General features: G+C 54.4%; 71 protein-coding genes (1 of these 71 only partly in view). 8 read left to right on the top strand and 63 right to left on the bottom strand.

Annotated features, from left to right (window positions below; genetic code table 11):
- The 40 genes from J2I46_RS00350 to J2I46_RS00160 form a co-directional block, all read right to left on the bottom strand.
- Positions 1-77 carry the start of a hypothetical protein gene (locus J2I46_RS00350; protein ID WP_207326940.1) on the bottom strand. The gene continues 319 nt to the left of window position 1, outside the view, so the window shows 77 of its 396 coding nt (coding positions 1-77); its start codon is at positions 75-77; the stop codon falls past the left edge of the window.
- Between the two features lies 1 nt (position 78).
- The gene (locus J2I46_RS00345) at positions 79-1,068 is read right to left on the bottom strand and encodes an LPD1 domain-containing protein (protein ID WP_207326939.1); all 990 of its coding nucleotides are present in this window, start codon (positions 1,066-1,068) and stop codon (positions 79-81) included.
- 61 nt (positions 1,069-1,129) lie between these two features.
- The gene (locus tag J2I46_RS00340; RefSeq protein ID WP_207326938.1) at positions 1,130-1,708 is read right to left on the bottom strand and encodes a hypothetical protein; all 579 of its coding nucleotides are present in this window, start codon (positions 1,706-1,708) and stop codon (positions 1,130-1,132) included.
- A 33-nt stretch (positions 1,709-1,741) separates the two neighbouring features.
- Entirely contained in the window at positions 1,742-1,885 is a 144-nt protein-coding gene (locus tag J2I46_RS00335; protein WP_207326937.1) for a hypothetical protein, read from the bottom strand.
- A gap of 31 nt (positions 1,886-1,916) precedes the next feature.
- Positions 1,917-2,405, bottom strand: coding sequence for a hypothetical protein (locus tag J2I46_RS00330; protein ID WP_207326936.1), 489 nt, complete (start codon positions 2,403-2,405; stop codon positions 1,917-1,919).
- 1 nt (position 2,406) lies between these two features.
- A complete protein-coding gene (locus tag J2I46_RS00325) occupies positions 2,407-3,840 on the bottom strand; it encodes a hypothetical protein (protein WP_207326935.1) in 1,434 nt (477 codons plus the stop codon).
- A 3-nt stretch (positions 3,841-3,843) separates the two neighbouring features.
- Complete coding sequence (locus tag J2I46_RS00320) at positions 3,844-4,425, bottom strand: hypothetical protein (protein ID WP_207326934.1); 582 nt, start codon at positions 4,423-4,425, stop codon at positions 3,844-3,846.
- A gap of 2 nt (positions 4,426-4,427) precedes the next feature.
- Entirely contained in the window at positions 4,428-4,949 is a 522-nt protein-coding gene (locus tag J2I46_RS00315; protein WP_207326933.1) for a hypothetical protein, read from the bottom strand.
- A 3-nt stretch (positions 4,950-4,952) separates the two neighbouring features.
- Complete coding sequence (locus J2I46_RS00310) at positions 4,953-5,612, bottom strand: transglycosylase SLT domain-containing protein (RefSeq protein ID WP_207326932.1); 660 nt, start codon at positions 5,610-5,612, stop codon at positions 4,953-4,955.
- Between the two features lie 3 nt (positions 5,613-5,615).
- Positions 5,616-5,747: a hypothetical protein gene (locus tag J2I46_RS33135; protein ID WP_262897986.1), complete on the bottom strand. Its 132-nt coding sequence runs from the start codon at positions 5,745-5,747 to the stop codon at positions 5,616-5,618.
- Complete coding sequence (locus J2I46_RS00305) at positions 5,744-6,031, bottom strand: hypothetical protein (RefSeq protein WP_207326931.1); 288 nt, start codon at positions 6,029-6,031, stop codon at positions 5,744-5,746. Before J2I46_RS00305 ends, J2I46_RS33135 begins: the two co-directional genes overlap by 4 nt.
- A 109-nt stretch (positions 6,032-6,140) precedes the next feature.
- Positions 6,141-6,374 (bottom strand): hypothetical protein, encoded by a 234-nt coding sequence (locus J2I46_RS00300; RefSeq protein WP_207326930.1) that lies wholly within the window; start codon positions 6,372-6,374, stop codon positions 6,141-6,143.
- Between the two features lie 44 nt (positions 6,375-6,418).
- On the bottom strand, positions 6,419-7,480 hold the full coding sequence (locus tag J2I46_RS00295; protein WP_207326929.1) for a hypothetical protein: 1,062 nt from the start codon (positions 7,478-7,480) through the stop codon (positions 6,419-6,421).
- 1 nt (position 7,481) lies between these two features.
- The gene (locus J2I46_RS00290; protein WP_207326928.1) at positions 7,482-8,192 is read right to left on the bottom strand and encodes a transglycosylase SLT domain-containing protein; all 711 of its coding nucleotides are present in this window, start codon (positions 8,190-8,192) and stop codon (positions 7,482-7,484) included.
- A 25-nt stretch (positions 8,193-8,217) separates the two neighbouring features.
- Positions 8,218-8,364, bottom strand: coding sequence for a hypothetical protein (locus J2I46_RS00285; RefSeq protein ID WP_207326927.1), 147 nt, complete (start codon positions 8,362-8,364; stop codon positions 8,218-8,220).
- 5 nt (positions 8,365-8,369) lie between these two features.
- Positions 8,370-8,873 (bottom strand): transglycosylase SLT domain-containing protein, encoded by a 504-nt coding sequence (locus J2I46_RS00280; protein ID WP_207326926.1) that lies wholly within the window; start codon positions 8,871-8,873, stop codon positions 8,370-8,372.
- A gap of 1 nt (position 8,874) precedes the next feature.
- Complete coding sequence (locus tag J2I46_RS00275) at positions 8,875-9,024, bottom strand: hypothetical protein (protein WP_207326925.1); 150 nt, start codon at positions 9,022-9,024, stop codon at positions 8,875-8,877.
- A gap of 1 nt (position 9,025) precedes the next feature.
- A complete protein-coding gene (locus J2I46_RS00270; RefSeq protein ID WP_207326924.1) occupies positions 9,026-9,463 on the bottom strand; it encodes a hypothetical protein in 438 nt (145 codons plus the stop codon).
- Between the two features lie 139 nt (positions 9,464-9,602).
- The gene (locus tag J2I46_RS00265) at positions 9,603-10,049 is read right to left on the bottom strand and encodes a hypothetical protein (protein WP_207326923.1); all 447 of its coding nucleotides are present in this window, start codon (positions 10,047-10,049) and stop codon (positions 9,603-9,605) included.
- A gap of 4 nt (positions 10,050-10,053) precedes the next feature.
- Positions 10,054-10,638 carry a hypothetical protein gene (locus J2I46_RS00260; protein WP_207326922.1) on the bottom strand — a complete coding sequence of 195 codons (585 nt, stop codon included), beginning with the start codon at positions 10,636-10,638 and terminating at the stop codon, positions 10,054-10,056.
- 7 nt (positions 10,639-10,645) lie between these two features.
- Positions 10,646-11,050, bottom strand: coding sequence for a hypothetical protein (locus tag J2I46_RS00255; protein WP_207326921.1), 405 nt, complete (start codon positions 11,048-11,050; stop codon positions 10,646-10,648).
- Position 11,051: 1 nt separating this feature from the next.
- Positions 11,052-11,384, bottom strand: coding sequence for a hypothetical protein (locus J2I46_RS00250; protein ID WP_207326920.1), 333 nt, complete (start codon positions 11,382-11,384; stop codon positions 11,052-11,054).
- Positions 11,385-11,446: 62 nt separating this feature from the next.
- Positions 11,447-12,154, bottom strand: a complete 708-nt coding sequence (locus J2I46_RS00245) for a hypothetical protein (RefSeq protein WP_207326919.1) — start codon at positions 12,152-12,154, stop codon at positions 11,447-11,449.
- 106 nt (positions 12,155-12,260) lie between these two features.
- On the bottom strand, positions 12,261-12,482 hold the full coding sequence (locus tag J2I46_RS00240) for a hypothetical protein (protein ID WP_207326918.1): 222 nt from the start codon (positions 12,480-12,482) through the stop codon (positions 12,261-12,263).
- A gap of 317 nt (positions 12,483-12,799) precedes the next feature.
- On the bottom strand, positions 12,800-13,036 hold the full coding sequence (locus tag J2I46_RS00235) for a hypothetical protein (RefSeq protein WP_207326917.1): 237 nt from the start codon (positions 13,034-13,036) through the stop codon (positions 12,800-12,802).
- 442 nt (positions 13,037-13,478) lie between these two features.
- Positions 13,479-14,051, bottom strand: coding sequence for a hypothetical protein (locus J2I46_RS00230; protein WP_207326916.1), 573 nt, complete (start codon positions 14,049-14,051; stop codon positions 13,479-13,481).
- On the bottom strand, positions 14,048-14,689 hold the full coding sequence (locus J2I46_RS00225; RefSeq protein WP_207326915.1) for a ubiquitin carboxyl-terminal hydrolase family protein: 642 nt from the start codon (positions 14,687-14,689) through the stop codon (positions 14,048-14,050). Before J2I46_RS00225 ends, J2I46_RS00230 begins: the two co-directional genes overlap by 4 nt.
- Entirely contained in the window at positions 14,679-15,014 is a 336-nt protein-coding gene (locus J2I46_RS00220; RefSeq protein ID WP_207326914.1) for a hypothetical protein, read from the bottom strand. Before J2I46_RS00220 ends, J2I46_RS00225 begins: the two co-directional genes overlap by 11 nt.
- A complete protein-coding gene (locus J2I46_RS00215; protein ID WP_207326913.1) occupies positions 15,011-15,460 on the bottom strand; it encodes a hypothetical protein in 450 nt (149 codons plus the stop codon). The genes J2I46_RS00220 and J2I46_RS00215 overlap by 4 nt, the downstream gene beginning before the upstream one ends.
- 199 nt (positions 15,461-15,659) lie before the next feature.
- On the bottom strand, positions 15,660-15,833 hold the full coding sequence (locus tag J2I46_RS00210) for a hypothetical protein (RefSeq protein ID WP_207326912.1): 174 nt from the start codon (positions 15,831-15,833) through the stop codon (positions 15,660-15,662).
- 92 nt (positions 15,834-15,925) lie between these two features.
- Positions 15,926-16,252: a hypothetical protein gene (locus J2I46_RS00205; protein WP_207326911.1), complete on the bottom strand. Its 327-nt coding sequence runs from the start codon at positions 16,250-16,252 to the stop codon at positions 15,926-15,928.
- A 168-nt stretch (positions 16,253-16,420) separates the two neighbouring features.
- Complete coding sequence (locus J2I46_RS00200; RefSeq protein ID WP_207326910.1) at positions 16,421-18,106, bottom strand: Fic family protein; 1,686 nt, start codon at positions 18,104-18,106, stop codon at positions 16,421-16,423.
- 641 nt (positions 18,107-18,747) lie between these two features.
- The gene (locus J2I46_RS00195) at positions 18,748-19,005 is read right to left on the bottom strand and encodes a hypothetical protein (protein ID WP_207326909.1); all 258 of its coding nucleotides are present in this window, start codon (positions 19,003-19,005) and stop codon (positions 18,748-18,750) included.
- A 9-nt stretch (positions 19,006-19,014) separates the two neighbouring features.
- Positions 19,015-19,719, bottom strand: coding sequence for a hypothetical protein (locus tag J2I46_RS00190; RefSeq protein ID WP_207326908.1), 705 nt, complete (start codon positions 19,717-19,719; stop codon positions 19,015-19,017).
- 841 nt (positions 19,720-20,560) lie between these two features.
- Positions 20,561-21,055: a hypothetical protein gene (locus tag J2I46_RS00185; RefSeq protein WP_207326907.1), complete on the bottom strand. Its 495-nt coding sequence runs from the start codon at positions 21,053-21,055 to the stop codon at positions 20,561-20,563.
- Between the two features lie 9 nt (positions 21,056-21,064).
- A complete protein-coding gene (locus tag J2I46_RS00180; protein ID WP_207326906.1) occupies positions 21,065-21,322 on the bottom strand; it encodes a hypothetical protein in 258 nt (85 codons plus the stop codon).
- Positions 21,315-21,527 (bottom strand): hypothetical protein, encoded by a 213-nt coding sequence (locus J2I46_RS00175; protein WP_207326905.1) that lies wholly within the window; start codon positions 21,525-21,527, stop codon positions 21,315-21,317. The genes J2I46_RS00180 and J2I46_RS00175 overlap by 8 nt, the downstream gene beginning before the upstream one ends.
- A 1-nt stretch (position 21,528) precedes the next feature.
- Positions 21,529-21,828 (bottom strand): hypothetical protein, encoded by a 300-nt coding sequence (locus J2I46_RS00170; RefSeq protein ID WP_207326904.1) that lies wholly within the window; start codon positions 21,826-21,828, stop codon positions 21,529-21,531.
- Positions 21,821-22,189, bottom strand: coding sequence for a hypothetical protein (locus J2I46_RS00165; RefSeq protein WP_207326903.1), 369 nt, complete (start codon positions 22,187-22,189; stop codon positions 21,821-21,823). Before J2I46_RS00165 ends, J2I46_RS00170 begins: the two co-directional genes overlap by 8 nt.
- Positions 22,190-22,226: 37 nt before the next feature.
- Positions 22,227-22,436, bottom strand: coding sequence for a hypothetical protein (locus tag J2I46_RS00160; protein WP_207326902.1), 210 nt, complete (start codon positions 22,434-22,436; stop codon positions 22,227-22,229).
- A 321-nt stretch (positions 22,437-22,757) separates the two neighbouring features.
- Here J2I46_RS00160 and J2I46_RS00155 point away from each other — a divergent pair, with 321 nt between their 5' ends.
- The 4 genes from J2I46_RS00155 to J2I46_RS00140 all read left to right on the top strand — a co-directional run bounded on the left by J2I46_RS00155 (position 22,758) and on the right by J2I46_RS00140 (position 26,152).
- Positions 22,758-23,204: a helix-turn-helix domain-containing protein gene (locus tag J2I46_RS00155; protein ID WP_207326901.1), complete on the top strand. Its 447-nt coding sequence runs from the start codon at positions 22,758-22,760 to the stop codon at positions 23,202-23,204.
- A gap of 273 nt (positions 23,205-23,477) precedes the next feature.
- The gene (locus tag J2I46_RS00150; RefSeq protein ID WP_207326900.1) at positions 23,478-24,719 is read left to right on the top strand and encodes a site-specific integrase; all 1,242 of its coding nucleotides are present in this window, start codon (positions 23,478-23,480) and stop codon (positions 24,717-24,719) included.
- Between the two features lie 125 nt (positions 24,720-24,844).
- Positions 24,845-25,204 (top strand): hypothetical protein, encoded by a 360-nt coding sequence (locus J2I46_RS00145; protein WP_207326899.1) that lies wholly within the window; start codon positions 24,845-24,847, stop codon positions 25,202-25,204.
- 105 nt (positions 25,205-25,309) lie between these two features.
- The gene (locus tag J2I46_RS00140; RefSeq protein WP_207326898.1) at positions 25,310-26,152 is read left to right on the top strand and encodes a hypothetical protein; all 843 of its coding nucleotides are present in this window, start codon (positions 25,310-25,312) and stop codon (positions 26,150-26,152) included.
- Between the two features lie 24 nt (positions 26,153-26,176).
- On the opposite strand, the gene J2I46_RS00135 is transcribed toward J2I46_RS00140, so the two are convergent.
- Together J2I46_RS00135 and J2I46_RS00130 are read right to left on the bottom strand one after the other, a co-directional pair.
- Complete coding sequence (locus J2I46_RS00135; RefSeq protein WP_207326897.1) at positions 26,177-26,737, bottom strand: recombinase family protein; 561 nt, start codon at positions 26,735-26,737, stop codon at positions 26,177-26,179.
- 311 nt (positions 26,738-27,048) lie between these two features.
- Complete coding sequence (locus J2I46_RS00130) at positions 27,049-27,252, bottom strand: hypothetical protein (RefSeq protein WP_207326896.1); 204 nt, start codon at positions 27,250-27,252, stop codon at positions 27,049-27,051.
- Between the two features lie 318 nt (positions 27,253-27,570).
- Between J2I46_RS00130 and J2I46_RS00125 the strand changes: the two genes are divergently transcribed.
- The 3 genes from J2I46_RS00125 to J2I46_RS33280 all read left to right on the top strand — a co-directional run bounded on the left by J2I46_RS00125 (position 27,571) and on the right by J2I46_RS33280 (position 29,248).
- Positions 27,571-27,771 carry a hypothetical protein gene (locus J2I46_RS00125; protein ID WP_207326895.1) on the top strand — a complete coding sequence of 67 codons (201 nt, stop codon included), beginning with the start codon at positions 27,571-27,573 and terminating at the stop codon, positions 27,769-27,771.
- An 803-nt stretch (positions 27,772-28,574) separates the two neighbouring features.
- Positions 28,575-28,766, top strand: a complete 192-nt coding sequence (locus tag J2I46_RS00120) for a hypothetical protein (protein ID WP_229379415.1) — start codon at positions 28,575-28,577, stop codon at positions 28,764-28,766.
- 77 nt (positions 28,767-28,843) lie between these two features.
- Complete coding sequence (locus tag J2I46_RS33280; RefSeq protein WP_207326893.1) at positions 28,844-29,248, top strand: LytTR family DNA-binding domain-containing protein; 405 nt, start codon at positions 28,844-28,846, stop codon at positions 29,246-29,248.
- Between the two features lie 168 nt (positions 29,249-29,416).
- On the opposite strand, the gene J2I46_RS00110 is transcribed toward J2I46_RS33280, so the two are convergent.
- The 9 genes from J2I46_RS00110 to J2I46_RS00070 are packed head-to-tail and all read right to left on the bottom strand — an operon-like array spanning position 29,417 to position 43,553.
- Positions 29,417-32,752 (bottom strand): phage tail tape measure protein, encoded by a 3,336-nt coding sequence (locus tag J2I46_RS00110; protein ID WP_207326892.1) that lies wholly within the window; start codon positions 32,750-32,752, stop codon positions 29,417-29,419.
- A gap of 5 nt (positions 32,753-32,757) precedes the next feature.
- Positions 32,758-33,279, bottom strand: coding sequence for a hypothetical protein (locus J2I46_RS00105; RefSeq protein WP_207326891.1), 522 nt, complete (start codon positions 33,277-33,279; stop codon positions 32,758-32,760).
- The gene (locus J2I46_RS00100) at positions 33,279-35,393 is read right to left on the bottom strand and encodes a hypothetical protein (RefSeq protein ID WP_207326890.1); all 2,115 of its coding nucleotides are present in this window, start codon (positions 35,391-35,393) and stop codon (positions 33,279-33,281) included. Before J2I46_RS00100 ends, J2I46_RS00105 begins: the two co-directional genes overlap by 1 nt.
- On the bottom strand, positions 35,390-35,827 hold the full coding sequence (locus tag J2I46_RS00095) for a hypothetical protein (protein ID WP_207326889.1): 438 nt from the start codon (positions 35,825-35,827) through the stop codon (positions 35,390-35,392). Before J2I46_RS00095 ends, J2I46_RS00100 begins: the two co-directional genes overlap by 4 nt.
- A gap of 4 nt (positions 35,828-35,831) precedes the next feature.
- Entirely contained in the window at positions 35,832-37,646 is a 1,815-nt protein-coding gene (locus J2I46_RS00090) for a phage head spike fiber domain-containing protein (protein ID WP_207326888.1), read from the bottom strand.
- Positions 37,646-39,418, bottom strand: coding sequence for a hypothetical protein (locus J2I46_RS00085; RefSeq protein ID WP_207326887.1), 1,773 nt, complete (start codon positions 39,416-39,418; stop codon positions 37,646-37,648). Before J2I46_RS00085 ends, J2I46_RS00090 begins: the two co-directional genes overlap by 1 nt.
- Before the next feature lie 3 nt (positions 39,419-39,421).
- On the bottom strand, positions 39,422-41,431 hold the full coding sequence (locus tag J2I46_RS00080) for a hypothetical protein (protein ID WP_207326886.1): 2,010 nt from the start codon (positions 41,429-41,431) through the stop codon (positions 39,422-39,424).
- A gap of 3 nt (positions 41,432-41,434) precedes the next feature.
- Positions 41,435-42,073 (bottom strand): hypothetical protein, encoded by a 639-nt coding sequence (locus tag J2I46_RS00075; protein ID WP_207326885.1) that lies wholly within the window; start codon positions 42,071-42,073, stop codon positions 41,435-41,437.
- Between the two features lies 1 nt (position 42,074).
- Positions 42,075-43,553: a hypothetical protein gene (locus tag J2I46_RS00070; RefSeq protein ID WP_207326884.1), complete on the bottom strand. Its 1,479-nt coding sequence runs from the start codon at positions 43,551-43,553 to the stop codon at positions 42,075-42,077.
- Positions 43,554-43,625: 72 nt separating this feature from the next.
- Here J2I46_RS00070 and J2I46_RS00065 point away from each other — a divergent pair, with 72 nt between their 5' ends.
- Positions 43,626-43,904 carry a hypothetical protein gene (locus J2I46_RS00065; RefSeq protein ID WP_207326883.1) on the top strand — a complete coding sequence of 93 codons (279 nt, stop codon included), beginning with the start codon at positions 43,626-43,628 and terminating at the stop codon, positions 43,902-43,904.
- 26 nt (positions 43,905-43,930) lie between these two features.
- On the opposite strand, the gene J2I46_RS00060 is transcribed toward J2I46_RS00065, so the two are convergent.
- From J2I46_RS00060 to J2I46_RS00005, 12 genes are all read right to left on the bottom strand, one after another.
- A complete protein-coding gene (locus tag J2I46_RS00060) occupies positions 43,931-45,139 on the bottom strand; it encodes a fibronectin type III domain-containing protein (RefSeq protein ID WP_207326882.1) in 1,209 nt (402 codons plus the stop codon).
- 1 nt (position 45,140) lies between these two features.
- Complete coding sequence (locus J2I46_RS00055) at positions 45,141-47,099, bottom strand: hypothetical protein (protein WP_207326881.1); 1,959 nt, start codon at positions 47,097-47,099, stop codon at positions 45,141-45,143.
- Positions 47,100-47,168: 69 nt separating this feature from the next.
- Complete coding sequence (locus J2I46_RS00050) at positions 47,169-47,651, bottom strand: hypothetical protein (RefSeq protein WP_207326880.1); 483 nt, start codon at positions 47,649-47,651, stop codon at positions 47,169-47,171.
- Positions 47,648-48,403: a hypothetical protein gene (locus J2I46_RS00045; RefSeq protein WP_207326879.1), complete on the bottom strand. Its 756-nt coding sequence runs from the start codon at positions 48,401-48,403 to the stop codon at positions 47,648-47,650. Before J2I46_RS00045 ends, J2I46_RS00050 begins: the two co-directional genes overlap by 4 nt.
- Positions 48,404-48,736: a hypothetical protein gene (locus tag J2I46_RS00040; RefSeq protein ID WP_207326878.1), complete on the bottom strand. Its 333-nt coding sequence runs from the start codon at positions 48,734-48,736 to the stop codon at positions 48,404-48,406.
- 36 nt (positions 48,737-48,772) lie between these two features.
- Positions 48,773-49,285, bottom strand: coding sequence for a D-Ala-D-Ala carboxypeptidase family metallohydrolase (locus J2I46_RS00035; protein WP_207326877.1), 513 nt, complete (start codon positions 49,283-49,285; stop codon positions 48,773-48,775).
- A 3-nt stretch (positions 49,286-49,288) separates the two neighbouring features.
- Entirely contained in the window at positions 49,289-49,789 is a 501-nt protein-coding gene (locus J2I46_RS00030) for an ABC transporter C-terminal domain-containing protein (RefSeq protein ID WP_207326876.1), read from the bottom strand.
- Positions 49,734-50,021 carry a hypothetical protein gene (locus J2I46_RS00025; protein WP_207326875.1) on the bottom strand — a complete coding sequence of 96 codons (288 nt, stop codon included), beginning with the start codon at positions 50,019-50,021 and terminating at the stop codon, positions 49,734-49,736. Before J2I46_RS00025 ends, J2I46_RS00030 begins: the two co-directional genes overlap by 56 nt.
- Positions 50,022-50,025: 4 nt before the next feature.
- Positions 50,026-50,196, bottom strand: a complete 171-nt coding sequence (locus J2I46_RS00020; protein WP_207326874.1) for a hypothetical protein — start codon at positions 50,194-50,196, stop codon at positions 50,026-50,028.
- Positions 50,197-50,208: 12 nt separating this feature from the next.
- Complete coding sequence (locus J2I46_RS00015) at positions 50,209-51,114, bottom strand: DUF6712 family protein (RefSeq protein WP_207326873.1); 906 nt, start codon at positions 51,112-51,114, stop codon at positions 50,209-50,211.
- Complete coding sequence (locus J2I46_RS00010; protein ID WP_207326872.1) at positions 51,111-52,472, bottom strand: hypothetical protein; 1,362 nt, start codon at positions 52,470-52,472, stop codon at positions 51,111-51,113. The genes J2I46_RS00015 and J2I46_RS00010 overlap by 4 nt, the downstream gene beginning before the upstream one ends.
- Before the next feature lies 1 nt (position 52,473).
- Positions 52,474-52,803: a hypothetical protein gene (locus tag J2I46_RS00005; protein WP_207326871.1), complete on the bottom strand. Its 330-nt coding sequence runs from the start codon at positions 52,801-52,803 to the stop codon at positions 52,474-52,476.
- Positions 52,804-52,866 lie beyond the last annotated feature (63 nt).

The following is a 52,866-nucleotide window of genomic DNA, read 5'->3' as shown; positions in this document are numbered from 1 at the left end:
TAGGCCAGAAGGCCCACAAAGGCAATGGTTCCCATGTGTGACAGGATGGTTTTGGCGGTGTTTTTGATCGTTTCCATGTTACTTTTTGACCTGGCCAGCAACGGCCTTGATAAACTTGTCAACGGCCGGCCGAATGGTCTTCAGTTCAGCGGCCGTCAGGTAGATCGGCGCTTTGTTTTCGGCAAACTTTTCGTACTTGTTTTGGTGCAGGAAATCATTGGCAATCCCTTTTTCTTCCATCCGGGCACCAATCCACTGCTCAAATAGCCGGGCCCATAACTCATTGTGACGGATCCAGTACGAATCAGACTTACCCCCTTTGACCAGGTGATCACGTAACCGCTGGTAACTTTTGGTCTGTTGGAAGGCCATCAGGATACTGGTCATGTGCCAGCGTAGGGAATTGGCCGGCCAGGTATTGTGCTCGATCAGGTTGGTTTGACGTCCTCCGGAGAGACTGAGTGAACCCCGGCTCTGGTCGATGAAGGTGCCAAAGAAGTAGTCCAGGGCGTGGCCGTATTCGTGAGCCAGCGCACCGACGCCACCGGTATAGCTGAAGCGGCGCGTCTTGGCCGTTTTTACCACCCGGCCCGTAAACGGATCGGTGACGTGGCGTTTATACCTGGTCAGGTTGATCATGTAAGATCTAGGCTCGAAGTGAGCCAGCGCGCGGCCGTGCCCACGGGCACCAAAGGCAATCCCTACCATGTTGTCCAGGCCGATATTACTCCAGCCCAGCACCTTGGCCATGTCATCGAGGGCCACCACTAGGGCAGCCAGGTAGTTGTAGGCGTCTTCGTTCGTGACCCACTGACCAAACTCGATTCCCTTCAACTTGTAGCGGGCCAGGGCGGCGTTGATGTCGCGCTGGGTAATAGCCCGGCTGGTTCTGGAAAAACCCTTATAGTACTCGACAAACCCTTGTTTCTCAAAGTATTTATCCAGTCGACTGCCAATCGACACCCGGGTATCAGAGTCGACGGCATACTTGGCAGACTGGTAGCTAGGCGTAAACCCGATTCGTTCTTCCATTGGATCGATCCGGGCAATGGGCTTTAATAGCTTCATACAAAAAGCCCCGGCCACGTTACCGGCCGGGGCTGTTTAGAGGTAGGAACAATCGAGTTGGTTACGCTTCACGGCCGGTCACCTGAATCTGGGCAATACGGCTCCAGTCATGGAGCGGTGAATCAGTTACAGTGACTCGGAGCTTTGAGGTTACCAAGACATTGAATGCATGCGTGGTGACGCCCTTGGTGTTGCCAGCTACGTTGACGACCGTTTGCCAGCCCCCATTGACCCAACCCATAATACTGAAATCGCGTAAACAGTATAGGCTCTCACCACTTGTTCCCAGGGATGAGGAACCATCCGCGCCAGAGGCCACACTCGTGATAGTCACGTTACTAATAGCCATCGACACCGGCCAGGTAAGTTCAATCCAGTCAGGGAATACGCCTTGTGTACCATCATTCCATCCTCCTGTGATTCCCCACGTGTACCCCGTGGGTATTGCGGCATCCAGAATTGCGTTTGATTTAAGAAATCCAGGATGCGTTGACGACGTGGTTAGCGTGGCTTCAGGGGCAATATTTCGCAGTACTCCAGCTGTAATGGGTTCGTCTTTTCGTCGGGTCATCCATAACCCGGCTCCAATGGCCAACATCAAAACTATGGCCACCCCAATAAGTGTATTTGTAATCTTCATGATTAATCTTTTGAAGGGAATGAGCGTGAGGGATTAGACCGTTTTCCAGGCCCGTTTGAGGGCTGTTTGCCAGGCCACGTTAGGGGAGGCTTTGCGGATTTTCTTCGCTTTGACCACGGCTGATTTCATGCGTGATTGAGCTTTTTTTTGGGCGGCGGTAGCGCGTTTCTTGGCCATTGTATTGGGGTGATTGATTGGTTGGTTGATACTACTTTTTGAGTTGCTTGATAGCGGCCCGTTTGGCCGTAGCAATGGAGATACTGTAGACCTTCACGGGCTTGGTTTCACCGGTGAATGATGCTTTGTGAATCTTGCTGGTCAGGGCATCTAATTTGTTCAGGTAGGCTTTTCCCTTGGCCGTACTCTTGCGTTTGGCTGGAGCGGCTTTTTTCGTGGTTTTACGGGTCTTTTTCATTAGGAAGGCTAATTCAGTTGAAAACAGGGGGCGGATATGCTCAGCATGCTTCAGACCAGCGGCGGCAACAGACAGATCCTTGCTAGGAATCGGAGTGTACATCTGCCCTTTATGGGTTAGGTAGAACACGTCCGCTGGTATATAAGCCCGATTCTCCGGGGCAAATGGCCGCACGTGGTAGACTGTCTGCCCATCGACTCGACGGCGGCGAAGAACCACCCCTACCCATGTTTTGCGCGATGGCGCGGTGAAGCTGACCACTTCGCCCGGAAAATGTGTCATATCAGGCAGTGGCTTTTGGTGCACGACTGATTACGACGGCACCGGCCACAGCAGCCAGGCCACCAGCGGCCCACATGAGCGTTGATCGGCGCTGCCAGGCCACTACTACCAGCAGGACCACCGCCACTACCAGGCCAATAGCTGGACCATAGGCATAGACGTTCGCAGTCAACGTACCGACCAAGTGATTAATCGTGGGCGTATTGGTACCCTGCACGGTGGGCACGTTCGTTGCGTCGAGCGCCGCTTTTGTCAGCACGTCGGCCCAGGCCTGTGCGTAGCGTTCGAAACCCGATCGGGCCAGGTGCACATTATCCGGCCGGTCAGACACCTGCAATTTGCTCATATCCGCACCCCGCCGGACGTTGGGAATTTGCGCGATCACCAGCTCCTGACCCTTCGTGATCTGGGTAAGATCCAAGGCGTTAGGGACAGGCTGATTATCAACCGCTTGCCAAACCGTCAGGTCAGCTTGCTTCGTAATTTGGCGAATGTAAGCCAGCACTACCTTGACCCGATCGGCATATTCCTGTGGCCCGGTCATTCGCTCCGCATCCACGTTGTACCAGTCGTTAGCACCATGGTTCATCAGCACACCACGTAGGCCACCAGTGAGGGGTAAATACACCGCAACAGCCGCTTCAACGGGCCGGATCGGCATCCGCTTTTCGTACTTCACAAAGGAGTGATTGAACGGCCGCTGTTGAATTACGCGCATCGACTGTTCGACGTTCGACCCGCCGAATGAGCACCCGAGCAGCAGGACAGGCACGTTCAATTGCTGTACCAGCTTGTCACCAATCAACCCGTGCACATAAGGGCCGGTCTGGTAAGGCGCAATCGATTGAGGTGAATTACTCAGCGGTCTGAAGTAGCGGGGTAGTTCAGTGTCAACAATATTTTCTGGCATCGAGCCACCAGCTGGCGGCGTGGCCACGACTACGCGGTCATCAACCGCCCCTGGTCCCCGTGTATCTCCAAACCGGTTTACTTCTTCCTGGATACCGCCACTGAAAACAGAGTGACCATACAGGATAAAGACTTCACCCACGTTTACCCGGCCAACCCGGCCAGTGCCAACGTCAGCCCCATTTGCTTTCGCTACTAGGCTCATTTCGTAGGCACCACCACTGCCGATAATCTTACCCGAAAAGGTACCGTCAGCATTGGGTACAATAATCGTTTCTTCAGCTGTTCCCCCCTTCACAGGCGTAAGGGTCACCCGTACCTGGTCACTGCCAGCTGGAGCCTGGCCACTAACGGGAATAGCAGCACGGTTCGCGTTATCGCGTTGATGAACCAGGTGTTCAAGGGGTAAGGTGATTTGTATGGGCGTTGTCATGATCGGGATCGGGTCAGTTGTAGGATGACAGGCCATCAGGGCCAGACTAAGTAGGATCGATACGTAGTTGATGACGCGTTTAGGCGTCGTCATGGGTTAGCTTTTCCGGGAGCGGAGTAAAACAATCAGTAAGGCAATCAGCACTATACCCGCCGTACCATAGAGTACGTAACGGGGTAACATCAAGCTATTTATCTCAGCCGTGTGCTCATCGTAGAGCGTTTTGAGATTGATATAGTCGATTTGCAATTCGTTGAGTTCAGCGGCCTGAGCGGCCTTTTTATCAGCGCTATGATCGAACAGGCCAGCCACCAGCTGCGTACCCAGGCCGATGAATGTGCCGATAGCGCCACCGATGCCCGGAATGACACCAAATAGCCCAGCGACCGCCCCACCAATCCCACCAATTGTTGCGGCCGTCTTGTCGGTTACGTCCTGAGCGCCCAGCTCAACCATCGATCCTTGAATGACCGCCGCACGGGCCAGCAGTAGACCGCGTCGACGCTTCAGATAGGCCAACCGGTCAGCCGACGTGGTTCCGGTGTAGGTCGTGTTGATCTGAGCGACCAGGGTTTGTACCGCCCGGCAGGCAGACGAATACGCATCGACGCTGTTTGGCGTGTAGTCGTTGACCGTACACTTGGCTAGATGGGCTATATAAACAGCATCTTGAGCCATGACTAGCGACGTTTGACCAAGACGACAATCAGCGTGAGACCGATCAACACCACGGCACCAGCCAGGTAGGGTAACAGCTGATCAAGGGTCAAGCCTGTGGTAGTACCATCACCAGCCGTCGGATTGTTGGGATTGCCAGGCGTTAACGGGGTCGTGTTAATGTCCGTGGCGACAAGAATCGATTCATTATCGCGGGTATATTCACTACTTAGCGGGATTTCCTGCCCGTATAGATTCAGGCTTTTCAGCGTTTCATCACTGGCCAGCGTTTGAAAGAGCTGCGATTGAGCGAATTCAGGATAGATGTTTGGATTGTTCTTCCGGAACGCGGCATCGAGCACCATTTCCCCTTTATCCTTCAGCTGGCCGGGACGGTCTGTGGTCCAGGTCAATATCAGGTACTTACCTACCTTCCGCACCCGGTATTCATAATGCTCAATACAAAGGGAAGGGGCCGTAAAAATGGAGCCACCACATTGGTAGGGCGAATCCAGTTTACCGATAATTTGACCGTTCTTAAACATGATTTATACGGTTACGATGGTTTCCAGTAGACCCAGCGGACCTACAAACTTTTTGATATACAAGGCCGTAACCGCTGGTGACTCGGCAATCACTTCATCGGCGTTTTTGCCCACCGGCCGAAAGTCATACTTGCGGTTGTAGCGGGCGATCACCTTATCCAGTCGCATGATGCCGTCGACCGTCTCTTCCTGAATGAGCGTGGCCAGGTAGATAGCGCCAACCAGGATGTTGAACTCGGGATTGAGCAGCTCGCTGCGCGTGACCGAAACGCCCGTTTGGTTGTTGCAGGGCAATTTTTGGCCCCGGCCTTTCTGCTTCAGAATGCAGTCCAGGCGCGACCCCATAAACCGGTACAGAGCGGTCTTTTCGTCAGCCGTCAGGCGTCCTTTCCGGTGCTCCAAAAAAATACCTTCCGACGCGGTAATGTGGTCGATCTGCATCAGGCCAATGGCTCCCGTGTTGGCGTTGGGATTACCCGCCGACTCGATATAGATGAAGGCCGTAATAATTGGCTCAGGTACATTGGTGAGCCGCGCGGCCTGGTCGATGAACGCCCCAAACCGCGCCCGGATACTGGCCACTGCTTGCAGGTTAGCCGTGACCTGGAGCGGGGTGTAAAACCCTTGCTCGGTCATCCGGCGTCGTATGATTACATTGGCCATAAGTTAGGTGAACGTGTAGGTGGTATCCAGCTTGGCTACTTTGGGATTTTCAACCAGGGCGTACCAGAGGCTAGCCGCCAGGGCCAGTGCTAGCAGCACCAGCGCTATGGTTTTCGGAGTTAGCAGCCCTTTCATTCGAACGGTGGTTGCCCGTTTGCTATCGGAGTTACCTCGGTCGATGATTTGCCTTTATAGCCGAATCGATCATCTCCGGAAACGCCAAGGGCCAGTTCGGTGAAGCCCTTGCCGATGGCATGCCAGTCACGTTGAGCGTAGCCTTCCACGATGACCGGCAGACCGACGCCCAGGCCAACAAGCGTTGTCATACGGTTTTTAAACAGGTGGTTGGCCACCTGAGCAACCAGGCTTTTGAGCTGGTTGCGTCTACGTTTTACTACAGGTTTACGGCGGGTGGACATCGTAGTAGTGATTAGTCTTTCTTAAAAAACAGCTCCCGGACGTTGACTGCGATGCCCGTGGTGAGCAGTAGCAGGGTCAGTATCAGGATGATGGTTTTCCAGTTCGGTTTCATATAATTGCGCTTGTCGTTGGATCTTCCGATTCGTCCTCGAGCACCGCTCCCAGCGATGGGGTGACGGTGCTCAATTCACGTTGTTTTAGTTCGAGCCGCTTGCACCAGATTGAGTAGCCTAGGTAGATCACGTACAGAATCAGGCCAATTAGTGTAAGCGCTTTAGCGGCTAGATCGTAGCTTAACAGGTGCAACATCCAACCCACTACAGCCATGGCAGTAGTTTTCATCGTGTCGTGATCAGCTAGTGTCTCGTTGAGCGGTTCCATCTCAGTTATTGCAGAAACTTCAGGTCAGCCGCCGCATCGATCAGGATCGATCCATTCGCCGCCGTACCAACCGTTGGGGCGAAGTTGCTGGCCGGTGAGGGCTTGTTGCTGATCAGTTTGCCATTGATCGAGACAGCCGATCCAGCCGCTGGCGTCAGCCAGGCCGCCGCTGCCCCTTTCGCAATGAAGGTGTTCGTGCCCAGCAGTTCCAGGATACCCGTAGCGGACATCGTGTGTATCGAATCCGTTTCCGCCTGCCAGGTGGCTTTTGTCTGACCCACAAACTGGCAGTCGATGAAGGTGTAACGCGACCGGGCGCGGTCATTCAGCCCATTACGTTCCGACTTGATCCGGCACCGGTTATACGTTGCTAGGCAGTCCAGATCGTAGGTCAACTGGTTTTTAACGGTAATGGCCATGTTGTTGAAGATGACCGACCCCTTTTCTCCCGTTGTCACCCGGTAGGCGTATGATGTGGCATTGGGGCTGCTATACGACCCATCTTCGATGAAGATCCGGGCACCCGTGCCCCCCACTTCAACGGCGTTGGCCACAATATTTTTAAACCGGAGCCGGAGCGTGGCATTAATACCATTGCAAATCGCCGCTTTGCCGTTCCAGGTAAAGCCGTTTCCGGGTGGCGTGAAAAGCGTCTTGCCCTGGACAGTGATATCACTGCCCCCACCGGTAACCATGATCAGGCCGTTCCACTCCGATATACCACCGTTGTATAGGTTCTGAAGCCGCTCGAAGTTGAACACTTCACAGATCACCTGGTTGCCCCCATCGGTCATCAGAGGGGCGTTAGCGGCCGAGGTAATGCTATACCCGTTGCCGTTTATGTTCACCCCGTTTTTCAGCGTGATATACTCAGTCACATTACGCAACAGAATAACCGTATCCCCGGACGTGGCAAAGGCCATCGCTTCAGACAGCGTTTTATGGTATAGACCCATACCATATGGTTTCTGGGTTAAGGCCACTGGTGACCCCTCCGGCGAAATACCCCGGATCTGGTGAAACTGGCCTGTCGTGTAGTTCTGTAAGGTGAAATTTTGCTCGTTCATATTAAGCTGGAATGGGAAGTAGTAGGGATGGTTTTTTGAGCAGAATGACCAGGATGACCAGGCCAGCGGCCAGCAGACTAAGGGGCAGCCAGGGCACACCAGGTTGGCCGTACGGGATGGGATCGAAATCGATCGGCCCTACCAGTGGCGCTTCCGGGATGACCTTTGTTTCCGGTGTAGCCGGTTGCGTGGTTGGGGCGCTGAGCACTCCCTTCAGCTGCGCGTAGTAGAACGCCTGTACGTCCAGGCCACTCACCGTCCCATCCCCGTTACCGTACGTGGTATCGATCTGGCTGTTGCCGGCATAGGCCTGGCGTGAAGCGGCCGTCGACCCGGTTTTCGAGTACCAGACTTCCGACAGAGGCTTACCCAGCTGAGCCGGGTAATGCACCGCTATGTACACATCGAAGGCCGATGTCATACGCCCCCGGTATGGCTTCAGGTACTTCAGCACATAATCTAGTTGCTGCACCCGGGACATGCTCCGGAGGGCGCCGGTGGTCGTGCCCAGCTTCAGGGCAGTACTGGCCATGAACTGAATCAGCCCCGAGGCACTGGAGCCGGGATTTTTCGCCGTGGGCTTCAGTCGACTCTCCACCCACATCGTAGCCATGAGCCAGTCAGGATCGATTGCCAACGCCGTGGCCACGGTCTTCATTTTTGACACGAAGGCGGTGCGTTCGGCGGCGGGGATCTGGCTTTCCAGCAACATGGCACGGAGTAGGTTTACAAGTCAGTTAATGGCCACCACAGCCACACGGCTGTTTAGTGGATTGGCTCAGGCGATACCGGATGGTCATCACGGCCCAGGAGACCAGTAGCAGCGTCAGAGCGGCCACTACGCCCGCTACGAAGCCGGTTGTCAGGTTTTCTTTCGTCAGCATAACAGTTAGTGACAATCACAGTCGCATGGATCGTACTCATCCGGGAGATAGCGCATGAGCCACACTTTTACGTCGCTCACCGTCACTTTACCGTTCTTGTTCATATCCATTCCGGCGTTCCATTTGTAAGCCTTTGTGCCAGCAGCAAACAGCACGTGTTCAGCCGGTTTACCGATCGCAGCCGGGTAGAAGACAGCGAAATAGGTATCCCAGAGAGAGTGCATACGGCCCCGGTAGGGAGTGAAGTACTTGCGAACCCATTCCATTTGCTGGAGGCCAGTCAGGGTGCGGATGTGTTCCACCGACGTACCCAGCCCCTTTGCCGTGCCCGGCATGAACTGGATCAAACCTGACGCGCCGGAGTATTTGTTCACGGCTTTGGGATTGAGGCCCGATTCCTTGAACATGATGATCAGCAGCCAGGCCGGGCGAATACCCAGCCATTGGCTCAGGTCGATGATCGCGGCCAGCAGTTGCGGCCCGATCCGGTCTTGATACGGTAGTTTCATCTTACCAGTACTTGGTCAGAAAGCGTTGAAACACCACGATCAGAATACCCGCCACAGCGATACCCGCTGCTATGTTGATGGTCGACGTGGTGTCGATCTCTACGTTTACGTTCACGTTCACCGAATCGCCGGATAAGAGGTTTGAGAGCATTTTATTTGACGCCCGATTGCAGGGCTTTAAGGCGTTTCACTAAATCACTTGCTTTGCCACTGGTGATGTACTGAGGAATCATATACGTATAGTCATCCTCAATTTCAGCGATCAGGCCAGGTTTGTACGTACTGTCATACACACTCATTGTGGCAAACAGCTGGTCGTTGGTGAGTGCCATTAGCTTGTCGACCATCACATCCTGACCATACCCTGTGCTGATCCAGGCATCAAACACATCATTGCATTCTTTGGCCAGATTCGCCGCCTGGAGCGGCGTAAACGCACCCATCGTCGCACCCTTGTTTGGCAGATCGAGCCGATCGGCACAGCGTGACGAATTTTGGACCTGACTTTTTTTCGAGGCGTAGGCCAGCCAGTACATAGCTACTAACAGCCCAACGACGCCTACTATCCACTTCCATAGGTCTTTAGGCATTGTTCCACAGGTTATCAGTACAATAATTCTGTCCTGCGCGCTCACCCGATTTCGCTCCCCAATTCCACGTAAGCCAACAGGCTATTGCCGTCACGGCTAATCCGACTAGCAAGTATTTCACCGGTAATGGTGTCATGGTTTAGGCGGTTAGTAGTTTCAGGTAGACGTGCTTTGGATGCACCCAGAGTGCTTTATTCCCTTCAGTGGGCATTACTTCGATGAAGCAGTTGCCTGACGCGAAGTAGGCCGGATTAAACTTGTATTTCCCCGTGAAGGTGCCGACTAGTTCATCCTGAAGGCGTTGTAGTGCGATTGGCGCTTTTGAGTCTGGAGCCATGACGAGCGGTGTATACTGGATGCTGTATAGCTTTTCGCCAGCCTGTACCGTTCGGCCCGAGACCTGCAAGCAGGGTTCCGTTTGGGTTGTGGTTGTCGTACCACTAGTGGTGCCGGTCGAACCCGTACCGGTGCCAGGCGCGGTGGTGTCACCCGATCGGCGGCGGGCAGTAGCCGAAGCTACTGCCGCCACCAGACCCAGGACCACCACGGCAAGGCCCACCATAACCCACCGCGTGGAAGTCTTCATGATCCTAGCGCTTCAGGGCGAAGTAGGCCACTACAGCCAGCACCGCCACGGCCAGAATCGAGCCGCCCCAGATCAGGGGAGTTTTATAGGTCGTGAAAAAACTGGTCGCGCTACCTGAACCCGAGCCAGAACCAGATCCGCCACCTGAGCCTGAGCCACCGCCTGAGCCTGACCCACTGCCCGAACCTGAGCCGCCACCTGAAGGAGCAACGTAGGGGTCTGAATTGGGTTGAGCAACAGCCGGGTAAGTCAGCGTGATCTTGAAGCCCATCGAATCGGCATTGCCCAGGTCAAACTGCATCGCACTGTCTGAGAAGATGCTGCGATAATTGGGAACCTTGCTGGCAAATTCGGTACGGCTAACCCAGTCGTGCGACAGGATCGACAATTGCTCACTGGAGGCTTTGCCCCGGCCAGCAAGCAACAGATTACCGTCCTTGATGTACGCAAAAATACCGTAATCAGGACCGTGCCAGCCAACCTGTTGACCGTGCGAGTAGCCGTTTTTAGAGCCACCATCCACGTACAGTAAGTTGCCTCCGGAAGCGGCAGCCAGCGCGTTGGCGTAAATTGCTGATTGTGATTTCATCAGGTACTTATTTTTTTGATTTGAAAATGATTGTTGCGGCAATGATCACCAGCAGCGCGATACCCCCGAAGATCAGGTACTGACGCTGTTTCGCTTTCGTATCGATATCTGCCTGAGCCTTCAGATCATTGGCCGCCATAAGCTCAGCCGATGACAATCCGGACGAAGATGACGCGGCCGCAGCAGTGCCCGGCGACTTCAACGCGTTGATCAGGTTCACCGCCAGGCCACCGATTTGGGTGCCGTAGTTTAGAATCTCCTGAAAAGAAACTTTCTTCTTAACCCCGCCAGTCACTTCCGTGTATTGGGGGGTGCCTTTGGTGAAATCTGTAAAAATCACCTTATCACCAACCTTCGTCGTGGTGTTGAGCTGATTCAGAAAGGCTGGCAGCGTGTAGGTTAATGGGAGCATACTAGAATTGATTGCGAAAGCGCTGGAGCCGGGCGGCGTGAACCGGATCGGCCGGGTCGAGCACCTTCAGCAGCAGGGTATAGGTGGGCATCAGATCGCGGGGAAACCGACGACGGTAGACACTGAGTGCGTGTGAATCGCAAATCAGTTCGTCACGGGTTTTCAGCTCCAGGTGGGCGGCCTCATGCAACAGCATGAAATAGCGCTCCTTGTCACTTGTCGCTAACCACAGAGCCATTCCGACCGTACAGACACCGGTTGCGGGGTCTGTTTGCGCTTCCAGGTGTGGTGCATCAGAAAATCGTACTGCCGTTAGGCCAGGGGCGTAGTCCATAAAAATGTGCGGCCTGACCAGGGGTCAGGCCGCAGTCATCAAACTACCTATCGATTAAACTCTTAGCGCGATTGAGACGCCGCAATGACGTCCATGCGGTCGATCGTTGCCTGACCCACCGTGGCGATTTCGGCTTCAGCCGTTGCCTTCAGTGTCGTGAGCAGTTTTTTCAGCGACGTGCTACCACCAAAGTAGAAGGTGATGGTCACCGTGATACCCGGATTCAGCTGGTAGTACAGCGCCGTGTCACCATCTAAAATCTCATCGATCTTATCGATCAGCAGGTAGCTGGTGTTGTTGGTGTTCTGGTCGTAGCTGGTCGACGCACGCAGGTTGCGGTCAGGCTTCACCTGGAATGGATCGTCGTACGATACCCGGAACGAGGCACCCGCCTGGAGGGGATCCGAGAACTGAAGGTGCATGGCCTTCAGCACCGTTGGCCGGGCCATCAAATACTTTTGCAGGGCCAGAATCGACTTGGCTTCCTGGCTAATGCCGGTCAGGCCCGAGGCGGCGTTGATGTCGGTAAAGGCACCGTCTTTGAGCAGACCGGCCACCGCGCCCGCCCCAATAGCCTGGTCGAGACCGGCAAACAGAACGAGTTTACGCACCCCATTATCACCGCCATTGGCTGTCGCTGAGTTGGTGATCTGGATGGTGAAGGCCCGGCCATTTTTGAAATTGGAGGCAAAGTGCACGTCGTTCCTGCCGAAATCGAGAATAGGATTGCCGATGCCCAGGGCGTCGACCGTTTTGTTTGTAGTCTGCATTGCGTTATTAGATATGGTAAGAGAATGAGAGGTTATCGGACCAGTTGGCATCGACGCGATAGCCCACAACTCGGTATCCGTGAACGCGCCAATTTCCTTGTACTGGTCATTCATGGTCGTCGTCCGGCTTAGCTGGCTCAGGGGGTTCGTTGGTCGCTTCTTTATCCGCTTTGAAACCGATCGGCTCACTGGCTTTGGGTGCAGGACGCTCAGCCGCTGGAGCCGGGCGTTTGATCCGGCTTAGCATCGTGATGACCAGCCAGCCAATCAGTAGGCCAATCACAATACTGGCTACTAAGCCCAAGTTGATGTTGCCTTTTTCAATCATTGTTCGATAGGAGTTTTCGGGAGCAGGTCCGGTTACATGACGATCAGGAGAAAGGTGAGAGGCCGAACAGGTAGGTTGGGGTACGCAGCTGATAATGTCGTTTCACGATCAAGACAGTGGGCAACTCAACTCATTACCTGTTCGCCTTCCTTGAACCCAAAGGTGGCTGGTGCCTACCAAGTGGGTACCAGCTGGTTACAGCTAGGTACATGAATGGGTACCAATGGCTACCAACATCATGGAAGGGACAAAAAAAAGCCCTTACCAGGGCGGTAAGGGCTTTTGTACTGGTAGTCACAAAGGGTAGCTAGGCTGGATCAACTAAAGGCCAGGACAAAAAACACCCCGGCACTCACCAGTAGAAGTAGGGTCAGTATCCTGACTCCAACAACACAGAACCGGGGAAACCCAGCCGGGCCAAGTCGCCAGCTCAGCACGACACCGACCACACCAAACACTAGGCTAAACAGTGCCCACACGAAATAGAAGATCGGCGTCAGGTCGGTGGGATTATCCATGAATACAAGCTCCCCCGGCCGTTGGATCGTGATCATCGAATCCGTGAAACCCGAACAGCTCTTTCAAGGATCGATACGTTGCTCCCCCGATGCAAATCATGCAGAACATACCCCAAACGGCACTAATCAGGATCCACGATACACCTTGATAGTGCCATTGGCCCATAAGCGTGTATAGACCCACTCCAGACGTACTACAGACGATCGCTGCCTGAAGGAACAGGACCACTACAAGTACGATAACACGTAATGATTTTAGCATAACTCATTTGGGTTTAGAGGCTGGAGCAGGTGGCCCAACCTGGTTGATAATAATTTGAAGTTGTCGAGGGGTTAACAGGCGCTGGCCAGGTACGTACCCGGCTTCTACCAGTTGCGTAAGCACTGGCTTTAGCCAGCCCCGTAACACCTTGTAGGAGATATTATAGGCGTCACGTAATTCCTTGACTGTATAGCTTCGCCCCATATCGAACATGTCTCATGCCTGGATTGCGATGGTTTCGTAGTGGAATCGGTTGGGGTTATCCTGCACCCGTTGCCAGGCTTCTTTGACCAGTTCAAAATTGGGTACCTTCTGGAGCGTGCCCCCATTTTCAATCCCATCGTTGGTCTTGCCGAGTACCAGGTAGTTGGTCATCTCGTAGAGCAGCTTGGGAACCCGGTTCAGGCTGTGAAAGGTGAACAGCAGATCCAGATTCCGGTGTCGACGACTAACCAGTAGCTTCCTGATCTCATCCTGCACGTTTGGCTTGATATACGCGGTTGCATCCTCAAAAACGATGGTACAGTTATAGGCGTACTGGTAAATGGCAGCCAGCACCGCTTTGTCATCGTCACTGAAGAGCCGGTAAATTCCTGTGCCCTTCCAGCGCTTCAGCTGCTCCAGGGTGATGACCGGATACTCCCGGTACTTCTCTTCGTTGTTGATGTCGTAGATCAGTACCCCTTTGGTCTGGCCGGCCGTTTCGATGAGCCTTTTCAGGTGCACCGTTTTGCCGGTACGTGGATAGCCTACACGCAGGATCACCACGTTAGCGCGAACCCCACTCATTTGGTCAGTGACGAAAACAGTTTCGGGAACACCGGCTCCAGGCGCGGTAGCATGACCAGGAACACGGCCACCACCAGTGCCCACTCGGGCGTCAAGGCCTTTTGCTGGTGTTTCTCCAGCACGTCGGTCAAGGGGGCGATTAGATCGGCCTGTTCTTCGGCCGACAGCGGCAACTCACTAATAGCCTGGTCTAACTGCTCATACCGACGAAGGGCGTCATACAACTCATCACCTTCAGCGGGTATCTCCAGCTTATTGGATTTGCTGCGCGTTTTGTACTTGACGCGGTAATCAGCCACCAGCTGCTTATCCCCCGGCTCCAGGATCGTTTTGGGGTAAACGACCGAACTGAGAACCGTCTTCTGAGCGACATTAAAGGTTTTGACAAACTGCGTTGCCTGACGCCGAAAGAACGCTCGATTTTTCGTTGGCTCAGCGCCCGGATCGGTACTGACAGGATCCTGATCTACCTCCAGGTCAAAGTCACCCGGATCCATACTCGGGGAATCGACCGGGGGCGGTGGCTCCTGGCCGTCGACGGTGGCCACTGGTGGCGGGGCAATGTAGCTGGTGGGCTGGTTTAGCAGATTGTCCAGATCATCGGTGGCGCTGGGTGGTGGCAGCTGGTTAGTTTCCATCGGATGCACCTAATAGGCGTTGATCGGTGGGATCATTGGGCATCAGGTGCTGATATTTGAGGAATAACCCTTCCAGGTCAGCAAATTCCGCTTTATGGCGTTGGGGATTCTTCATAATGTCCATGGCCGATTTCATCAGATTCTTGCCCTGGAATAAGCTCATGAGCTTGCGGCCGATGAACATCAAAACCGATATATCGCGCTCCATTTGGACTTTTTCATCCCGTAGCTGGCTATACTGCGCTTTTAGTCGGTCCAGTTGAGCCAGGGGAATCGTGACCATCTGAGCGTTGTCCAGGGGGGTATTTTGAGCTATACCACTCATAATTTTTCGTAGTCTTTACGGGATACAAAGGAGTTTTTTACAGCCTTGTCGATGACGCGTTTTAGCCGGGTGTTAGCGGCTCCCAACTGCGTGGTCAGTTCGATATTTTCCAGGCGGGTAGCGGCCGTATCTGTTGTTTGCTTCTCGAACTTGGCTAGTAGCTTTTCCCGTTCTGTTTTGAGGGCAACCAGTTCATTGCGGGCTTCAGATAATCCCACTTTCAGGCCTTCATATTCTGCTTTCCATTTATCAACCTGAGCAGCTTGGTTAGAAAGTTCATGACGTAAATTCTCGACTGTTTGCTGAGCTTCCTGTTCATCTTTAAGAGCGGCGTCAACGAATCCGGGCATGAAGGCGTACATACTTTGACCTTTTGCCAATTCAGTGAGCATAGCCATCACTTCAGGTTTTACCCGAAAACTAATTTGGGGGTCGCGGTCTGCCATGTGGGTGGTAATTTGGCGGGGGACAATACGTCCCGGCCGACTCATGGGCCAGCCGGGTGTATGAATCCATTTCTTCGTTTCCTTTTGGGCCAGAAAACTACACCTGTAGAAAAACGCACCTACCAGCTGGTAACAGCTAGTAACAGTTAGCCAAAAAAAAATCCGTCAGGTACGTACCTGACGGATTGCTAAGGGGTCACTAATTCAGCCTGGATCGGATCAACTCCACCTCTTTAGGGGTCAGGATCCGGCGGCGATTTAGATCCGGAATTTGGTCGTAGAGACCTGCGCGTTTAAACCAATCGCGCATGGTATTATAGGTGATGGGTTTTTCCGTGGCTGAGAGCTCAGCGCACAGCTGACTTTTACGCATTTGGTTAGGCGGTGGACGTTGAACATAGGATGGTTAAAAAGAGGCTGGTTTTAATGACGCTAATCGAAAGTTAATACAATTTCGATTACATATTACGATTTCAATGCCTGATCCAGTTGGAGTAATACGTTCTGTTGCAGCGAATTGATGGGTTTCAACTGCATGTGGGTGTGCAGGAGCCGGGCGTAAAGCAGTCCAATAGCCAGTTTATGCCGTTTAGCTGCGGGCTTCTTTGACCAGGCCAATACGCGCCCGTAGGTAAATTGGCGTTTCCAGAAGTCTCCCAGGATAAGGTCAGCATTCCACAGCTCATCTTCCGATAGGTTCACCAGGCGATCGGCAAATAGTTGCACGAACTGATACAGGGCGGCAAATTCACCAGGCGTCAGCTGGAGAGTTATAGGGTAGTGCTTAATCATGCTACCTATGTAACGATAAATTCTGATTCGGTTCGCTGAACAATTACCCTAGTTTTTAATTGTTCACCAACCACATGAATTCATTCTCTTGATTAAAATGATTAAAATAATGAGTTTTTCGTAAAGCACATTTTTAAAAAACTTAAAATTTCATATAGCCAGGCACTGCTAATTAAACATAATAGAAACTAACGAAGTATCTTTAATAAGCCCATTTCTCAAAAGATGATCTCTGAATTCTTTTTCTAAAATCACTGCTTTTCCATACATATCCCCCAGGCGTAAATTAGGGATATACACACTTATTTGGTTCGACGTTCTGGTGATATTCCTTACATTACTTACAAGGGTAATCAAGTCGACCGATAAAATAGTACGTGATGGTAATGATGCCCATTCTTCTAATAATCTTTCAGTAGTAATCGTTAAGTCAAAAGCACTAAAATCATTATAAATTAATTGTATATATTCAAAAACTCTATTACCTATCTCTTGAGAGAAAGATTTATAATCGGTTTCCTCTAACTCTTGATGATAGTACTTAGAGATATATGGATTTTCTAACCATTGTATCATTGAAGCCTTAAAGTAATTACCCAATTCATTTACTGGTGATATCCTGTAATAAATTTTATAATCTAGTTCGTTAAAAACGATTACTATTTTTAGCTCCATCGAGAAATTGTTTGACTCAGTAACAAACTCATTGAACTGAATACAAAAAATCAAGCTATTAGTTTCGTCAGACATAAAAGACTTTCCAAACTCATCTTTCTCTGTTGAAAGGTAAATCCATTTCTCATTAAAATATACCCAATAATTTTCTACATGTAAAAATAAATCTTTGAATTTCATCATATTTAATTTACTCTCTGTTAATAGCTTGCTAAAGTTTTCAGTAATAATTTTCTCTTTTAACTCTTGAGATCGTTTAATTTCAATTTTGTCTATTCTAGATTGGACTTCTTTCTTAAATAACGCCAATTTCTTATCGAGATCTGATGCTTCTTCTATACGTTCACCACGTGCACCTTTCAAATAGAGTTGAACTGTATTCAGTAGTTCCTCTGCAATATATTTTATAAAAGAATCATCGTTACCCGCATCGGCTTGAGACAACGCAAAATAGTATTGATCTTTTCGTTCTTTTTTAATAACAACGGGTGGATAATATGCTTTCATCAAGATTAAATTCATCATTAAACGTGCCATACGTCCGTTACCATCATCAAATGGATGTATAGCCGCAAAACGATGATGAAAAATTGCTGCAATAACTACAGGATGAATCTCGCCGTTATCTTTTACAGATCGATACCAGTCTATTAGTTCTCTCATCAAAATAGGAGTCTCATCTGGCGTAGCATAATAATGTATCTCTCCAGTGATTGTTTGAACATGATTAGGTGAGGATTTATACACCCCTAATTGGATCGTCTTGTGGACGGATTGGCCGTCCATCGTTTGCGCAGGTGATTGATATGGCTCAATTAGTATTATTTTGTGTAATGATCGTATATCCGTTTCAGATATATCCTGTTCGGCATCGATCAATTGCTGCAAAAAGTTAATAGCATCATTATGGCCTTTTATATCCAAGTGATCCTTAAGTGGCTTTCCCTTAGCTGTTAGGCCATTCATTAAAAAACCAACCGTTTCTCCGTAATCCAGCGAATTACCTTCTATAGCATTGGAATTGTAGTTCCAGTCTAATCTAAGCTTCTGCATTATCTGAGCTTCTCGTTCCTTAGGAATGGGCCGCATTGCATCTATCTGCGCCTTAATTTGATTGATCTCTTGAATCAGGCTACTTTGACTGAATATAGCTAGGTCGGTATTTGATGGATATGTCATGGATAATGGTATGGTTATTTTGACAAATGTAATAATTTGAAGATGTTAACAAGACCCTCATTACCTCTCTTAATCATCTGAAGTCGATCGTGATCGGTCGATTATAGAGTATAATATAGGGGGGCAGTTACCTTACTGGCGTGATCGCTTGCTGAAGAAGCTGCATTTGACCATTATAGTAATCTACTGTTTCGAGTTTTCCCGAACGCCTTGCTACCAGGCGCAATCGGGCGAAAAGTAGGTAGGCCTGAACGGATGCGAAACGGCCACTATTGGCCTGTTGGGGGGAATTTTGTAGGTTTGTCATGGATTTTGTAAGGTTTTTCCCTGGTAAGTGTTGGTAGCACGTGCCAGGGCTTTTTTTTGTGGTTATTCTTTGTCTTCAGTAATCAAGTTTTCTTTATCTTCCAGCAGATCATATCCACAGCTGGAGCACCAGGTTAATCGGCCGTGCCCGTTGCACTCAGTACATGAAGTCATTGATGTACCAGGTAGCAAAAAATCTTCGTCAGAATCATCGTGATAGCCACTTTCGCACATTCCGTAGCAGGGTGCATTAGATACTGGAGAGTGGCCACACTTGGGGCATTCCTGCTCGTAATCGTGCTCAACGTCAGGATACTGATACTTGCTCATAATTTCTAGCTTTTAACTCTAAGCGGATCGGGATAACCAGTTGGTAGGCTTTGATGAGCTATGGGAGCGGCGATGACCCGCTGGGTATTCGCTAGAGCCTGGACGAGTTTGTCGATATTGTTGTAAACCCGGATCGTTTCACCTGACGATAATTGCACGTCGCTCTGGCCATCATCAACCCGTGTCACCATCACCACATAAGCGGCATTAATTAGTACACGACCAGTGGCATTATCCAGCTGAAGAAAAATAGGTGCTTCCATAAGAACTAATTAGTGGGGTGAATTGAACTTGTTGTACAGACCTTGCAAGGCATTCTTAGCAGCTTCCTGCTCAGCTGTCAATCCTGAAGGTACGTTGATCACTTCTTTAGGCTTGGTTAGATTGGGCTGAATAGCCAGGTGGGCAATGTGCCATTTGCGCATACAAGCCGTCCCGTATTTTGGTACCATCGACCGGCAGAACGTGTTGAGTTCGTCCAACGATGAGAAATTGTATTTGGTATGGCTTAACTCATCGAACCACACATTTTTACGACGGCCGGTTGTGACTGTGGCAGCGACGGTACCAAACTCCAGGTGATCGTATAATTCCTGAAGCCGGTGCTCAATAACGGCATCACCCTGAACCCAATCGTGGGTACTGAACTGTTTCCGGGTGAGCACCACTAGCAGCTTTTGGCGGTCTTTCGACTGCATTACTGTCTGGCCGCTTGGCAACTCAATCAGGTTTTCATATATCCGGATCTCATCACTTTTTTGCAGGTAGGTCAACAGCGGGTTTTCCAGCTTCTTGATCAGTAGTTCAGCCTTATTGGTCAGCTCGAAGCCAATTCCTTTCGAATATCCCTCAATCTGCGATACCCGATTGATACCGTCGTCTGTCATATCGCATTCCCAACGGAACGTACTGTTTTTGGGGTCTGACTTAAATTTTTGGGGGCGTAATGTGCGCGGTGAAGTGCCTAAAGCGGTCATGGTTGAACGATTTTGTCCGGGCGTGAGCGGGGTCATTTTTTGAAATTTTTTGCGTCCTAACGTTACTACTGTAGTTACAGAATAACGTGGAGGAACATGGAGTAACTTCATTAGCAAGCTAATGTGGAACGTAGGTACTCCTAACCGAATAACTGCACATCAGTCGGGAGTAAAACCCGGTTTGAGCCGGGCATTCCTTTCTCAGTCAAGCGCCAAAATCCTAAAATTTTAGCGGTATAGCGGGTGTGGTTGCGGCACGACTTCAGACCAGTTTGCAACCTGGTCAGGCAACGTTGACGGTATCGATCAACGTCGTGGCGGGGGGCGCGATCGGGCGTGAATAGGAGTTATCATCAGTCAGATTGTTCGGTAAAATGGCAGGGAGTGAAGGTGAACCAGGGGGGTTAACGTTGCCGAGCTGGAGACCAGCCCGGCAATCGTGGATCCACACCATTAATTGATTCAATCTTTACTACACTACTCCCCCTACCCACTTAGCCTTACGCTAGCGGTAGACGTTGCGGTCGGTAGAGGGATCGAACCCCTACGTCGATGCTTGACAGTTTGGCAACCACTTTGCACCTACCCACTCTCAACCTGTACTTACTGTACCCTTTTCCTCAAAACCAGCTGCTACCACGTGGGTACCGCCTTGGGTACCAGATGGCTACCAACCTGGTACCCACTTGCTACCACTTGGCTACCACTTGATTACCAGTTTGGGTACCAACGTAGGTACCAGACTGGCTACCACTTTGCTACCAAATTGCAACCAGCTGGCCACCAGTTGAAAACAGTCCCGGTCGAATCGTGCCGACCGGGGTGTTCAGACGTCATCTATTTACTCACTACTGGTACTGTTATTGGCTTCATCGACCGATGGTTCTGTTTCATCGACCAGTGGTGCTGGTTTATCGACCGGTGGTATTGGCGACACTGGTTCTTCAGCAGGTTTGATCGCATCAAGCATAGGACCAGGCACCCAACCAGGCGGCGGTATACTGTAATCGGGCATGGGCGGTTCGGCCGCTGGCTCCGATTCCGCCAGGTCAGGATCCGGGTCAAGATTCTGGTTCGTTTTATCCACCGGCACGGTCTCCACTACTACCGGCTCGGGCGTACGCTCAGGCGTTGGATCATCTACCGGCTCAATCTCATGAAACGTCTTGTCGCGAACATCGTAGAACTTCACGGCTCCAGGGGCATACTCCCACGTATGAGACGTCAGGCAATGTTTTCTGAAACTCTCCAGCGTGAAAAAATCGCCACCGATAACGAGTTGGTGCCAGGGCTTTATTTGGGCCTTAATGGCTGAATACGTAATTACTTTAGGCATATAGGTAGGTTATTGAAAGGGGTCTGCGTTATGCTGTCTGTATAGACGGAGCAGGATCCGGGAAAGGCTATCAGACTTTTGCTGAAGGTCGTCGTATCTGGCCTGGAGCGCCTTGATTTTAGCGCGACGTACCAGGCGCGTGTACCAGGGCTGCGCCTTGGCAATGGCTAACTTCTCCTGCACGTCGGCGCGTTCGGCTTCAATGGTCTGAAATTGGGCGCGGTAAGCGGTGAGGCTGTTAGCGGCACCACGGGCGGGGCTATTCATGGTCGGCACGTAAGATGTCGCTCACCTCATTAATCTCGTCATGCGTCAACTCATCGAGTTGCTTTGTGATGATCACCCGGAGCCGGGCGTTTTCTTCCTGAAGGGCTAATACGGTACGGGAGATGATGACCTGGAAATAGATCATGGCCAGCAGGAACGAACCTAGCAGGATCCACACGAGTGCTGGAATATCGGATAGTTGCATACTAACGGCGTAGGGGCTGGTGAGTAGTGGTTTCAGCCGGGCGACTGATCGGCGTAGGCAACGCGTTCAGCTGGTATTGAAATACTTCGTCGCTGGTGGCGATCAGGAACGCAGCCCGGTAGAAAGAGGCCGGGCGCTTGTCAGTTGCAGCGCGGTAGGTCAGATCGGTGTAGGCGCGACCGTCGAGGGTCAGCACGTCGTAAACAGCACCGGGGATTGGGGTATGTTCCCGAGGGCCAGAGACAAACCCGATCCGATCGATCGGCGCTTGCCAGGTGTGAGGGTGGGCGGCGCTAGTCATCGATGTGATCCCGTGGAATGACGTCAACGTTGCCCTGCAACAGAGCCGCTAGGGTGATCAATAGCTCATCGGCAAACCCAGGGGAGTAATCGACCAGTGCATAGGCTAGTTTGGTGATACTGACCTCTTGCCCTATCATACAATAATTAAGGCCTTTCATGTGATCTGGCTGATCAGGCGAATCAGCCAGATCAATAAAAGTCAATGACTTAACCAGTGGCGTACCCACTTCTGGAGTATGATACAGTTGAGCGGTCGTTGCCCGGCCCAAGGCCAGGTTAATTCCTTCAACATACTCCGTTAAATGGTCTTTGTCTGTCAGGACCAGCTTGGGCGGCGGTTGGGGGGCAGTGGTACCCATTTTAGGAGATAGGAGTTTGATGTAGAGGTTGAGGCGGCTAGTGATCAGCCGTATACACTTCGATGGCCAATGCTGTACACAAATCATTGGCTACTACGAAATGATTCGCTACCAGGTACTTGGCCAACGTTTCAGCGGTAACCACCTGTTTGGCGCTCAGTACAGCGTCTCGAATACGGTCAGCGTATTCCTGCTGTTGAGCAGGGTCCGTTAAGTCGAGAATTGGGAGAATACCTGTGACGCTCATGATCAGTGGCGAGTCAATAACGTGGCTGCTCCCACCAAGCCAGGCGGGTGGACCGTTTCTTGGGCAGTAACTTCAGCATGAGTAGCTGAATGCGCTTCAGTACTGGTAAATGACTACCAGAATCGTTATTTTGCATTGTTAACAGACAGGTAAGAGTGCAGTACCTCAGTTTAATGACCTTTTATACACTGTTGGGCTTTCGTGGGGAACCCTAGTGTATTCTTTTGCGTCATTGTGGTTGCAATGATACGGGATAAATTTTTATCCCTCAAAATTAATTGGATACTTTTTTTATATTCGTTTCTTCATTCTTTTTAAAAAATGGAAACATTAGTCTCATCGGAACTCGGGCACCGGCTAAAGTTGCTTAGGCAACGACTTGGTGTTACTGGGGCACAAATGGCAGAGGAAGCTGATATTCCTTTACCTGTCATCAAAAAGATTGAACAGGGCTACACCGCTAACCCAGGTTTTTACGTGGCTGAAAAGCTAATCGTACGCTACGGGGTTAATGCTAACTGGTTGATAACAGGCCGTGGTGAAATATTCGTCGAAAGTCCAGAACTGGAAAAGCAACTTATCGAGGCTAAAGCTGAAGTCCGTGAGAAGGAGTCACTGATACAAATGCTGCAACGAGCGATGGTCAGTTTAAAAAAGACGAAGCGTGGGGCACAACAGCCTGACGTGACACCAGTTTTTGGGCTTTTTTCCCCGAATCTGGTCACGTCAGTGACCACACGCATTTACGGTACGCCCGTAAACGGCTAATAACGAAACGATTGCGGTAAGGGGTTTCAATCCCTCTCTCTCTGCTTCCGTATAAAAATTTATTGTTTTGATAGACCGAGCCACGTGGATAACCGCGTGGCTCTTTCTTTTTGCCCCCTTCTACCGCCCCTGCAACGTCATTAGGCCGATTCTCCACGGCTACGCGTGCGGTTACAGTGATCCGGCGCGGTTACAGAACATATTACGCACCACCTTCCGTCGTTTAGTAGACTTTTATCTCAACAAAAGTCTACTATGTACCACATTAACCGAATGGCTCTCCTATTCTGGTTCAGAAAGTCAGTGCCCTCTGGTGAGGAAGGTATCCTGCAAATGCGGCTTACCTACAACACCCAGCGGGAAGAATTAGGCTCTACCCACATCAGCTGTAAACGCAGCCAGTGGGATCAGGAGCATCAGCGTTTTAAGGGTAAATCACTCTGGGCCCAGGAGCAAAACCTGAAACTGGCTAAGCTCACCAAACGAATCGATCTGCTGTGTGAGAACCTGGAAAAGGATGGTCACGAGCTGTCCGCCCCGCTGATTAAAAACTTTTTTAAGATGAAGGGTCAGTCCAGTGGTCGGATCACTCACCAGCGTACTCAGTTCACCTGGGCGGAACTAGCGGCCCTGCACCTGGAGCATCAGCAGAAACGCAAGAAGCTGGGCAAAATCGTGCAGGCTACTCTGGATGTGCAGGCTAACTACGTGGCCAACATAACCGATTATCTGACCGGTAAGCGTCAGGGCAAGCTGCCTGCTGTCTCCTTGACCGATGAGTTCATGGAGGATCTGGAACTACACCTGGCCGAGGTGGAGAAATTTGCCCCGCCCCATATTGAGAAGCATCTCAAACACGTCAAGCAGGTCATGAAGTGGGCTACTGCCCGGCAACTGATCCACCGCAATCCCATTGTCCATTACGTCATTGAGTGTGGCGACGAGGATCCGGATACCACTCACCTGACCATCGACGAACTGAAGCGGCTGATCGCATTTGATTTTTACGCGCCTGAGCTCATTAAACGCATCAAGGCCCAGTCGGCCGATGCCCTGTCGGCTGAGCGGGATGCATTCGTTTTTAACTGCTTTACGGGAATGCACCACTGTGATTACACTAACAAGCTCTTTCACATCGAGCAGGATAAACAGGGTATCTACTGGCTGACGGGTAAGCGCCAGAAGACAGGGCAGGAATTTTTCTTAAAACTGCTGGAGCCAGCCGTGGACATTCTGCTAAAATACGGGGGACAACTGGCTAACCTACCGACTAAATCCAATCAGAGGCGCAACGACTCGCTCAAGCCCATTATGGTCCTGGTCGATCTGCCCTACCTGACCACCAAGATTGCCCGCAAGACGTTTGCCGATCTGGCACTTAATGAAATGCTGATCCCGGCTGATGACGTGGCCACGATGCTGGGGCTTCGCTCAACTAAACGGCTGAAGCATTACGTGCGCCCGCGCCGTGAGAGGCTGGCCAAACTACTGACTAGTTGGAACGAACTGGTATAGTCCCATTTTCGAATCCTGCCACCCCGACTATAAGAAAACCGCCAAATCAGCCTGATTTGGCGGTTTTTTGGCTTTTCACGATGCTTGTGGCAGTTTGGTGGCAGCAACTTGCAAAAAAGCAACATATGAAACCAGGCGAAAAGAACGAGTATCCCTATACTCCCGCCCGGCTAGTGCCCAATGAGAAACGCCCCTACATCGTCTATTACGCCTGGGACGTCAACGCCAAAAAGCTTCAGCGTTGCCGCTACTTCTTTACTAGGGAGGGGCAGCCAGGCCCGGAACCGGTTGACCAAAATTATTTTTACAAACGACACGCAGAGATTTTGAAAGCGTTGGGCCTCTATGGCCTTGATTACGACCTCTACTCTGGAAGCCCACAGGGGCCATTGCACTACATCGTCACACGAAAGATATTCTCCGGGTACAGCGCCACTGCCGTCACGCCTCTCCCGACCAAACGATACGTACCTCCGCAAGCATGACGTCATTTTTGCCGGGCAGGACCTGACGGACTTTCCTGCTGGTTGGGACGAGAATTGATTCGCTAAACAGTATATTTACTACGACCCAATAAATGAAAGCAGATCATGAAAAAGATACTAGCTCCACATGAAAAATCTACAACTGATTCGGCGGTAGATACGGCTAAAGACCTTTTCGAAGTAATGATTGACAGTATTATGACTGATGGTATACTCAAAGATCTACCCGTTATAGGTACTGCAATTGGCTTTATCAGAACGGGTATGAACATCAGAGACTATACGTTCGTAAGAAAACTTAGTCTATTTCTGATGTCATGTGATACTATATCTGAAGAGAAGCGAAAAGAGTATAATGATAAAATAAATGAGGAACCAGATTTCAGGGAAAAAGTAGGAGAACAGCTTATTTTATTTGTAGAGAAAATTGACACTATTGAAAAAACTACTTTGTTAGCTAGAGCGTTCTCTGCATTTCTCAAGTCTGAAATAGTATATACTGAATTTTTGGATTTAGGTATATTAGTCAATGCTTTAAATCATTCTGCGGTAAAAGATATGTGTAGAATATTGTATGCTGCTTCTAATATTCGCTTTGATAAGTTATCGACTTATTCCCCCCTAGAGATTATTGGTATTTTACAGAGAGACGGTTTGTTAGTGTCTCAAATTCAGTCCGTTTACAAAGAAGAGGAGTCTAGAACAGGGCGTCCTGGTGCTATGAAAAGGGAGATCAAGAATATAACTTTATATAAAGCCACTCGATTAGCTGTTCTCTTTATCACATATGTAGTTCCTGATATTTACGATTCCGTTAAGACTGAAATAACGTTACGGAATGAAACACAGCCTGGCTTCATAGGAGAAGGGGAGAAATATCTTAAAGACCCATACCTAGAAAGAGGTTTCGATCTTGCAGCTGAATTCAAGTTTACAGATGAGTCCTAGCCAATGTGCATGCGAAGCCTTTATTTACTGATCTATTAACTTTCGATACCTCTTCACGGTAGTCTTAGCCATACCTGTCAAACTAACGATTTCAGAGGTAGACAACCCCTTGCTTACCGCCGCCTTTATTTTGGCTAGTTTCTCCTGGTTAATCCCAGCCGGACGTCCCATGTGCTTGCCCTGGGCTTTGGCCAGTTCCCGCCCGGCACGGGTGCGTTCATTGATACTTTCCCGGTCATACTCAGCTAGGGCTGCAAAGATGTCTAATACCAGTTTCCCGGCGGGAGTGCTACTGTCGACACCTAGATCCAGCGCCTGAAACCGAATACCCTGCTGAAGAAAGTCACGCATCAAGGTAATTAGGTGGTCACGGCTCCGGCCGAGCCTAGTGAACCGGGCAACCATCACCGTATCACCCGGCCGCAGCTTAGTCAGCATTTGGTCAAGGGCGGGGCGGCTAGTGCTCACTCCAGTAATTTTATCCTGAAAGATCTCATGGCACCCGGCCCGCTGGAGGGCATCAAGTTGAGTGTCCAGATTCTGATCAGCGGCTGACACGCGGGCGTATCCGAAAAGGTGGTTCATAAAGGCCAAAAAGTAGGGGCCACCAATGTACATTAGTGGCCCCACTTTATAGCCCCCTATTTGGGGCGAAAATGATATTTATTTGGGTGGGCCGAAAAGGTATAACTTTTTGACCCAGCCTGTGAGAAAGATAAGCGGGGAGTGTAATCCATTCTAGGGCATTGATATAATCAAATACTGCCGAAATAAAAGGTCGCTAGGTGCACTCTGATACTGTGGCTTTTAAACAGCCGTTTAAAAGCCGCAGCAAGAGCAGTCCACCTATAAGTTAAGTGAACTACCCTTGCCGTGATTACTTGACGCATCACCGTTTAGCCAGGCATGCCAATGGCTTCTAGGATCTGATCATCCAGCTGATAGATGCAGTCAGCCAAACGCAGGGTGAGTTCTTCAATCGACCGGTGCAGGGCGTACTGGCCGGGCGTGATCTGCTCGGAGAGGAGTTGAACGTTTTGCAGCTGCACGATGAGTTGAGCCAGGCAGGGGCTGGTTTTGGTGTTTGGTCGAGAAACCATACATTTGATTCGGATACAGGGTGAAACTTCGGTTTTGCACTGGGACCCGGCTGTGCAACCAGCCGGGTTTTTTATTATCTATAAGATACGAAGAATCAGACGGTTAACTATCCCATATACTAAATGAACGAAGCCCGCTCACTAAGCGGGCTTCGTTCATTCTGACCATTATCAACCAGGTGATGGCAGGCAACAAACCGTTCGCTCAATGACCTTCTGCGGGTCAATCCGTCTGAAGAAAAAACACGTTTATTTTCGTAAGAAACAGGGGCCTTTCATCAATAGCCAGGGCCCTTAATAAAGAGGAGTGACATGAGTATGAAAAAGTTTGGGAGTGTATTCGTCACCGATGATGTCTACCGACAGGTACGTCATTATCAGATCGAGCAGGCCGCGAAGGGACGCCGCTTGCGCATCGGAGAGATTATTAGCGAGTTGCTGGAGAAGGCCTTACTGGTAGTCAACAGGCCAGCTAGCTCGGAAGATGAAAAACCTGCTGACCAAGCGGGACGTTCTTAGTTAACAAGAAAGCGAACCGGTACAACCAGTCCGCTTTCAACTTCTAGCAAATTATATAGTATCAGGATACTAATCCACCCGATGCTATAGAAGATACTTACTGCCGACGGCGTTGTTTGCTAGGATAGAGCGAATGGCCCCTTGAAGACGCTTGCCCGTTCTCTGGTTCTTTTGATCAACCCGTTTGGAGCGGGGTTCAATAAAGGTAAATATTGACATAACACCTTTAAGCTCCGGCCATTTTGAGTCGGAGCTTTTTTTGAACCGCTCAATTAGGTGGCACAGTGTTTGTAACTATAACTGGTGAGTTTATGTGATCAATCGGTTTACTCAACGTTGTAAAGGCCCGGCCAATAACCGGGCCTTTTACTATACTACGGCACCTACTGTCTAGTCAGTACAAACAAAAAAGCGAACCAGTACCACCAATTCGCTTTCCGTTTCTATCCACACCAAAAAGGGTTATGACTCCCTTCTGATATACACAGATACTCCGGTTCTACAGCTGTTGTTAAACATTAGAGAGCTAATGGATACGGCCCTGCACTTCCCGCTCACTGGGTTTTAGAATCAACCAGCCTGCGCGGGGGTTTACCCTACGCAAAATACTGAAAAATGGATATAAAGCTCCGGCCATCTTGAACCGGAGCTTTTTTGTGGCCTACCCTACCATCGCTTGGTTCTCTCAAGGCGTTTTCCAGCTAGCTGGTTTGGCTCGCCGCGCCAGGCGGTTAAACGTTTTGGCCCGATCATTGTCACACTGTGTAGATCAACGACTATAGTTTATGAACCAACAGGTGCGAATGACGCTTCTGCTTCTCGCCAGTACGATTGGTTTCGTTGGCTACTGTGCGGCCCTGATCGACTGGATTCAGGACTACAGTACCGGGTTCTACAGACGGGCCTGGCTAGAGGCGACCCTGGAGACAAGCGCCCTGGTAATCTATTCGTATGCCGGTATCCGTTTTTTAAAAAGCAAAATGCCCTTTCTTTAACTTCATCTCAGTTAACTGGCCATCCGACCTGCGTTGGCCCCGCCATGAGTCAGTCACCACTTAACGCTCTTCCGCTGGTGATACCAGGCTACCCCGACATTGTCAATCCGGAATTTATAGTCCGCTTTGAAGGAACGGGTAACTACACCCTGCTCTACCTGGAAACATTTGCGGCCGCACGCCGGGTAAATCTGATCATGCTGTCGTTGATGCAGGGGGGTAAACCGTTGATGGTGAGCAAAACCTTAAAGTACTTTGAGCAGCAACTGCCCGGCTTTATCCGGGTCAGTAAAGCGGCGCTCATTAACCCGCTCTACATGGAGAAGACCGTTACTACCAGTAGCAAGGCTATGCAAGTGGTCTTACTGGACGGCACCCGCATCGTGGTTTCGCGCCGACGAATAGACCATACCCTGGAGCAATTCGCGCTATATAGGGCTGCTGTAGCGCCTGTGCCCCCCAGTAGGCCACCGGGATCGTGAAGGCCCGCTTTGCCGGTCAACGAAAAAAACGAACCAGCATAACCGGCTCGCTCTTTGTTACTATTCACCCAATAAGGGGGATTCCCCTGCCGTCAGATAAGAGTTACGTATAAACCTATACGTGAGAAGTGAACCGGTTTTTTTCACGTATACGTTAAGTCCAGCCCTTTAAAGGGTATTCTGGGTACGTAGCTGAGCGACATCATCCCGGTATTCTTCGAATGCCCGGTAGTTGTTGACCACCTTCAGGTTCTTGATCTTGCTTAGCTCCCCGCGCATCTGCTGCAACTCAAAAAGAAGCGGAGCCAGGTTCATGCCAGGCGTAGATACACTCACGGCCTGACTACCGCCGGAGGCTCCCGACAAGCTGCCCATATTCCGGTAGGCTCCCGTTACCTGCACTGCCTCCAGGGCGTGGGCCAGATTAGCCATCACTGGGTTTTGCAGCATGGCACCGCCCATGATCCACTCCTGGCGCTGCTCGCCCACCATGTAGGATCCGGCTCCTTTGTTGACCATGGTCGGTTTGGTCTTAAATCCGCTGGCCCCACCGTAGAGCGAATCCACATCGGTAAACCCACCGTCATCTTTCATGGCAATACCCGACACGGACGCAGCTGCAGCCGCACCACGGGCCACCGCCAGGGCGGTGAATAACCCCTTGACCACCGGGCCACCGAAACCCAGCAGCGTAAACTGAGGGTTCGCCCACACGTCGCTGATCTCTTTATAGGTGTTCATGGCAATCTTGGCAATGGTATACGCCCGCTCGGCGGCAAACATGGCCTTATAGGCGACGGTATGCTCACCGACCATCAGCTTCAGCCCGGAGATACCTTCGCTAACGTATTGCATCTGGCTTTCCCGGAGCGCTTCTTTGGCCTCAATACGCTGGCGCTCGCTGAGCCGCTCGTCACTGGCCAGCTTCTCCAGCGCTTTCCACTGCCTGGTGACTACCCGGTTTTGCAAATCCTGACGGTCCTGGGCATCCTGCTTGTTGATGGCCGCCCGGAGATTGTTCTGCTCCTGGAGGTTCTGGGTGATATCGGCTTCAGTGCTGGCCACGTCCTGGGCGTACACCTGTTGCAGGGTGAGCTTCGCTTCCAGAAACTGCTGGAGAATAGTCAGCTCGGTGGCCTGGTGCACATTATCCGAGATCTTACCACCGGCGTGGGCCAGGTTGTTGGCCGCCAGATCGGCATCGCGCAGTTTCTCCAGCTGAGCAACGGCCATATCGACCATCAACTTGTCGTACGCCTGCTGATCCTTGCGGGCCTCCTCACGCGCTTTCTCGGCAGCTTCCCTGGCTTTTTTATCGGCTTTATCCTGAATGGCCGCCAGCTCAATGTACATCGCCTCGGATACCTCGGCCTGCTTGGTTTTGTCACTACCGGCCAGCTCCAGCAGCCGGGCGTAGTGCGTGCCAAACTGGATCTGCTCTTTCTCGAATTCATTGTCACGCGCCTGAGCCGTCCGGGCGCGGGCTTCCTCCAGCAATTTGGCGTAGTCGTCCTGGTGCCGCTCGGCCGCTTTCAACTCCCGCTTCCGTTTGGCCTCAGTGGCCTTCTCCTCTTTGGATTCGCCCAGATCGATACCTGGTCCATCTGTAGGCGGCGCGATACCGGGCTGCCCACCACTGGCTGCTGCCTCGGCTGCCCGGCGCTCATTGCGGCGACGCGTGGATTCTTTCTCGTCCAGGTAATCACCTGACAAGCCCGCTCGCCGGGTCTCCAGCGCGGCAATCTCCGCGTTTTTAGCCTCTACTGCTGCCTGCGCTGCCATCGCTTCGGCATTGGTCATAGGCCGCTCCCGGTATCGATCCGTAGCGGAGGTGCCCCCCTCGCCAACGGTACCTCGTTTACGGGCCTCCAGTAGTCGAAGCTGCTCTTTACGCGCTTTCTCCAGTTCGGAGTCTGTATCGGCAATTGCCTGCCGGTTGGTATACTTGAGTACCTCTTTTTGCTGCTTGACGTACGCCCTGGCCTTCTCGGTACTGATGGCCATGGCGTTCCCCATGCTGTCGAACTGCGTGACGGCCGAGGGAATCGTTTGAGCAATGGTAGCGATGACTTTGTTGAGCTCAGTCTGTTCATCCTTGGTGAGTTTGGTTTTGCCCTTTAGCTCATCATGGCGCTTTAGCAGCGGTAGGGTGTCTTTCTCCAGGGATTTGACCACGCTTCGCTGATTCTCAAAAGCTAGACTAGATTCTTCTGTGGCTGATTTAAGGCCCAGTAGTTTAGTCGTCAAGCTGACAAAGCCACTGGCCAGCGGAATGAGCTTAGTCAGCAGCTGCTCTTTCAGATCGGCCAGTTTCTTCAGGTTCACCGCCAGATCCAGGTTCTTCTTGTTGTACTCGGCGGTGATGCTGTCGGTATGGGTCAGGGCCACGGTGGCCCGATCGGACTTCTGCGCCAGCAGCTCCGTGTTGCTGGCCAGCTTGGAGAGCACCTCCATTTCACCCGCGCCGGTGAGCTTGCTCTTCTCCAGGACGGCCATAAACTCGACCTGGTTACCGCTCACTTTCTTCAGTCCTTCAATGTATTTGGTGAACGCGCCGTAGATGTCGTTTTTGATCAGATCGCGGTATTCCTTCAAGGGCGCCCCGGCCACTTTGGCGAAGGTCTCGGTTTCGGTCAGCATTTTCTGGAAGATATTGACGGTCGCGGTGGATCCACGCTCAGCCGTCACGTTCAGCTCCGAGAGCGTAGCCGACAGGCCCAGTACTTTCCCTTCAACCAGCCCTAGCGGAATTAGTACCCCGCCCATTCGGTTAGAAAAATCCGACAGCATCGGCGCGGTGGCTTTGCCTTCAGCCCCCAGCACGTTCATGGCGTTACCGATGTGCAACAGATCCTGATCGATGTTATCCGACTTGATATTACTGAACACGTTGCGCAGGCCCAGCACGTTCTCCACGGTGGCCTCCACCGAGCCGAACTCGTCCCCGATGGCCACGTTCACCCGGTTGGCGCCATCGACAAACTTATCCATCTCTTTGGCCGCTACCCCGAACTGACCACCCGTGGCGGCCATCGCCCGGAGATCTTCGGTAGAGGTGCGAGTTGGCATCTTGTAGAGCTTCTCGTTGAGGGCTTCCACCTGCTGGGTGCTCATGTCCGCATTCTTGGCGATATCGGCGAAGCTATCAGCCATCTTCAGGCTATGATCCAGCACGACAGGCGCTAAACCGATGAGCTGTTGCAGACCAGCGGTGAGCAGGTTTCCACCCAGAACGCCGGTGAGCGTACCCACCACGTTCTGTTTGAAGCCAGCCCAGCCCTTGGCCGTCCCATTCAGCCGGTTTTTCATGTCGGTCTCGGCAGCGGCCAGCGTCTGATACTCCTTCATTTTCTTAGCGAACGCGCCCGGATCATCGGCCTCGCGCATTTTACTCAGCTCACGCCTGGCCACCGTAGCTGCTTTGCCGACTTCGGTCAGTGCGGCCTGCGCCTGCTGGCCATTGATGACCAGGTCAATGACCGCTTTTTCATTTTGAGTTGCCATGGGGCTTAAAGAGGAATAGGTAGGGAAAGGGAGAGGGCATTTTCAAGTAGGTCGACGGGCACACTGACGTACCGCTCGGCAAGGATTTCGCGTAATCGGTGCAGCTCGTAGCCTTTCTTTTTGGCGTACCAGCGGCGGGGCGTTCGGCCCGGAGAGCCCATGCGCAGACGGCGGTTGGTGATGTGGTCGGCAATGTCAGCACCTCGGCCCACGCCCATATCCACGTAGCGACCGTACATCAGAAATTCCATCACGGCGCGTGGTGCATTGTCGCCCCCCGATACGTTCTGCCACCACCGTTTGCGCAGGTTGCCGGTCCGCTGTTGGCCAGCACTTTCGCGACCCATGCCGAAACGGTACCCCCGGCTCAGGCGCGTGCTGGTAACCCCTGAGCGCCGGTTTGTCCGATCAGTGATCAGTACCCTATCGATCGACTCCTGAAAGTGCTCGACGGCGTAGCGGGTCCAGTCGGCAATCGCCCCCTTCAGGTTGATGCGCTGGTTGAGATCGAGTTCTTCGTAGGTCATTACAGCAGGATATAGCCTTCGCCCGGATCGAGCTGAATGGTGCGTTTACGGTTCCAGACGGTAGCACTGCTGGTGGTACCGGTGGCCGTACCCACGTAGATGACCAGCGAAAAAGCCTGTTCGAAATTGGCATCGATCACCTGCACGGCCTGGGTAACGGGGACACTCATCGAACTCTCCGGATTGGCAGCGGCCAGCGTAATGGTGCCCTGCGCAGCCGGATCATTGGTCTCCCGAACCCGAAGCGTCAGCACCAGCTCATCACTGAGCGTGGCTGGTGCCGATCGGCCCGAATCAGCCCACACCCGCACCGTCAGGGTAGCCCAGCGGTGGTAGGTGTCGGCCGTCAGTCCTTTGGGATACTGCGCCGTCGGATAGGGTACCTTTGCCTCCAGACGGTCCCTGGTTATCTGCTCCAGCTCGACGTACACCAGGGGCCGCACGGCTGGTGCCGGTGGCGTGCCGGTGGGTGGCAGTAACCGCACGGTGAGCCGAGACCTTACCTGGCCAGCGTGGGCGGGTAGTTCGGTCTGGATCGTATCGAGCAGGCCGGTGTACTCCTCGCCATTCAGCGTGCGCAGGTGCAGGCGCTGACCGGCCAGCAGCCCCGATGCCTGCGCCACTGGCAGCAATAAGGCCTGAATCACTGTCCTCGCCAGAGACCGAAACAAAAACACGTTCCTAAGGCCCGATAGCCAGCCCCCGGCCCGGCCTGCCAGCGTCACGCTCTCCCCTGGGGGAAAGGCCGTGGCCAGGGGATAAAACCGCCCCAGGCTGTCGCGGCCCGTAACACCCTGATACGACAGGATCAGCAGGCCCAGCGTGTTCTTGCGACTCCCGTCGGCGTTCAGATAACGCTCCGAGTTGGCGTACAGTGAATCCGTCACGTTGCCCGGTGTTTTGATGATGGGCACGTCCCAGGTGGTAGCCATCGAGCCTGGCCTGATCTCCCGGATCATCTGGGTCGTGCCGACCCGGAGCTTCACCGGTGTTTTGCCGTCGCCGATCTGTTGCACCGGCAGGGTAATGGCCTCCCGGGTGCTGGCATTGCGGCGCAGCTCATCCCCTGCCTCCACGTACTCCGAGACGCTGTAGCCGGTGCGCGTGGCGTCAGTAATAGAGGCCTTCTCCAGCTGCAGCGCCCCGCGCAGATCCACCACCGGGTGGGCCAGCAGATCGGCAAAGCGATCTACGTAACAGACCCGGCCCGCCGAGTCCCAGCGGAAAAACAAACCATACCGTTCCCGCACCGCTTTCAGAAATTCGGCCACCGTCATATCAGGCAGGTGGAGGCCTGGTTTGGCCCAGTACTCCGAGAGTTCATTGGCAGCTGGGGCAATGCCCGATCGGCCGCTGGAGCGCATGGCGGTCATGTTGATAACGACCAGGCGCTGATTGGCTTCCTGCGCGGCCCAGCCCCCGGCCATGCGGTAGCCCAGCTGCTCGATGAGCCGGGCGGTGACCCAGGTCAAATAGAAGAACGGGACCAGCTGACGGCCCATGATCGGGGCGCTGGTGCCCAGGTTATCGGTCAGAAACGTGCCGGTGCTGTCCACTTCATTGACCATCGTGGCCCGCTCGTAGGCAGTCGCCACGGGGGGCACCAGCGATGCCGCCGTAAAGGCCTCTTCCATAAACGCCTCATTCCGGAGAGGAAAGAACGTCAGGGGAAAGCTGCCCGGTGGCATCCGGGCAATCTCGCCCAGCCGGGCGGGCAGCTGATTCGGATTCATTGCGCCCAGGTAAACGGGCTGATTCAGCACCTCGACCAGCTTTTTGCCAGCCAGCTCGTCGGTGCTGGCCGAGTAGTCAAGACGCAGCGTTCCGGATCCACGGCCATTATCGAGCTTGTAGCTCAGGGTGGCATTTCGGTAGAGTCCCCCGTCGACCAGCAGGCGCACCGGCAGTTCCATCGCGCTGGAGGCAGACGGCCGGTGGCTCTGGCCCACGAACTTGGCGTTCGGCGGGCAACCGTCCAGCGGGAAACTGATCGGGTAGGAGAAGCCGCCCGGCAGCGTGTCGGTATCCATCAGCCCGGCCGCCTGTTCCAGCGTCAGGGGCTCGTCATCATCGAGCAGCAGCCGATCCCCGGCCTGGTTGCGGATGTCGATCATTCCTCAGCGTCGAGCGTAGAGTCAACCGGTGCTTCAGGTACGTTGATCGGTGGCAGGATCACCACCGGACGGCCGAGGTTAGCCTGGGCAACCATTGCTCCGATGTTCGGGTCCCGCGCCATCAACAGCAGCGAGAATTCCTGCACCAATTCAGGGCTGATCTGATAGAGGCCCATGTCAGCAGCCGGGGCGATATTCTCCCCGTAGGCACGCCAGTAGGAGCGGATGGCTACTTTGCCGGTCCACACCCGCCAGTCGAGACCGGCGTTGATATCGGCTACCGTGGCGATCGAGAGGATACCAGCGGCTTCGAGTTCATCTTTAACGGCCTGGCCTAAAATCGGCCACAGCAGGCGCAGCGTGGCGGCATTGTCCAGCGTGAAGCTGGTGGTAATAGGGTGGTCCGGCATTCCGGTCTGTTCTGCGTTTTGCATAGCGTTAGTTTGAGGCGATTTGGAAGTAGGGTGTGCCCACACGCTTAGGCCAGTAGGCTATTTTGTTGTGCCAGAACCGGCCTCCTGATGTATTCAGGCTTAGCGTTGTGATGCCAACCGGAGGCGCTGCCGTGTTGGTGGCAACAGGTAGCAAGGTGCCATTCACGGCTGCTCGGTAGTCATTCACCCTATAGGTGATTGCTCCTGTTATTATTCCAGATACCAGACCATTGGCTCCGATATTAGAAAAGTTGATGCCTACACCTTGGCTCACCCCGAACGTGACGAGTTGATTGGCCGGGTTTCGCTGAATCACCATCCGGTTATTGTTGGTACCATCAGATACAGCTAATGGCCGACAATCAACACCACCATAGTCTACATTGAATCGACTGACGAACGTACCTTCATTGCTATTGTACCAGCCTAGTGTTGGCATGGTGCAGTTGTCGGCTCCCCTCGTCACGGCGGCGGTCGTCGTGGGAATTACTGACGCAGCGAACGTACCCAATTCACACTGAGCGCCCCAAACGGCGAATGTTCCAGCCACGGTAGAACTGCCGTAATCAGCAATGTAGTGCTGATTTGCGGACGGACTGCCACCCGAAAGAGTTGTAAAGGTTTGTATGCACCTGTACCAGCCATTTCCGCAATTCACCAGACTGGCAGAAACCACGTTAGGACCATTAGTTATTACACCTGTCGATAGATTGAATCGGGATACGGCATACTGTGTACCAGTGCCGGGGTCGCCAACTGCTGACTCAAGCACCCATCGTCTGGCGGCGTCGCCAGCCAGTGATTTAACGTATGCGCTCCGCGTGTACGTTGTATTCAGTGCCAGCGCGGAGGCCGCCGTCGTGGTGACCGTACTATTGGCACCTACGGTATTGGCATACGAAGGCACTAGACTACCATCGGGAGCAATAGCCTGTGACGCCGTTTTGACCGCGTTTGCGCCTTTATTCCATAGGTCGGGCAGCAGCGAATTAAGCGTTACATTCGTTCGGCCCTCCTCAATCAATAGACCCCGCAAAACTGTAGCAGTCTGCGTACCTGCTATGCCTACTGAGTTGCTAAGGTTGGCCGTGTACGGAAGAAGGATAGAACCCTGATTGATCTGAGCGCCCCATACGGAGGTATTGAGGGGTACGTTTGCGATTTCAAGACGAACGCCCGGATTCGTGCCTGACGTAGTTCCATTAACGGAAAACCGTTGCCATGAACCCGTTAAGGTGAAGGTCTGGGTCGTGATTATTACGTCACTACCGGCATTTTTTAGATTCAGGACTATCGTACCACCCGCGCTATTCTTCGCATACGCACTAATAGTGAACAGGCCATTACCCGGATTAACGGCGGAAGGTATTTCCATAATGGCCCGTTTGCTGGCCAGAATGGCGACAGAAGCTGTCGTAGTGCCATCAGGAGCGACCTCGGCATTTAAGGAGAACCCCTCGGTATTGTCACCCGTCCATCCATTGTTAAGCGTGGCCTGCGCATTATGAATAGCCTGACTGCCCCTTGCCAGGTTCTGTCCGCTGTAAACAACCGAGTTAGGGTCATAATCGAACCGTGGCACATTGGCCGCGACGGTCTCAATTCTACCCTGTTCGTTGACCCGCGTAGCTGTACCTGAGCGGGTGAAGGTCAGACCAGCAGGCATTACGCCCTGCATGAAATCCAGATTCAGCGAGGGCGTGAACTGGCTCATGTTGCTCCGGACGGTCATCTGGGCAGTTACCTGCACATGCGATGATTCAGGAGCGAGGAAGGGGGCCGCTGTGATGAGCAGCCAGAGAAAGAGAAGCTTTTTCATTACTGCTTGGTATAGAATCCAGAGATTGAATAGCCGTTTTGTAGAGGCCTGCCCACCAGTGAAAATGTGTTCCAGTTACCCGGAGCAGTGTGCCAGTCGATGCCTGCTCCAGCGGGGAATCTGACACCAGCGGGAAACGTAGCGGTGAAGGAGCCAGCCCCTCCCTGAATCAATTCCAAGTAGAGTGAGCGACCTGGCTGCACGTTGGTAATGGAGAAGGTGGTATTGCCCACCAGCGTCCCATAGGCATACAGGTTGGGGCATGTTCCCATGTCGATGGTCGCACTGATTGAGAGGTTGCCCAGGGCAATCGAGCAGTTTTGTACCGCACTGACGGTGCTGTTATAGCTGGCCAGGGCTGAGGCGGCTGAGGCGGCGGCATTCGTTTCTGAACTGGCCGCCGCCACTTTCGAGCCGTTGGCCGCTGTTTCCGAACTCGCAGCGAAGTTCTTCGAGGCCAGTGCGGCAGCGGCCGATCCGGCTGCATTCGTCTCGGAGGTCACTGCACTATTCTTGGAGGCCAGGGCCGAGGCGGCACTACCAGCTGCGTTGGTTTCCGAAGTAGCAGCGCTGTACTTGGAGGCCAGGGCCTGCGCGGCCGAGCTGCCTGCATTGGTTTCGGACGTGCCTGCCTGGGTCTTAGAGGCCAGGGCCTGCGCCGCTGATCCGGCTGCGTTGGTTTCCGAGATGGCGGCTGCCACTTTCGACGCATTGGCCGAACTGGCCGAGCCGGCCGCGTTGGTTTCCGACGTACCTGCACTGTTTTTAGAGGCCAGTGCTGAGGCTGCTGATGCCGCTGCATTGGTCTCAGACTGGGCAGCCGAAACCCTCGAGGCATTGGCGGCGGTGGCACTGGCGGCGGCATTGGTCTGAGAATTGGCGGCACTGATCTTCGAACTATTGGCACTGGTCGAATAAGCCAGTGAACTGGTCGAATAATCTTGGGATTGTTGGGCCGATTGACCAGCCGAAGTAGCGGCGTTGATTGCACCATCCCGCGCCGTTTCAGCTCCCGTTCGGGCAGTCTCTGCACCTGTTCTGGCAGCCTGAGCCTGGCTGGCTGATCCTGCCGCGTTAGTTTCCGACGTACCGGCTGAGACCTTCGAAGCGCTGGCTGAGGCTGCATACCCCTGAGCCAGCGTGGCACTACTGGCCGCGCTGGTAGCCGATCCGGCGGCGTTGGTCTGCGAGTCAGTGGCGCTCGTTTTACTGGCGAGTGCCTCCGCTGCTTGGGTCGTAGCCAGACCGGCCTGAGCCGTAGCCATACCCGCCTGGGCGGTAGCGATACCGGCCTGCGTAAGCACATCGGCCTTCAACGAGTCCCGGATCGAGGCGATATCCCCGCGCGAGAGGGTAGCGATGTTGATGGTCTGCACGCTGCCCGGTGGCAAGGGCCTGGCCCCGTATCTGAAGTTCACCCAGCCCGTCCGGATGGCGGTTTCCCCCGCCCGGATGATCAGGTAGACCTTCGGTGTGCTCTTGATGATCGCTGCCGTCTGTTTGGCGCTCCAGTTGATGAAGAACTGACCATTCTGCACCACCAGTACCGGCTGGTTGATGGCGGGCAGGGCCTGGGGATCCTTACTCGCATCTACGTAGGTCTGCACGCTGATGGCCACCGGCGTGCCCGTCAGGGAGATGGCACCGGTCAGGGTGGCCGGGCTGCTGGGGAAGAACTCGATGGGTGAGCTGGAGAGCTCCAGCGGCAGGTTGTTCTGTGCCTGCAGGCCGACGCTCAGCAGGCACAGAACGAAAAGAAGGAAGTTCTTCATGGCTTAGGGTTCGAGTTGAACGGTGTTGGCTGAGGCCGTGTTGGCGGGGCTGCCCGTTCCCTGATTGACCACATCGCCCGGGGTGAAATAGGTGGCCGGACTCAGGCCGGGGCGCTTGCCCTGTTTGAGCGTGTTACCCGTCACCTGGTTGTTGTAGGTATTGGCTCGCAGCACCACCGTCTCGAAGGAGGGCTCGTGGCCAGCGGCAGCTGATCCCCACGAGGAGAGGACCGAACTTTTGAGCACGTTATTGTTCGAGGTGCCGCCAAACTGCACGATGGCCTCGGCGTTGAACAGGTTTGTACAGGTGGCCGTGATGCTCTCGATGCTCGACAGACGGGTATTCATGTCAATACCGCGCCCGGCGATGTAGAGGCCCCCTTTGATGTGCACGTCCTTGCAGTCGTACAGCTGGAATGGACGTGACGTAACATTGAAGTAGCCGCCCTCCAGATAAATTTGCTCCGTACTGTTGCGGCCATCGTCGGAGATCGAGTAACCCACGCAGGGCTCCAGGTAGGCCACCGCTGTGTTTGACTCTGCCTTGGCGTACTTGACGTTGACGAACTCGTAGGCCATGTTCTTGGCGTTGGTACTGGTGTTGCGGGCGTGATAGATGCCCGTGATCAGGCCCGACAGCGAAGTGGCCATCCGGTTGCCCTCACCGCTGTTGACGGCCAGGTTCTCAAAGCGGTTGGCGGTAATGACCAGGTTGGTCAGCCGCACGGCATCGTAGCCCTGGGAGAGAATCTCCATCCCGCAGCGGGGAATATTGCGGAACAGGTTGTCGTGCAGATAGAAATCGCTGGACGTGGCCCCAGCGTTGCTTGCGGTGCTGTAGGCGGTGATGTTAAAGGCGTTCCAATTACCCACGTTATTGCCCAGGAACGTACACCGCGCAATCTCCCAGCCCTGAATGGTGGGCAGTTCGTTGGAGAACACCAGCGGGTAGCCGTTCCCGGTGTTGGTGCTGGTGAAGGTGATGCCGTAGAAGCCGAACCGTTTGGCCGTGTGGTTGTCGGTCACCACCAGGCAGGTCGTGCCCGTAGCCACAAACGTCGCTCCGGAGGGAGCCGTCAGGGCCACATTGTCCCAGTTTCCTGTCTGGGTGAACTGGGAGCCGCCCACCAGCGAGTAACTGCCGGGGGCAATGATGCCCCGCTTGTTGGTCTGGGCGCTGGTCAGAAAACTCTGGATCTGGGCCGTGGTGGAAAGGGGCACATCGACCATCAGGGCGAAGTTGGGCCGGTTGACCGTGCTGTCGGCGAAGATGTGATCACTGGAGACCACCGTACCACCCGGACTGGTCGTGCCCGAAGCGCCCCCCGTGACCGTGGTCGCCGTAGGGGGAGCAATCCAGACCGGCGGCTGACCACCCCCTGAGTAGGCCAGGATCTTGCCCGGCGCGGCTCCGTCCAAACTGTTGAGGTAGTTGCGGATGAGGACGTTGAGCTGGGCGTTTTTCAAATAAAACTGCCCGTTCTGCTGGTCATAATCGATATCGCCCGTGGAGCTGAAGTATTGCCGCACGGCCGAGGCTGACAGCGGCACACTGGTGCTGGGTAGGCCTGCCAGCTTAGTGCGTTCGACATCGGTCATGAACCGGAACAAAGGCCCCTGGACAATGTTGGCCGGGTTGGTGGCATCCACGTTGGGTACGTTGCCCAGGCCGATCTGAGTCTTGGTTGTACCGTGCGGATTGCCCAGGTCGGCCAGATGCGCGGAGAGCTCCTGGCGATCCGATGTCCGGTTGAGGGCGTAAAGGGCCGTCTCCAGCTTGGCGTTCAGGGCAAAGGCGCTCAGGTAAGCCGGTACGCCGATCAGGTTGGTGAAGGCCACCGGGCCGGTGGCTGTGCCGCTGGTGACGGTGGTCGCCGCCACGGTGGCGCCAACGGGTTTGTAGGCCCCGCCCCGGACGGAGTACTGCAACTGCCCCCCCACTTCTTTAAAGTCGATCTGGGCCGATGCACTCAGGCTGATTAGCAGAGTGAAGAATAACGAGAGGAATTTCATGGGTTAGGCAGTGATTTTAGGCATGGTGACGAGCGGAATCAGTCCGTCCGCCTCTTTGATGAAATAGAAGTTTCCGGCCTTGATGAGCCGAAAGGGCTGCTCGCCCAGCGACGCCGCCAGGGCAGCCGCCTCGTTGACGTAGACGATATTGATGGAGCCACTGGTGGGCACCTCGTAGACCGACAGCAGCACGATGTTCTCGCCCGCTGTGATGAAGTTGAGCTGAAGGGCAGCGGGCTCTTTGGGCAGGCCCTCCACGAACGCTTCGGCCTTCTCCAGCCACTTATGCAGGATGACGGCCATCGGGTCACGCTTGCCGTTTTTGACCTCGTAGACAAAGGCCGTGTAGCTGTCCTGGTCCAGCTCGGTCCGGTTGGCGGGGTTGATATCCAGCACCAGCCGATCAGTGGTATTCGCGGGCCGGGTCAGCTCCGCGCCACTCACCACCGGATCGGTGGCCTTGCCGATGGTAAAGCGCATTTCCTCCTCGACGGTGTCCACCTGGCAGTAGCCAATGGAGAAGGCCATACCCGAAATATCCATCGGGGCACCGTCGCGCGTAAAGAGCAGCACGATCTCGCCGGTCTCGTCGTTGCGCAGCCGCCGCACCTCGGCGGCGAATAAATTGGGAAAGGAAGCCATCTTAGTAGGTGAAGGTGTCGGTGATGGTGATGTTGACCGGTCCATTGCTTCCCTGGGCGTCGAACCAGCGCCCCTGGGCCAGCGAACCCGGCCCGGTCAGGATCTCATCACTTGTGTAGGAGGTCGTGTGCGCCTGATCCGGGGTGGCGATCGTCACTTTGGCCGACTGCATGCCCTGGGCAATGCATGCCTGGGCCACGGTCTTGGCCGCCCCGAAGGAGGTGGCGTTGTTGGCCTGGCCAAAGCAGATGGCGTGCATGCCCCGCTGGCGGTAGGCGTTGATGACGTTAACTACATCCGAGGTCGGGCGCACCGACGGATTACCCGAGTAGGCGTTCTCGACCACCCAGTTGGTGTCTGCCTCGATCAGGGTGATGGCCCCGGCCGGCGCATTGGATCGGATCAGGTCCGCCTCGAAGTTGTGCACCGTGAAGAAGTCGGGGTTGACTTTAACCAGCTGGGAGCCTGCGCTCATGCGCCGCCAGTTGGCCACGCCCGGATTCGCCGCCCCCGTCCCGACAATGATGCCGTAATCATCCCCCGTTGGGCAACCCGGAATGACCGACCGAATTAGGCCCTTCACCCAGGCTTTAAAAAACATATGCTGCTCCTGGCGGTAGATGTACCATTTTTTACCGACCTCGCCCTGGAAGGCATCCATGCTCAGGTAGTGACCCGGCGTGGGGGGATTCGAGCTGGTGTTCATGCGGACTTTGAAATCAGCGATGGCTCCGGGGGAGTAGTCGCCTACCTTCAGGGCTCCGCCATCACCGATCTCCGTGGGCAGACCATCCTCCTGACGGCCGGTGAGCGTGTAGGTCAGGCCGATGCAAACCCCGTCGAGTACATCTTGCTTGAAATCGTTGGCCAGCTTCAGCACGTACGCCTTCATGTAGTGCCAGGGGTTTTCCGTGTCACTGCTGCCTCCTTCCACATACTGGCGAAGCAGGTGCAGCTGCGGGGGGGCCGAGCCGCTACCACCGATATCCCCGTTGTTGAAGCGGGCTACGTTGGCGGGTGTGGTGATGTCATCCCCGTTGCCGATGTTCTCCCGCGAGAAGTGGAAGCGCAGAAAGTACTTCTTTCCAGCGGCCCGGATGGCCGCCTGCTGGTTGCGGTACATCACCTGCCTGCGCCAGCTGGTGCGGTTTTGCATGTAATGGGTGCACGGAATCAGGATGGAGAACATACGCCCCGGCCATTCGGGGATGTAAGCATTCTTATACTCCGATCCCCGGCTGTAGGCCTGGGTGGCATAGACATCGTTGGGGTAGTTGCCCGATGAATCGGGGTAACCCGGACCGTCTTCGTTCATGATGTTGTAGATCATCTCGAAGTCAGTAAAGCCCGTCGCTGGGGCGGGCGTAGTTGGAATCGAGCGCACGTTGCTCACTGCTGACTGAAGGTATTTGGTGAGGCCACCGGCCCGCACCCGGACCAGGGCGGCACTGATGGATTCGGTATCACCCGAGCGGTCCACGAAGTAGACGTTGCTGGCCGAGGTGGCCGGTGCGCTCGTCCCATCGACGGCGTCGAAGAAAGGAAAGCCCGTGTGGGTGGTGCCACCGACCTCATAGAGCAGCGCGGCCGAGCCGATGGCCTGGGGTCGGCTCACCGGAGCGGGGGGCTGGGAGCTGCCCCCGCCGGTGACCGAGCAGGTCGTATCGACCTGGGCTTTATAGCCGGCCGGGCCCAGGGGAAAGCTGCTGGAGAGGCCCGCCCGTTTCTGGGCGTCGGACAGCCCGTTGTAGGTGGGGAGTACCGCCGCGCAGGAACTCGTATCGAGCAGGATGTACTTGGTCTCACCCGTGCTAGGGTGGGCAACCTCTAGTACGATGGAATCTTTTAGATCAGTCATTAGGAAGGATTGATTAATTGCCAGGTATGGAGACCCGTACCGCCGAACACGCAGGCATAGGGTCCCGAGACGGCGGAGGGATTCGATTTGGGACGGCAGTAGAGGTACTGAATCGTGCCAGCCGGAACGCCGGTGTCGAAGTAGAGCAGGTAGTCGTTGTTCTGCCAGGGAGCCGGAATGCCATAGGCCGTCCAGTCGGCGTAGACGATGCTGCCACTGGCGTTGACCCATTTCCACTCGACCTCGTCGGCCACCGACAGTTCCGGCCGCACGGCCAGGGTATTTTTGGGCGCAGGGCCAGCCACGATGGCCGTGTACATTTTGGTGATGGTGGGCACGGTTGGTACGGGCGTGGGGGGGCGAAGCACCACCTCATTGCTGTAGCCCGATTCACCCGCTCCATTGACGGCCTGAATCTTCAGGGTATAGGTCGATACGCCATCGATATCAGGCAGATACCCCGACAGGGTCGTATTGGCCGGAATGCTCACGTAGGGCTGGTAGGTGCCATCCGCCGTTTTGCGGACTACCCGGAAGGAGGCCTCGTTGTCGGAATTATCGGTAAATTTGAGCTTCCAGCGACCTCCGTCATCAATCAGCTCCAGGTTACTGGGCGGGGCCGGGCGGGTCAGCACCGTGTCGGGCACAAAGCGCCAGATGCGCACGGGCACGTAGGCCGGGAGCTCATCGGTACTGGTATCGATCACCCAGCGCCAGATTTGCACGGGTACATAAGCGGGTAGCTCCTCGACCGGCCCTAGGTTAAACAGCGGCGCCAGCAGCTCGGCCAGGTCGGCCAGGCTCAGCAGAGCCAACTCGCTGGCGCCATCCGAGAGGGCCAGTTCCGCGAACAGCCGCACGGGATGCTTCACCAGGGGCCAGCTCTTACTGCGTAGCCCGCCCACCGTCAGTGTGCGAATGGTAATGGCCCCGCGCCGGGTGATCTGGCCCAGATCGGGCAGGTCAGCGTCTTTTCTGAGCACGTAATCCGTGGGGCCTGTCCAGAAGGTGGCCGAATCGGTCAAGTGTTCTCCCGTGGGCTCATGGTAGGCGTAGAGCAGGTAGTCTTTGCCGTCGACAAAGGGTTGCCCACTGGCATCCTGGGTGAAGGTGCGACTTTCCTGGTAAGCGGACGTGGGGGCCGTCGCGTCCAGGGAAAAGCGCCAGCCCGGCCCGAGCGGCTCGTCAATGGTTAAGGCTTGATTCATGTTAGGAAGGCATTGGAATAGCCCTGGCGCGAATGCGCTGGGTCTGAATGAGCTGGATAGACTGCTGGCGGGCCTGCTGATCAGCCTCCGCGCGGGTGTAGACCGTTTCGGCCAGGCCCGCCACCTGGCTGACCGGTACCGGATCCTCGGCCGCGCGGTAGAGCTGATCCGTAATGCCCTGTTTGAGAAATCCTTTCGTGTCCGGATTGCCCCAGGTGACCACTTTTAGAATGGCCTCGATCTTCTCCCCGGAGAGCCCACGCAGGGCATCCGGAATGGTCTGATCACGGGCCTGCACCACCGTGGTCTGGGTAACAACCACGGTGCCCACCGGCGCGAAGCCTTTGGGTGGCAGGGGATCATCCAGCACATCGTCTTCGGGGCTGTAATAGTGCTCTTTACGCAGGTGAGCGACCTCAAAAGTGTGCGCTACCAGGTTCTCGCCGTCTTTGGTTTCCCGGATGGATGTAGTGAGCAGGGTGACGGGAATCCGGGCGTCGGGTGCCAGTCGGTTCAGGGGCCGTTTGAGCCACCATTTCTGGGTCGATCGGTAGAAATCACGCCAGGCCTTCAGCTCCGGCAGGGGCCGGAACCCCGTGGCCACTGATAGTTTCTCCTGGTAGGTCTGCTCGTAGACCTCGCCGGTGCCTTCATCGGCCGCAAACGGCAGGCTAAGCGAGCGCTGGGCCTGTTGGCTGGCCAGCTCGTACTCGGTCGAACCTTTGCCCCAGGTGGTGATCACGTCGAGCGCACCGAGACTATTTACATACGCAAACTGGCGGGGATAGGGCCTGACCGCGTAGTCGAGCACGAAGCTATAGGCGTCAGAGAGCAGCTCACCCGTGATGGCGTTGACCAGGCTGACGGTATACTGACCCAGGGTAACGCTTGTCATCAAAGCGGGCAGGCCCAATTGATCCGGTCCCACTGCGTAGGTGAGCAAACCGGAAGCGGGCCAGGCCATTGGCGTGACCAGGTCGGTGCGGGTCTGGGAGAGGCCTTTGTCGAAACCCGCGGTCACCTGTAGGGCCACCGAGGCTACGGTGCCCCCCACGTTGAGAAACGTTAAAAACTGAATCGAATCGGGGGCGATGTAGCGCCGAAGGGAACCCAGGCGCAGGGCGTAATCCTTGCGACCAGGCTGGCGTACAAAGCCCTCCAGACTATAACCAGCCTTGGCCTGCCGGGCAATACTAGCCCCACCCCGGTAGATGTGAAAGGTGGCGCTCCTGCTTACCCTCCCCACCTGGATGGGGTCACCGTAGGCCTCGGCGTATTCGATGTAGTACTGCCGGTGGGCCGTCTCATCCAGGCGCGGGGTGATGTCGGGGTACGAACTCGTCAGGTAGCCCTCCAGCAGGGGCGCTACGTCGAGAGAGGCAAAGCCGTCCTCATTGGTTTCGATGGGGGAAACAAACACCGATTCGTAGTGGGCATCCATATCCAGTCCCGTGGTGCCCGGCCGCTGCACGCGAAGGGTCACGTGCACGCCGTAGCGGGGCCGGATGGTGGCCGATCGGCCGGGTGACAGGTTGTTGATGCTCTGCTTAAGGAACACCACTTTCTCCGTGAAATTGTAGGCCGGACCTGGCGCTTTGGCCGTCAGCCAAAAGCCCAAAAACGCGGTCGTTTCGATTTCTACGGTGAAATCCTGCCGGATCAGATACAGATCGCGCAGGTAAGGAAGGAGCTGATCCAGGTAGGCCGTGTTGTTGACATTGGCGCTACCTGTGGGAATCTCGTGGGGGCCGGAGGGGGCATTTTTGGCGATCAGCGTCAGCTCATTGCCGTTCCAGGTCAGTTTGGCCTGGTCGCCCTCGGCCATCTGAACGAGACTGACCCGGTTGACGGCCGCCACCCCGCTGGCGAGCATGCGCTCGTCGCCGTAGAAAGTAAACTGGGTCTGCCCGCTTCCCAGCAGTGCCCGGCTCGCGGGTTGTTCATGAATGACAATGGCCATAGGGCGAAATAGGCCTCGCCATCGGTGGGAAAACAGGTCAGAACTCTATCAGTCCAGGTCAGAACTGAGTTAGAACCGGCTGCCCAGGGGCATGCGCCAGTTAAAGGCGACGGCCATACCGTACCAGCCGGAGCCGACCTGCGGCGTTCTGTTGAGGGGTAACCGATCGTTTTCAAGGACCGCGCTGAAGGGCAGCTCGTATCGATCACTTACCTCCCGAATGGCCTCCAGTAAGGCTAGTACGGCCGCTCGGGCCAGTCGGCGGGCTTGACGTCGGCCACTGATCGAATCGTCGGTTTTGTAGAGCACGGCCAGGCCTCCGGTCATCAGGCTGGTGTAGTTATCGCGTCGGCCGTTTTCAAGCTGCTCATCCAGCGCCTCCCAGACCAGCATCGGAACCGTCGTCAGGGCATTACGCAGGGCGGTAATCACCTCTTTATCGTCCCCGACCTCTTCGACGTAGCAGAACTGGGCAGGCACCTCACCCGGCACATAAGGGATTAGGGTACGGCCAAAGGCTTCGTACTCCTCATCGATATCTAGCTCGTTCATGACTCTTTGAGTTTATCGGCCTCCTCGATCAGGGCCTGAAGTGTAGTCAGCACCAGGTACACGTTGGTCTGCTCCAGCTGGGCGTACGTACCCAGTGCGCCGGTCTGACGAGCCAGGCTCAAACCTACGTCGAGCCAGCTAGTAGGATCACCCGTGGCGTCTTTAGCGGCCTGGAACACCCGCTCGAAGGTACGTACTAGGTTAGCCCTGGCCCCCACGTAATTATAGTGGATGCCCTGAGCAATGCGGCCAGCCAGGTGATGGTTCATCAGGGTAGCGCGTTCGGCCAGGGCATCCATCGAGAAGGATTTGGGCTGGCCGTTCCAGGTGCGCGGCACGTAGCAGGCTGCGGCCAGATCGGGCAGCGCCGTCAGATCGCCAGCTGTAATCTGTTTTAGGGCTTCCTCGGCAAAGAGAAAGGCTCCGAAACTCATTTTCTCCAGTCCATCACCCGGTCCAAAAAACCGGTGTATACCAACCCGTAAACGCGGCCGCATCCACTTGGCAGGCGGCGTCTGCAGCCAGTCGAGCAGGGCCAGCAGGCCCAGGTGCTGATCAGGTTGCATGGCATCCATATGCGCCAGGGTCAGCCTCGACCACAGCATTAACAGGGCGAAGGGATAGTTCTCGATGCTATCGTGCAACACGCGTTCGACCTGACTCCATTGGGTCGGAGTCAGGTCTTCCCAGCAATCCGGGAGCGTATAGTGGCGAAACTTGCCGTCAGGCAGTTTAAGGCTGAATGAATGCATCTAGGCCGTAGCTGTTTTGGGGACTTTACCGTTGACGGATTGTTTGCCGTTGCGCCTGACTTCCTGCATCAGCGCATCGTGCTGGGTGGCACTCGTTTCCCGCCATTTGTCAATGGCCACCGCCAGCTGAGAGGTAGACTGCGAACCCGTATTCTGGGCCACCAATGAACGTTCGTGCATGTCGAACATCATTTTCTGGGTCTCCGCCCGTTCGGCGTCGCGTTTGGCTGCCTGCGCCTGAAAGGAGCGCCACAGGGCAACAATGCCAAAGATCAGCACCAGCGCCAGAATGCTTTTTTCAGCAATGGCAGGCAAAAATGGGGTGATATCCATAAAAAAAAGAGGAGGTTTAGGTACGTTGTAGGAAGGTTAAATCGGGTCGTAAACGGTCGTCTCGACCAGTTTGCCATTCTTTTTTACCAGGGCTTTACGCGCCCGGAGCACCTGCTTGCGGTTAACGCCTTTCGCTCTGAAGCTGACGTGCACCCAGCTAGGTTTCCCGTTTTTATCCGGAAACTCCAGAATCAGCTGATCGAAGATGAAATTGGCCCGGATATAGGCCACCAGCTGAATGTTATCCACGAAGCCCAGCCCATCACAGTCGATGTCAATAGCCTGGCCCAGCACGTGGGCTGAACTCGAGGAGCCACCGACCAGCTTGTTGACCGCTGGCGATCGGAAAAACGAATCAAACGGCAGGCGGAACAGGTAGTGTTCGCATAGGGGAGCATAGATCCGGTCCACCAGGATCTGCATGTTTTCCCATTGCACCTGGGTGGGTGTATTATCCAGACCAGCGGCTTCCCCTTTCGTGGAGTGCGTAGCCTCGGCGTAGTTGCACCATTTGCCCAGGCCCTGGGCTCTCATCTCGGCGGTCGTCATAGCCTATCGGAAAAGGAAAAATCCAAATACCCCGCCCGCAATCGTGCCCAGCACAAACAACCGCCCACCTCTGCGCTTCAGATCGGCCTCGTAATTACCCAGGCAATCGTAGAGCATCATGAAACTGGGCGTCGCCTCCAGCAGCTTCCGGTACCGGCGAGGAAGGCCATCCCGGATGAGGTTAAACACCCGCCTGGCTTCGTTCAGATCGGCCTCACAGGTGCTCAGTTCCTGCGTCAATTGCTGGAGCTTTTGCTGCTCATAGCGCGTCAGGGTGTCACCCTCGGCAATGACGTTGTTCAGAGCCGCAATCTCGGCCTCCAGACTAGCCATCCGCGTCTCGGCGGCGGTCTTCATGGCATCAGCCGCCAGGGCAAATTTCAGGAAATCAGCCCGGCTGATGGCCGTCAGGGTGGTGGGCTGATCCGGTACCGAAAAGGAGTCAGCGTTACTGATTAAGCAGGCTGTCACGCACAGCAGTGTAGTTAGCAGCAGCGTTTTCATAGGGTTGTTTGGTTTGGGAGGTACGTTGGTGGGCCGCTTTAGCCGTGTCTTTCGCCATGGCCACCTTTTTCTCGAGAGAAAGGTGGGTGGAGTCGACTGGCGGCGTAACAGGCCCGGCAGGCCCGGTTTTAGGCGATTTGCAGCCAAACAGCAGTTGAGCCATACAAATGCTCAGGATCGTGGTTAGAATGGCCGCTACGGTCCAGAAATAGCGTTTCGTTTTAGCGTTCATGGGATTACTGGAGATAGTGGTGAACGGCCAGCGCATAGGCCGCGAAAAAGAGCAGCTTACGCATACCACGAGCGGCTTTTTCAGAGAAGCCAGCTAGTTCGAGAAAGCCTTCAATGAAAGCGGCGACGACAATCAACGCAATGACAATGCCGACGAGGGAGAGGAAAGTGAGCATATAAAGAGGGGTTTAGAGGCCAACAATGCGATCCCCACCGATGCCAGTACTGGAGACGGGGGAGGCAGGTACGTTTGGAAGAGGGGGTAAACTGGCAATCAGATCATCCAGCGTGGCGCGGGCCTGTTGCTGGTAGTAGAGAATCAGCGCATCGATGCGCTTCTGATCCTCTACCGGTTTACGGTAATTAGCCGCCGTGGAGGCCTCCGACGTACCCAGCACCTGCACACCGGACTCGGTGATGTCGATTTGGCGCTCGCGCAAGGCAATGCCCAGCGTGGCCGAGACCAGCGCCGATTGCACCAGCGCCAGCTGCTCCTCATCCAGATCAGCGACGTCAACAGCCTGAGCAGCCAGAAATTTGCGGATCTGCATGGTCTCCGCTTTTCGCATCGATGGCAACAGGGCCTGGTACGTTAGCCGACGGCTGTCAATGAAATAAAACAGGTTAAACACCGATGCCGATGGAACCAAGAGCGGCGCTGGCCGTGAGGCGAGCCAAGCCGGGAAGTCGTCGGGCGTTGTTTCCAGCGTCTGCAGTAAATCTTCTACCGCATCCCATCCGTCCGCTTTCAGGCTGTTTCGCGCCTCATCGTACTGCCACTGGAAGGCGTCACCCTGCTGGCCACCGGTGCGTCGCAACAGACCCGCATCCGTGATCTGCACGTTCTGGGTCGGGATGGATTTGTAGAGCGCCAGATTACCTACGGCCCGGCGCATATACGCCAGAGCACGTTTCTGAGCCATGGTTGGCACCATAATGGCCAGCACCTCATCGATCACACCAAAGCCACCCAGCTGCCGGGCCAGCAGCGCTTCGGCGCTCTCCAGGTGAGGCGTAAGGCCCGTAATATCCGTGTCCCGGTTGAGGTTGACGGCCTGCTTCAGCTCGTCGATGGTTTGGATGAGCTGGCTCATTTGGCGGCGGGGGTTGTCACCTCAGCCGTCGAAGCGCCGGTGTCGAGGGTGGTCAGGATCGTGTCTTTGAAGCTGAAGGTGAGATCAGGGTAGCGATCATACCAGCCGTTGTACTCGGCGACAATCCGGAGCGGCTCCAGAATGCGGTCCCGGTAGGGGCCAGCTTTGGAGAGGAAAATCCAGAAGGCTTCGCGTTTATTGGATCCGCCATTCGTACTGTTCACGCCCGCTGAGGAGAAGCCAAACAGGGTCGGATCCACGCCCAGTGCGTAGAGCAAATGGCTAGTACCCTCGGCCATGTCGAGGTTATACTTGCCGTCCTTGATCTTGTCATCCAGGACGTTGATGATGATGCCGCGTGGCGTCGTGTCGGTACCATAGCCGATCCAGCTCTCGGTCAGAACCGCCTTATGGGCGTTCTTAACGTCGGTCAGGCTGTCCATCAGGCCCTTTAAAAACTCATCCCGGATGATCTTTTTGCCCTCATCGGTCGCGTTCCGCCACTTATCACCGTACACCTTTTCCCAGTATTCACTTGGCACCTCGATATGGTACCGAAGCGTCATCTGGTTCTGGAGGCCGTACTTTTTGAAGAGTGGAATCGCCTCCAGCACGTCGAGCCAACCCGATGACCGGGCTGAATCCCAGGCCGCGAGCTGGTAGTGGGCCTTACCAGGTGAAGGGAAAGAAATCGGGTAAACGTACTTATAGACGTTTTTCTGGCTCCGGATCCAGTCCACCAGATCATACCGGTAGGGATTGACGGCCGGAATCCGGATGGTCGCCTCGTCATCGGCGCTGGCACCATTGGCCCAGTCGGCATTGATGAGCACCGTGTCCAATTCTCCATTCTTGTTCGGCTTTGCCCAGCGGCAGTCGGCCGTTTCGTTGTTGTGGAGCTGCACGATCTTTTTGCGATCGCGCGAGAGAATGAATTCGGGGAAGCAATTCCACCACCAGGCCATATCCAGACAGGCCTCCAGCAGGTAACGCTGCATGGAAATCGAGCCTAAAAACTGCTTGATCTCCCGATCAGCTACCATTTTGACGGATTCCTCATCGGCCGAGGCAATCAAACCACCGCCCCGCCATAGTGTAGCTGTGTCGGTGAGTGCGCGGGGAATGATAGTGGATTTAGACGCCTGTAAGATGATTTTTTGGGGCAGATCGTTGCTTTCTCCCCAAGGAATGACCCCGCCCTGAGCCGCCTGTAAGGCTTCTTTAGGCAGTACCTGAGAGGGTTTATTACCCGGCACTGGTCCGATGCGGGGCAGACCCGACACCACGGCCGCAGCGGAAGGTAAGTAGGCGACCTGGCTGGCACCAGCGTCGACCAGGTGAATAGGTTGCTCGGCCATATCAGCGCACGGGGTGCTCGTTGATGTAGAGAATGAGGTGGAGGTGTACCTGCCGGATCTGGTTGCTATCCAGGTTCCGGATTCGGTACATCCAGTTCGGTTTGCGAGGGCCGTCTGAGACAGATCGGGCCGGAGCTTGGGGGCTTGTTGCCGCGTTGTCTTGATCTCCGCGTCGGCACAGTATGGCCCTCGCAAACGTGATGGATTCACCGCCTGTCTGCCTGGTCTGGTTTGCCGTGATGGCCGTCATCGAGAAGGGAACAGGGAGTCCGTTTCCATCGAGTCGGCGCATAATGTCGAGGGCTTCCTGCCAGGTCAGCAGCGATTTCATGGGTCAAAATTGGCGCTGAAGCCCCCCTGGAAACAGGTCAGAACTCAATCTGCATACTTTCTC

This window comes from Fibrella forsythiae (assembly GCF_017353175.1).
Classification (GTDB): Bacteria; Bacteroidota; Bacteroidia; order Cytophagales; family Spirosomataceae; genus Fibrella; species Fibrella forsythiae.
The sequence above is the reverse complement of the archived record's forward strand: the minus strand, read 5'-3'. Positions and strand labels throughout refer to the sequence as shown.

Excerpts from the sequence above, each read along its gene's own strand:
- J2I46_RS00140 (WP_207326898.1), top strand. The coding sequence starts at position 25,310 with ATGAAAAAGATACTAGCTCCACATGAAAAATCTACAACTGATTCGGCG.
- J2I46_RS00210 (WP_207326912.1), bottom strand. The coding sequence starts at position 15,833 with ATGCGTAAAAGTCAGCTGTGCGCTGAGCTCTCAGCCACGGAAAAACCC.
- J2I46_RS00050 (WP_207326880.1), bottom strand. The coding sequence starts at position 47,651 with ATGAACGAGCTAGATATCGATGAGGAGTACGAAGCCTTTGGCCGTACC.
- J2I46_RS00340 (WP_207326938.1), bottom strand. The coding sequence starts at position 1,708 with ATGAAGATTACAAATACACTTATTGGGGTGGCCATAGTTTTGATGTTG.
- J2I46_RS00110 (WP_207326892.1), bottom strand. The coding sequence starts at position 32,752 with ATGGCAACTCAAAATGAAAAAGCGGTCATTGACCTGGTCATCAATGGC.
- J2I46_RS00195 (WP_207326909.1), bottom strand. The coding sequence starts at position 19,005 with ATGGAAGCACCTATTTTTCTTCAGCTGGATAATGCCACTGGTCGTGTA.
- J2I46_RS00240 (WP_207326918.1), bottom strand. The coding sequence starts at position 12,482 with ATGATTGAAAAAGGCAACATCAACTTGGGCTTAGTAGCCAGTATTGTG.
- J2I46_RS00275 (WP_207326925.1), bottom strand. The coding sequence starts at position 9,024 with ATGCTCTCAAACCTCTTATCCGGCGATTCGGTGAACGTGAACGTAAAC.
- J2I46_RS00085 (WP_207326887.1), bottom strand. The coding sequence starts at position 39,418 with ATGAAGAACTTCCTTCTTTTCGTTCTGTGCCTGCTGAGCGTCGGCCTG.
- J2I46_RS00100 (WP_207326890.1), bottom strand. The coding sequence starts at position 35,393 with ATGATCGACATCCGCAACCAGGCCGGGGATCGGCTGCTGCTCGATGAT.
- J2I46_RS00145 (WP_207326899.1), top strand. The coding sequence starts at position 24,845 with ATGAAACCAGGCGAAAAGAACGAGTATCCCTATACTCCCGCCCGGCTA.
- J2I46_RS00120 (WP_229379415.1), top strand. The coding sequence starts at position 28,575 with ATGACGCTTCTGCTTCTCGCCAGTACGATTGGTTTCGTTGGCTACTGT.
- J2I46_RS00235 (WP_207326917.1), bottom strand. The coding sequence starts at position 13,036 with ATGATCACGATCCAACGGCCGGGGGAGCTTGTATTCATGGATAATCCC.
- J2I46_RS00250 (WP_207326920.1), bottom strand. The coding sequence starts at position 11,384 with ATGGACTACGCCCCTGGCCTAACGGCAGTACGATTTTCTGATGCACCA.
- J2I46_RS00125 (WP_207326895.1), top strand. The coding sequence starts at position 27,571 with ATGAAAAAGTTTGGGAGTGTATTCGTCACCGATGATGTCTACCGACAG.
- J2I46_RS00255 (WP_207326921.1), bottom strand. The coding sequence starts at position 11,050 with ATGCTCCCATTAACCTACACGCTGCCAGCCTTTCTGAATCAGCTCAAC.
- J2I46_RS00280 (WP_207326926.1), bottom strand. The coding sequence starts at position 8,873 with ATGAAACTACCGTATCAAGACCGGATCGGGCCGCAACTGCTGGCCGCG.
- J2I46_RS00075 (WP_207326885.1), bottom strand. The coding sequence starts at position 42,073 with ATGGCTTCCTTTCCCAATTTATTCGCCGCCGAGGTGCGGCGGCTGCGC.
- J2I46_RS00130 (WP_207326896.1), bottom strand. The coding sequence starts at position 27,252 with ATGGTTTCTCGACCAAACACCAAAACCAGCCCCTGCCTGGCTCAACTC.
- J2I46_RS00090 (WP_207326888.1), bottom strand. The coding sequence starts at position 37,646 with ATGAAAAAGCTTCTCTTTCTCTGGCTGCTCATCACAGCGGCCCCCTTC.
- J2I46_RS00080 (WP_207326886.1), bottom strand. The coding sequence starts at position 41,431 with ATGAAATTCCTCTCGTTATTCTTCACTCTGCTAATCAGCCTGAGTGCA.
- J2I46_RS00010 (WP_207326872.1), bottom strand. The coding sequence starts at position 52,472 with ATGGCCGAGCAACCTATTCACCTGGTCGACGCTGGTGCCAGCCAGGTC.
- J2I46_RS00205 (WP_207326911.1), bottom strand. The coding sequence starts at position 16,252 with ATGATTAAGCACTACCCTATAACTCTCCAGCTGACGCCTGGTGAATTT.
- J2I46_RS00025 (WP_207326875.1), bottom strand. The coding sequence starts at position 50,021 with ATGAACGCTAAAACGAAACGCTATTTCTGGACCGTAGCGGCCATTCTA.
- J2I46_RS00185 (WP_207326907.1), bottom strand. The coding sequence starts at position 21,055 with ATGCCTAAAGTAATTACGTATTCAGCCATTAAGGCCCAAATAAAGCCC.
- J2I46_RS00290 (WP_207326928.1), bottom strand. The coding sequence starts at position 8,192 with ATGTTGCTGGAAAGCCAGATCCCCGCCGCCGAACGCACCGCCTTCGTG.
- J2I46_RS00160 (WP_207326902.1), bottom strand. The coding sequence starts at position 22,436 with ATGAGCGTCACAGGTATTCTCCCAATTCTCGACTTAACGGACCCTGCT.
- J2I46_RS00095 (WP_207326889.1), bottom strand. The coding sequence starts at position 35,827 with ATGCAAAACGCAGAACAGACCGGAATGCCGGACCACCCTATTACCACC.
- J2I46_RS00040 (WP_207326878.1), bottom strand. The coding sequence starts at position 48,736 with ATGGATATCACCCCATTTTTGCCTGCCATTGCTGAAAAAAGCATTCTG.
- J2I46_RS00035 (WP_207326877.1), bottom strand. The coding sequence starts at position 49,285 with ATGACGACCGCCGAGATGAGAGCCCAGGGCCTGGGCAAATGGTGCAAC.
- J2I46_RS33135 (WP_262897986.1), bottom strand. The coding sequence starts at position 5,747 with ATGAAAGGGCTGCTAACTCCGAAAACCATAGCGCTGGTGCTGCTAGCA.
- J2I46_RS00230 (WP_207326916.1), bottom strand. The coding sequence starts at position 14,051 with ATGAGTGGGGTTCGCGCTAACGTGGTGATCCTGCGTGTAGGCTATCCA.
- J2I46_RS00030 (WP_207326876.1), bottom strand. The coding sequence starts at position 49,789 with ATGAAAACGCTGCTGCTAACTACACTGCTGTGCGTGACAGCCTGCTTA.
- J2I46_RS00225 (WP_207326915.1), bottom strand. The coding sequence starts at position 14,689 with ATGGAAACTAACCAGCTGCCACCACCCAGCGCCACCGATGATCTGGAC.
- J2I46_RS00165 (WP_207326903.1), bottom strand. The coding sequence starts at position 22,189 with ATGGGTACCACTGCCCCCCAACCGCCGCCCAAGCTGGTCCTGACAGAC.
- J2I46_RS00135 (WP_207326897.1), bottom strand. The coding sequence starts at position 26,737 with ATGAACCACCTTTTCGGATACGCCCGCGTGTCAGCCGCTGATCAGAAT.
- J2I46_RS00020 (WP_207326874.1), bottom strand. The coding sequence starts at position 50,196 with ATGCTCACTTTCCTCTCCCTCGTCGGCATTGTCATTGCGTTGATTGTC.
- J2I46_RS00005 (WP_207326871.1), bottom strand. The coding sequence starts at position 52,803 with ATGAAATCGCTGCTGACCTGGCAGGAAGCCCTCGACATTATGCGCCGA.
- J2I46_RS00105 (WP_207326891.1), bottom strand. The coding sequence starts at position 33,279 with ATGACCTACGAAGAACTCGATCTCAACCAGCGCATCAACCTGAAGGGG.
- J2I46_RS00320 (WP_207326934.1), bottom strand. The coding sequence starts at position 4,425 with ATGGCTCAAGATGCTGTTTATATAGCCCATCTAGCCAAGTGTACGGTC.
- J2I46_RS00215 (WP_207326913.1), bottom strand. The coding sequence starts at position 15,460 with ATGGCAGACCGCGACCCCCAAATTAGTTTTCGGGTAAAACCTGAAGTG.
- J2I46_RS00155 (WP_207326901.1), top strand. The coding sequence starts at position 22,758 with ATGGAAACATTAGTCTCATCGGAACTCGGGCACCGGCTAAAGTTGCTT.
- J2I46_RS00220 (WP_207326914.1), bottom strand. The coding sequence starts at position 15,014 with ATGAGTGGTATAGCTCAAAATACCCCCCTGGACAACGCTCAGATGGTC.
- J2I46_RS00175 (WP_207326905.1), bottom strand. The coding sequence starts at position 21,527 with ATGCAACTATCCGATATTCCAGCACTCGTGTGGATCCTGCTAGGTTCG.
- J2I46_RS00190 (WP_207326908.1), bottom strand. The coding sequence starts at position 19,719 with ATGACCGCTTTAGGCACTTCACCGCGCACATTACGCCCCCAAAAATTT.
- J2I46_RS00300 (WP_207326930.1), bottom strand. The coding sequence starts at position 6,374 with ATGAAAACTACTGCCATGGCTGTAGTGGGTTGGATGTTGCACCTGTTA.
- J2I46_RS00285 (WP_207326927.1), bottom strand. The coding sequence starts at position 8,364 with ATGCTGACGAAAGAAAACCTGACAACCGGCTTCGTAGCGGGCGTAGTG.
- J2I46_RS00245 (WP_207326919.1), bottom strand. The coding sequence starts at position 12,154 with ATGCAGACTACAAACAAAACGGTCGACGCCCTGGGCATCGGCAATCCT.
- J2I46_RS00265 (WP_207326923.1), bottom strand. The coding sequence starts at position 10,049 with ATGAAGACTTCCACGCGGTGGGTTATGGTGGGCCTTGCCGTGGTGGTC.
- J2I46_RS00315 (WP_207326933.1), bottom strand. The coding sequence starts at position 4,949 with ATGTTTAAGAACGGTCAAATTATCGGTAAACTGGATTCGCCCTACCAA.
- J2I46_RS00150 (WP_207326900.1), top strand. The coding sequence starts at position 23,478 with ATGGCTCTCCTATTCTGGTTCAGAAAGTCAGTGCCCTCTGGTGAGGAA.
- J2I46_RS00330 (WP_207326936.1), bottom strand. The coding sequence starts at position 2,405 with ATGACACATTTTCCGGGCGAAGTGGTCAGCTTCACCGCGCCATCGCGC.
- J2I46_RS00335 (WP_207326937.1), bottom strand. The coding sequence starts at position 1,885 with ATGGCCAAGAAACGCGCTACCGCCGCCCAAAAAAAAGCTCAATCACGC.
- J2I46_RS00045 (WP_207326879.1), bottom strand. The coding sequence starts at position 48,403 with ATGCATTCATTCAGCCTTAAACTGCCTGACGGCAAGTTTCGCCACTAT.
- J2I46_RS00345 (WP_207326939.1), bottom strand. The coding sequence starts at position 1,068 with ATGAAGCTATTAAAGCCCATTGCCCGGATCGATCCAATGGAAGAACGA.
- J2I46_RS00260 (WP_207326922.1), bottom strand. The coding sequence starts at position 10,638 with ATGAAATCACAATCAGCAATTTACGCCAACGCGCTGGCTGCCGCTTCC.
- J2I46_RS00060 (WP_207326882.1), bottom strand. The coding sequence starts at position 45,139 with ATGAATCAAGCCTTAACCATTGACGAGCCGCTCGGGCCGGGCTGGCGC.
- J2I46_RS00170 (WP_207326904.1), bottom strand. The coding sequence starts at position 21,828 with ATGACTAGCGCCGCCCACCCTCACACCTGGCAAGCGCCGATCGATCGG.
- J2I46_RS00270 (WP_207326924.1), bottom strand. The coding sequence starts at position 9,463 with ATGCCTAAAGACCTATGGAAGTGGATAGTAGGCGTCGTTGGGCTGTTA.
- J2I46_RS00055 (WP_207326881.1), bottom strand. The coding sequence starts at position 47,099 with ATGGCCATTGTCATTCATGAACAACCCGCGAGCCGGGCACTGCTGGGA.
- J2I46_RS00200 (WP_207326910.1), bottom strand. The coding sequence starts at position 18,106 with ATGACATATCCATCAAATACCGACCTAGCTATATTCAGTCAAAGTAGC.
- J2I46_RS00180 (WP_207326906.1), bottom strand. The coding sequence starts at position 21,322 with ATGAATAGCCCCGCCCGTGGTGCCGCTAACAGCCTCACCGCTTACCGC.
- J2I46_RS00305 (WP_207326931.1), bottom strand. The coding sequence starts at position 6,031 with ATGTCCACCCGCCGTAAACCTGTAGTAAAACGTAGACGCAACCAGCTC.
- J2I46_RS00295 (WP_207326929.1), bottom strand. The coding sequence starts at position 7,480 with ATGAACGAGCAAAATTTCACCTTACAGAACTACACGACAGGCCAGTTT.
- J2I46_RS00015 (WP_207326873.1), bottom strand. The coding sequence starts at position 51,114 with ATGAGCCAGCTCATCCAAACCATCGACGAGCTGAAGCAGGCCGTCAAC.
- J2I46_RS00325 (WP_207326935.1), bottom strand. The coding sequence starts at position 3,840 with ATGACGACGCCTAAACGCGTCATCAACTACGTATCGATCCTACTTAGT.
- J2I46_RS00310 (WP_207326932.1), bottom strand. The coding sequence starts at position 5,612 with ATGGCCAATGTAATCATACGACGCCGGATGACCGAGCAAGGGTTTTAC.